Source organism: Terrabacter sp. GCM10028922 (assembly GCF_042666095.1).
GTDB lineage: Bacteria > Actinomycetota > Actinomycetes > Actinomycetales > Dermatophilaceae > Terrabacter.
Genome location: NZ_JBHTFG010000036.1, coordinates 283476 through 341146, shown reverse-complemented (window position 1 = coordinate 341146; position 57671 = coordinate 283476). Strand labels below are relative to the sequence as shown.

The 57671-nt window shown below is 70.1% G+C and carries 42 protein-coding genes (2 of these 42 cut by a window edge); 24 read left to right on the top strand and 18 right to left on the bottom strand.

All coding sequences use genetic code 11. From position 1 onward, the window contains the following. A protein-coding gene (locus ACFQU3_RS24120) for a 5'-nucleotidase C-terminal domain-containing protein (RefSeq protein WP_385914631.1) crosses the window boundary here: on the bottom strand, positions 1-2461 show its 5' portion. Its footprint begins 1280 nt before the window's first position; the window shows 2461 of its 3741 coding nt (coding positions 1-2461); its start codon is at positions 2459-2461; the stop codon falls past the left edge of the window. A gap of 369 nt (positions 2462-2830) precedes the next feature. Between ACFQU3_RS24120 and ACFQU3_RS24115 the strand changes: the two genes are divergently transcribed. The 7 genes from ACFQU3_RS24115 (at position 2831) to ACFQU3_RS24085 (ending at position 11445) form a co-directional block, all read left to right on the top strand. Continuing rightward, positions 2831-4177, top strand: coding sequence for an extracellular solute-binding protein (locus ACFQU3_RS24115; protein ID WP_385914628.1), 1347 nt, complete (start codon positions 2831-2833; stop codon positions 4175-4177). A gap of 1 nt (position 4178) precedes the next feature. Beyond that, a complete protein-coding gene (locus tag ACFQU3_RS24110) occupies positions 4179-5156 on the top strand; it encodes a carbohydrate ABC transporter permease (protein WP_385914626.1) in 978 nt (325 codons plus the stop codon). Further along, positions 5149-6075 (top strand): carbohydrate ABC transporter permease, encoded by a 927-nt coding sequence (locus ACFQU3_RS24105; protein WP_385914624.1) that lies wholly within the window; start codon positions 5149-5151, stop codon positions 6073-6075. The genes ACFQU3_RS24110 and ACFQU3_RS24105 overlap by 8 nt, the downstream gene beginning before the upstream one ends. Before the next feature lie 24 nt (positions 6076-6099). Continuing rightward, the gene (locus tag ACFQU3_RS24100; protein ID WP_385914621.1) at positions 6100-7098 is read left to right on the top strand and encodes a LacI family DNA-binding transcriptional regulator; all 999 of its coding nucleotides are present in this window, start codon (positions 6100-6102) and stop codon (positions 7096-7098) included. A gap of 85 nt (positions 7099-7183) precedes the next feature. After that, the gene (locus ACFQU3_RS24095) at positions 7184-8713 is read left to right on the top strand and encodes an alpha-N-arabinofuranosidase (RefSeq protein WP_385914618.1); all 1530 of its coding nucleotides are present in this window, start codon (positions 7184-7186) and stop codon (positions 8711-8713) included. Positions 8714-8723: 10 nt separating this feature from the next. Continuing rightward, positions 8724-8987 carry a DUF6171 family protein gene (locus tag ACFQU3_RS24090; protein ID WP_385914616.1) on the top strand — a complete coding sequence of 88 codons (264 nt, stop codon included), beginning with the start codon at positions 8724-8726 and terminating at the stop codon, positions 8985-8987. Between the two features lie 109 nt (positions 8988-9096). Next, complete coding sequence (locus ACFQU3_RS24085) at positions 9097-11445, top strand: alpha-L-arabinofuranosidase C-terminal domain-containing protein (protein ID WP_385914613.1); 2349 nt, start codon at positions 9097-9099, stop codon at positions 11443-11445. A 56-nt stretch (positions 11446-11501) separates the two neighbouring features. Here the strand turns inward: ACFQU3_RS24085 and ACFQU3_RS24080 are convergent, their stop codons facing one another. Next, positions 11502-11807 (bottom strand): hypothetical protein, encoded by a 306-nt coding sequence (locus ACFQU3_RS24080; RefSeq protein ID WP_385914610.1) that lies wholly within the window; start codon positions 11805-11807, stop codon positions 11502-11504. Between the two features lie 243 nt (positions 11808-12050). Between ACFQU3_RS24080 and ACFQU3_RS24075 the strand changes: the two genes are divergently transcribed. After that, positions 12051-12341, top strand: coding sequence for a hypothetical protein (locus ACFQU3_RS24075; RefSeq protein WP_385914607.1), 291 nt, complete (start codon positions 12051-12053; stop codon positions 12339-12341). A gap of 117 nt (positions 12342-12458) precedes the next feature. Here the strand turns inward: ACFQU3_RS24075 and ACFQU3_RS24070 are convergent, their stop codons facing one another. The 7 genes from ACFQU3_RS24070 to rhaI form a co-directional block, all read right to left on the bottom strand. Then, a complete protein-coding gene (locus ACFQU3_RS24070) occupies positions 12459-13091 on the bottom strand; it encodes a lactate utilization protein C (RefSeq protein WP_385914604.1) in 633 nt (210 codons plus the stop codon). Next, on the bottom strand, positions 13088-14593 hold the full coding sequence (locus tag ACFQU3_RS24065; RefSeq protein ID WP_385914601.1) for a lactate utilization protein B: 1506 nt from the start codon (positions 14591-14593) through the stop codon (positions 13088-13090). The genes ACFQU3_RS24070 and ACFQU3_RS24065 overlap by 4 nt, the downstream gene beginning before the upstream one ends. Further along, positions 14590-15333 carry a (Fe-S)-binding protein gene (locus ACFQU3_RS24060; protein ID WP_385914598.1) on the bottom strand — a complete coding sequence of 248 codons (744 nt, stop codon included), beginning with the start codon at positions 15331-15333 and terminating at the stop codon, positions 14590-14592. Before ACFQU3_RS24060 ends, ACFQU3_RS24065 begins: the two co-directional genes overlap by 4 nt. After that, on the bottom strand, positions 15330-16370 hold the full coding sequence (locus ACFQU3_RS24055) for a LacI family DNA-binding transcriptional regulator (RefSeq protein ID WP_385914595.1): 1041 nt from the start codon (positions 16368-16370) through the stop codon (positions 15330-15332). Before ACFQU3_RS24055 ends, ACFQU3_RS24060 begins: the two co-directional genes overlap by 4 nt. A 59-nt stretch (positions 16371-16429) precedes the next feature. Next, positions 16430-17839, bottom strand: a complete 1410-nt coding sequence (locus tag ACFQU3_RS24050) for a rhamnulokinase family protein (RefSeq protein WP_385914593.1) — start codon at positions 17837-17839, stop codon at positions 16430-16432. Between the two features lie 4 nt (positions 17840-17843). Then, entirely contained in the window at positions 17844-19880 is a 2037-nt protein-coding gene (locus tag ACFQU3_RS24045; RefSeq protein WP_385914591.1) for a bifunctional aldolase/short-chain dehydrogenase, read from the bottom strand. An 85-nt stretch (positions 19881-19965) separates the two neighbouring features. Then, positions 19966-21132 carry an L-rhamnose isomerase gene (gene rhaI, locus ACFQU3_RS24040; RefSeq protein ID WP_385914589.1) on the bottom strand — a complete coding sequence of 389 codons (1167 nt, stop codon included), beginning with the start codon at positions 21130-21132 and terminating at the stop codon, positions 19966-19968. 271 nt (positions 21133-21403) lie between these two features. Between rhaI and ACFQU3_RS24035 the strand changes: the two genes are divergently transcribed. The 5 genes from ACFQU3_RS24035 (at position 21404) to ACFQU3_RS24015 (ending at position 29132) form a co-directional block, all read left to right on the top strand. Continuing rightward, a complete protein-coding gene (locus tag ACFQU3_RS24035) occupies positions 21404-22708 on the top strand; it encodes an ABC transporter substrate-binding protein (RefSeq protein WP_385914587.1) in 1305 nt (434 codons plus the stop codon). After that, a complete protein-coding gene (locus tag ACFQU3_RS24030) occupies positions 22702-23685 on the top strand; it encodes a carbohydrate ABC transporter permease (protein WP_385914585.1) in 984 nt (327 codons plus the stop codon). Before ACFQU3_RS24035 ends, ACFQU3_RS24030 begins: the two co-directional genes overlap by 7 nt. Next, the gene (locus tag ACFQU3_RS24025) at positions 23682-24509 is read left to right on the top strand and encodes a carbohydrate ABC transporter permease (protein WP_385914582.1); all 828 of its coding nucleotides are present in this window, start codon (positions 23682-23684) and stop codon (positions 24507-24509) included. The genes ACFQU3_RS24030 and ACFQU3_RS24025 overlap by 4 nt, the downstream gene beginning before the upstream one ends. An 85-nt stretch (positions 24510-24594) precedes the next feature. Beyond that, positions 24595-26859, top strand: coding sequence for a family 78 glycoside hydrolase catalytic domain (locus ACFQU3_RS24020; protein WP_385914579.1), 2265 nt, complete (start codon positions 24595-24597; stop codon positions 26857-26859). Then, positions 26856-29132, top strand: a complete 2277-nt coding sequence (locus ACFQU3_RS24015) for a glycoside hydrolase family 3 C-terminal domain-containing protein (RefSeq protein WP_385914577.1) — start codon at positions 26856-26858, stop codon at positions 29130-29132. The genes ACFQU3_RS24020 and ACFQU3_RS24015 overlap by 4 nt, the downstream gene beginning before the upstream one ends. Positions 29133-29150: 18 nt before the next feature. Here ACFQU3_RS24015 and ACFQU3_RS24010 read toward each other — a convergent pair whose 3' ends face one another. Then, complete coding sequence (locus ACFQU3_RS24010; RefSeq protein WP_385914575.1) at positions 29151-30368, bottom strand: DUF2652 domain-containing protein; 1218 nt, start codon at positions 30366-30368, stop codon at positions 29151-29153. Positions 30369-30676: 308 nt separating this feature from the next. Between ACFQU3_RS24010 and ACFQU3_RS24005 the strand changes: the two genes are divergently transcribed. The 5 genes from ACFQU3_RS24005 to adhP all read left to right on the top strand — a co-directional run bounded on the left by ACFQU3_RS24005 (position 30677) and on the right by adhP (position 37339). Continuing rightward, positions 30677-33619: an AAA family ATPase gene (locus tag ACFQU3_RS24005; protein ID WP_385914572.1), complete on the top strand. Its 2943-nt coding sequence runs from the start codon at positions 30677-30679 to the stop codon at positions 33617-33619. Between the two features lie 138 nt (positions 33620-33757). Further along, positions 33758-35143 carry an FAD-binding oxidoreductase gene (locus ACFQU3_RS24000; protein WP_385914569.1) on the top strand — a complete coding sequence of 462 codons (1386 nt, stop codon included), beginning with the start codon at positions 33758-33760 and terminating at the stop codon, positions 35141-35143. Beyond that, entirely contained in the window at positions 35140-35520 is a 381-nt protein-coding gene (locus tag ACFQU3_RS23995) for a cupin domain-containing protein (RefSeq protein ID WP_385914566.1), read from the top strand. The genes ACFQU3_RS24000 and ACFQU3_RS23995 overlap by 4 nt, the downstream gene beginning before the upstream one ends. An 87-nt stretch (positions 35521-35607) precedes the next feature. Further along, positions 35608-36135, top strand: a complete 528-nt coding sequence (locus ACFQU3_RS23990; RefSeq protein ID WP_385914564.1) for a hypothetical protein — start codon at positions 35608-35610, stop codon at positions 36133-36135. Positions 36136-36328: 193 nt separating this feature from the next. Further along, positions 36329-37339 carry an alcohol dehydrogenase AdhP gene (adhP, locus tag ACFQU3_RS23985; RefSeq protein WP_385914783.1) on the top strand — a complete coding sequence of 337 codons (1011 nt, stop codon included), beginning with the start codon at positions 36329-36331 and terminating at the stop codon, positions 37337-37339. A gap of 50 nt (positions 37340-37389) precedes the next feature. On the opposite strand, the gene ACFQU3_RS23980 is transcribed toward adhP, so the two are convergent. Both ACFQU3_RS23980 and ACFQU3_RS23975 read right to left on the bottom strand, forming a co-directional pair. Beyond that, a complete protein-coding gene (locus ACFQU3_RS23980) occupies positions 37390-38433 on the bottom strand; it encodes a LacI family DNA-binding transcriptional regulator (protein WP_385914561.1) in 1044 nt (347 codons plus the stop codon). Positions 38434-38547: 114 nt separating this feature from the next. Beyond that, on the bottom strand, positions 38548-38793 hold the full coding sequence (locus ACFQU3_RS23975) for a hypothetical protein (protein WP_385914558.1): 246 nt from the start codon (positions 38791-38793) through the stop codon (positions 38548-38550). A gap of 277 nt (positions 38794-39070) precedes the next feature. Between ACFQU3_RS23975 and ACFQU3_RS23970 the strand changes: the two genes are divergently transcribed. After that, positions 39071-42067, top strand: coding sequence for a glycoside hydrolase family 2 TIM barrel-domain containing protein (locus tag ACFQU3_RS23970; RefSeq protein WP_385914555.1), 2997 nt, complete (start codon positions 39071-39073; stop codon positions 42065-42067). 76 nt (positions 42068-42143) lie between these two features. Here the strand turns inward: ACFQU3_RS23970 and ACFQU3_RS23965 are convergent, their stop codons facing one another. Then, positions 42144-44264: a glycoside hydrolase family 36 protein gene (locus tag ACFQU3_RS23965; protein ID WP_385914553.1), complete on the bottom strand. Its 2121-nt coding sequence runs from the start codon at positions 44262-44264 to the stop codon at positions 42144-42146. 281 nt (positions 44265-44545) lie between these two features. Here ACFQU3_RS23965 and ACFQU3_RS23960 point away from each other — a divergent pair, with 281 nt between their 5' ends. The 5 genes from ACFQU3_RS23960 (at position 44546) to ACFQU3_RS23940 (ending at position 52545) form a co-directional block, all read left to right on the top strand. Further along, entirely contained in the window at positions 44546-45904 is a 1359-nt protein-coding gene (locus ACFQU3_RS23960) for an ABC transporter substrate-binding protein (protein WP_385914551.1), read from the top strand. 82 nt (positions 45905-45986) lie between these two features. Further along, positions 45987-46964, top strand: coding sequence for a carbohydrate ABC transporter permease (locus ACFQU3_RS23955; RefSeq protein WP_385914548.1), 978 nt, complete (start codon positions 45987-45989; stop codon positions 46962-46964). Then, positions 46964-47941 (top strand): carbohydrate ABC transporter permease, encoded by a 978-nt coding sequence (locus ACFQU3_RS23950; RefSeq protein ID WP_385914545.1) that lies wholly within the window; start codon positions 46964-46966, stop codon positions 47939-47941. The genes ACFQU3_RS23955 and ACFQU3_RS23950 overlap by 1 nt, the downstream gene beginning before the upstream one ends. Further along, positions 47938-48861: a family 43 glycosylhydrolase gene (locus tag ACFQU3_RS23945; RefSeq protein ID WP_385914542.1), complete on the top strand. Its 924-nt coding sequence runs from the start codon at positions 47938-47940 to the stop codon at positions 48859-48861. The genes ACFQU3_RS23950 and ACFQU3_RS23945 overlap by 4 nt, the downstream gene beginning before the upstream one ends. A 105-nt stretch (positions 48862-48966) precedes the next feature. Continuing rightward, on the top strand, positions 48967-52545 hold the full coding sequence (locus ACFQU3_RS23940) for a putative Ig domain-containing protein (RefSeq protein ID WP_385914540.1): 3579 nt from the start codon (positions 48967-48969) through the stop codon (positions 52543-52545). A 75-nt stretch (positions 52546-52620) separates the two neighbouring features. Here the strand turns inward: ACFQU3_RS23940 and ACFQU3_RS23935 are convergent, their stop codons facing one another. The 5 genes from ACFQU3_RS23935 to ACFQU3_RS23915 all read right to left on the bottom strand — a co-directional run. Beyond that, on the bottom strand, positions 52621-52986 hold the full coding sequence (locus tag ACFQU3_RS23935) for a universal stress protein (protein WP_385914537.1): 366 nt from the start codon (positions 52984-52986) through the stop codon (positions 52621-52623). A gap of 56 nt (positions 52987-53042) precedes the next feature. Then, positions 53043-54473: a sugar porter family MFS transporter gene (locus ACFQU3_RS23930; RefSeq protein ID WP_385914534.1), complete on the bottom strand. Its 1431-nt coding sequence runs from the start codon at positions 54471-54473 to the stop codon at positions 53043-53045. Between the two features lie 297 nt (positions 54474-54770). Then, positions 54771-55109, bottom strand: coding sequence for a hypothetical protein (locus tag ACFQU3_RS23925; RefSeq protein WP_385914532.1), 339 nt, complete (start codon positions 55107-55109; stop codon positions 54771-54773). Beyond that, entirely contained in the window at positions 55102-56916 is a 1815-nt protein-coding gene (locus tag ACFQU3_RS23920; protein ID WP_385914529.1) for an alpha-amylase family glycosyl hydrolase, read from the bottom strand. The genes ACFQU3_RS23925 and ACFQU3_RS23920 overlap by 8 nt, the downstream gene beginning before the upstream one ends. Positions 56917-57088: 172 nt before the next feature. Then, positions 57089-57671, bottom strand: the 3' end of a protein-coding gene (locus tag ACFQU3_RS23915; RefSeq protein WP_385914526.1) for an ATP-binding protein. It continues 1676 nt past the right edge of the window; 583 of the gene's 2259 nt are visible here — the last part of the coding sequence; the start codon falls outside the window, past its right edge — the gene reads right to left on this strand; its stop codon occupies positions 57089-57091.

Here is a 57671-nt window from a genome sequence, read left to right as displayed (position 1 = left end):
TCGCGAGCGGGATCAGGGTGTTGCGCAGGTACGCCGAGCCCTTGTCGAAGTTGTGGTTGCCCAGGCCGTCGGCCGAGACGCCCATGTCGTTCATCGTCTCGATCGTCGGCGTGTCACCGAAGAAGGCGCTGATCGGCGGCGTGGCCCCGACCGAGTCGCCCGCGGCCACGAGGAGCGAGCCGTCCGGCGCCTCGGCCACGCTGCGGTACCAGTCGAACCAGGACTTGAGGAACGCGGAGCCGCCGATCGTGAACGTCGGTGTCGGCGGTGTCCCGGTCGGCTGGGAGGCAACGGCGTCCGGCGCGTCGGCGAGCGGGATCAGCTGACCGTGGAAGTCGCTGATGTCGAGGATCGTGGCGACCTTGAGGTTCGGCGACGTCGTGAGGTCGACGCGGATCTTGCCGCGGGCGTTCTGCGGCCCGGGAACCCGCAGGAGGAACGCGAGCGTCGGCGCGATGTCGATCGCCCGCATGCCGGCCACGGGCGCCTGCCTGCGGATGCCGGGGCCTGCGGCCACGAAGGTGGCGTGCATGTTGATGTTGTGAGCCAGGTCGACCAGGTCCGGCAGGTAGCCGTGCTGGCCGAAGAAGTTCGACAGTGCGATGGTCTGGCCCGGAGTCGCGGCGTCGAACTGGTACGGCGGGGCGAGCACGACGACGACGTCACCACTGCGGCTGGGGTGCAGCGAGTCGCTGCCGTCGACGTTTCGCAGCTCCTCCTTCTTCATGATCCTGCGGACCACCGGGTCACCCGGGTTGGCCGGGTCGGTGAGGTTCGCGAAGGCGTTGATCACCTGCGTGCGCACCTGCTCGTACGTCACCCCGGAGGGCAGGGTCTGGTTGACGTAGATCTGTGCGGTGCCGCCGGCCCAGCAGGCCTTGGCGAGGTTCGTGGCCGTGGCTGCTCGGCAGTTCGAGGGCTGCTCAGGACCCTGCAGACCGGCGTCCGAGAGCACCTTGCCGGCGTTCACGGCGAACCACTGCGGCGCGAAACCGTGGTCGGAAGCCGCGATCGTCGTCGGCGATCCGCCCATGAGCGAGCGCGTCAGCGCGAGCTTTGCGTCGGCCTCGTGGTAGGCGCTGCGGATGTAGGCCTCCCGCTCCGTCACCCGCCCGTCCGGTATGCCGTTGTAGTCGGTGTCGTCGAAGACGGGGTTGGGACCACCGTCGGGCGCCGTCGCAGTGACGAGCGCCATGAACTGGTGGCTGAACTCGTCGGTGACGGGGAAGCCGACGAGCGCGAGCTCCGTGTTGGGCTGCAGGGTGCCGAGGATGTAGGTCAACACGGCGTCTCCGTAGGCCTTCTCCAGGTCACGGCCCTGCTCCACGTAGGTGTCCTCGTCGATGACGCGGGCCTCCAGCGGCGCGAAGTCCGCCGCGATGGCCGTGGGCAGGTTCTCGGCGATGTACTTCTCGAGGCGGTCCTCCCCGGCACCACCGGCCGGCAGCGCGTTGCACGCTGGGGTCGAGCAGGTCGCGATGACCCTCTCGACGGACGTGAAGTAGAGCTTGAAGGACGACAGGTCCGGAGACAGGGAGATGAGCTTCGTGTAGAAGCCTGCAGCCTGTCCCGCTCGGGCACCGATGAGCCCGTCCGCGCCGGTGAGCTTGACCTCCTTGAAGTCGCCCACACCGAGCCCGACGGCCGCGCCCGCGGCGTCCTTGGCGGCGGAGGCCGGGACGAGCAGCGCTCTGTCGTAGGCCGAGAGGCCGTCGACGACCGAGTCGAACACGTAGATGTCGTAGACCCTCGTAGGGTTCTGGGCAGCGAACGTCGTCGCGATGCTCAGCTGCGTCTCCTGCGGCGGGGCCGCCGTGTCACCGGCGGGGGCGTTCGTCCATCCGGTCGCACCGGCGAAGCCCGCGACCTGGTAGCTGACGCCGAACGCGGCGGCGCCGGACTGCTCCGAGGCCACGAGCGGGTACGTGAGGACTCCACGCGTCGAGAAGAACGTCGTGAAATCGACTGTGGGCCCAGCGATTCCGGCCTGTGCGCCGCCGACCCAGTCGACCTGGGCGACCTTCTTGCCGGCGCGTTCAGCTGCTGCGGCGATGTGGTCGGCCTGGAGGGATCCCGGGGCCGAGAAGGACGTGCGGTTGTTGAACGCCTCGCCCGGGCGGTAGTACGTGTTGTTCGTCGAGCCGTGCTCCGACGGGTACGTGCCGGTGGCCATGGTGTGCCAGCCGACGCCGGTGTTCGGCGGGAAGGACTGGACCATGCCGTTGCTCCCACGGACGCCGGTCGCCATCATCGACGCGTACGTGGGCATCGCGCCCTGCGCCGCGTACCGCTCCATGAGGTCGGGTCGCATGCCGTCCGAGGCGAAGAGGACGGCCCGGTTGGTCACGGCGGGGGGAGTGGGGGCCGCCGCTGTGGCGGCGGGCGCGACCCCCGCCACCTCGGGGGCGGACTGGGCGAGTGCCCCCTGCCCGCCTGCGACCAGGACCGCCGAGACGGTCACCAACGTCAAGAGTCGAGCGCGCGCACGGAACACCTTTGCCTCCAAGAGCAACCGGGGCCCGGCTCCGGGCCCCCGGAACGTGACCTCTCGACGCTAGTCCTGGGGGGTCCTGCGCCGCGCGCTTTCCGTGAAACCAGGCCTGACGGCATTCGCGCGTATGCCGTGTGCCCGGTCCGCTCGACGACCACCACGTGGGACCGTTCGCGCCGAACCCTTGACACCCCGCAGTCGCGTTGTAACGATAAACCCCGGTTCACCACCCTTCCGAACCGCGCGAGGCCAAGGGGGCCCGACGACCGTCGGTGTATCGATCAATCAGCAGACACGACGAACTCGTCCACCCAGGACGCGTAGCAACGGAGGTACGCCATGGGTTTCAACGCTTCTCTCGATCGGCGCAGTTTTCTCACGTGGTCCGCGGTCGGCGCCGCAGCAGCTCTCGCAGGGTGCACGACCCAGGGTGCGACGGGTACCGGCGGGGCCGGCGGCGCCGGCGCCAAGGGCATCACGGTCATGGGCATCGCCGATGACTTCCCCAAGGACCTGATGAAGATCTGGAACAGCAAGCATCCGGACCTTCCCGTCAAGATCATCACCTACGACGAGACCCGGCTCAACGCGATGCTCGCGGCGGGCAACCCGCCCGACCTCGTCCGAGGTCTCGGCGCCCAGCAGGCCGGCTTCCTCGCCAGCCGGAAGGTCGCCCGGCCCTTGGACGACTACATCGCCAAGAGCACTGCCTTCAAGGTCAGCGACCTCGCCACGGTCAACGACGTGTGGCGCTGGGACGGCACCAAGCAGGGAGAGGGCCAGATCTACGGTCTGACCAAGGACTACAGCCTCGACATGATGGTCTGGTACAACTCGGGCCTCTTCGAGTCGGTCGGGGCGACTGCCCCCACGGCCGACCGGCCCCCGACGTACGACGACATGCTGGAGGTGGCCAAGGAGCTCACCAGCGTCAAGGGCGGCAAGGTCCTGCGGTACGGCCTGTGGAGCACGGCTCCCGCGGTCGAGGGCATCCACGCGATGATGGCCACGACCGGAGTCCCGCTGTTCAGCGAGGACCTCAAGACCGTCGACTTCAGCTCCCCGGAGGCCCAGAAGGCCGTTCTCTGGCTGGCCGGCGTCGCCAAGGCCAAGGTGGGGTACACGCTCCTCGACCCCAACCCGGACGGCTGGGACTGGCCCCCGTTCAGCGTGCAGCGTGAGGCGATGGCCCAGGCCGGCTACTGGTTCGCGGGTGCCGTCGCCGGCGGCGAGGGCACAGGCAAGTGGGCGCGCATGGCGCCGGCGCCCATGCTGGGCAGCAAGCGGGTGAGCCCGACCACGTCCGCCACGGGTCACTGGATCCCGACCAAGGCGAAGAACCCGGACGGAGCCTTCGCCCTGCTCGAGTGGTTCACCGCCGGGGAGCCCGCGGTCGCGCGCGCCAAGGCCGGGTGGGGCATCCCGATCATCAAGTCCCTCGAGTCGCACCTCCCCACGGCACAGCCCTTCCAGAAGGAGGCGATCGAGACGCATCGGGCCGAGAGCCAGTACGCCACCGTCCTCACCTTCTCGCCCTATGCGACGGTGACGGCCCTCTCCGCCACGGTGGCGGGCCTGTTCCCGCAGCTCGTGAAGGGCGGTCTCACGATCGGGCAGTTCGCCGACCAGGCCAACGACAAGTGCAACCAGCTCCTCGCCGAGGGTGTGTCGCGGGTCGGAGGCTGACATGACTGCAGAGTCGCCCTCGCTGCTGCAGAGCGCTGCGAGACCGCGCTTCTACCAGACGACGCGCTGGCGCCAGGGTCGTGACTTCTACCTGTTCGTCTCGCCATGGGTCATCGGCACGATCCTGCTGACGATCTTCCCGCTGGCCTACGCCTTCGGGGTCAGCCTGACGAACTGGGACGGCATCAGCCCGGGGTTCAAGTGGGTCGGCTTCGAGAACTACGCGAAGGTGCTGACGAACCCGGAGACGTGGGCGAGCCTCGGTCGGACCGGCATGCTGGCCCTGGTCGTGGTGCCCATCACCGTGGCAGGGAGCCTGGTGCTGGCGGTCCTGCTCAACAACAAGGTCCGGTTCCGTGCCGGCTGGCGGACGCTCATCTACCTGCCCGCCGTGGTGCCGCCCGTCGCGGCGACGCTGACGTGGAAGCTGCTCTTCGAGCGCGACTCCGGCGCCGTCAACGCCGTCCTCGGCCTCTTCGGGCACGATGCGGTCAACTGGATGACCGGCCAGCAGGTCTTCGTCGTCCTCATCGTCGTCATGCTGTGGGGAATCGGTGGTGGCGTGATCATCAATCTCGCTGCGCTGCAAGACGTTCCGCAGGAGCTGCTGGAGGCGGCCGAGCTCGACGGGGCCAGCCCCTGGCGGCGGTTCCTCTCCGTGACCGTGCCGACGATCTCGCCGGTGCTCCTGTTCCAGTTCGTCACCACCACCATCGGCGTGCTGCAGACCTTCGTCCCGGCCCTTCTGCTGTCACCGGGCTCAGGGGCCACGGCGATCACGTCCGTGCCGGAGTCGAACCGGGTGTTCATGATCGATGTCTACGCCGAGTACTTCGCGTTCTCGCGGTACGGCTACGCCTCCGCCATGCTCTGGCTCTTCTTCGTCGTGATCCTGCTCATCACGGGAGTCTTCTTCAAGGTGAGCGGGCGCACCGTGTTCTATGCGGTCGACCCCTCGGCAGGTGGAAGGAATGACTGACACCATGACGAACACCCTGAAGCACCGCACGACCGACGCGGTGACCGTGCGGCAGAGCAGTCCGCCGCGGACCGGGAAGGTCCGGCGCGAACGCAGCCGGCGGAACCGGCCGAGCCGAGTCGTCTTCGCCATCCTGCTCGTCGTGTCGCTGGTGCTGCTCTTCCCGGTCTACTGGATCTTCGTGACGGCGTTGAAGTCGCCGAACCAGCTGGCCTCGGGGGGAACGCTCCTCTGGCCGGCGCCCGCGCACTTCGAGAACTTCGTCCACGCGGTCACCGACATCCCCTTCCTCGTCTACGCCGCCAACTCGGTGTTCCTCTCGACCGTGTCGGGCCTGCTGACGACCCTGTCGTCGGCGCTGGTCGGATACGGCTTCGCGCGGCTGCGGGGACCCGGCAAGAACGTCCTCTTCGGGGTCCTCATCGCGATGATGATGATGCCGGGAATCATCACCCTCATTCCCACCTACCTGCTCTTCGCCCGAGTCGGCCTGGTCGGGACGTACTGGCCGTGGGTGCTGTGGGGGGCGGCAGCCGCGCCGTACCTGATCTTCCTCTACCGCCAGTTCTTCGCGGGGCTGCCGAAGGAGCTCGAGGAGGCGGCAGTGCTCGACGGATGCTCCCAGGTCCGGATCTTCTGGCAGATCTTCCTGCCGCTGTCGAAACCGGTGCTGGTGACGGCCTTCGTCATGTCCTTCGCAGGGGTGTGGGGTGACTTCATCTCTCCGATGCTGCTGCTGGACAACAGCAACACGACCCTCGCGGTCGCCCTCACCAACGGATACGTCAACGAGAAGGGGTTCCCGCTCAACAACCTCATCGCCGCCGGCGCGATCCTCTACGTCGTGCCCCTGGTGCTCATCTTCGTGTTCATTCAGCGAAGGTATGTGCAGGGCCTCAGCGCCACCGGCAACAAGTGAGACAGGGGTACAACGATGGTGACGATGGCCGATGTCGCGCGAATCGCAGGCGTGTCGACGATGACGGTGTCGAACGTGCTCAACGACCGCAAGGCCGTGAGCGACTCGGTGCGCGCGCGGGTCATCGAGGCGGTGGAGACCTCCGGCTACGTCATGAACCACTCCGCGCGTGCCCTGCGCAAGGGCGCCACCGGGGTCATCGGGCTGGCAGTGCCGGGGTTGGACAACCCCTACTTCAGCCTGCTCGCCGACCGCGTCGTCGCCCGAGCCGGTCAGCTCGGCTACCGGGTGGCGATCGAGCACACGAGCGCCAAGGTCGAGGGTGAGCTCGCCGCAGTGGCGGCCTCCCGCAGCCTCGACTACGACGGCCTCATCATGACTGCTGTCGAGATCGGCCCCGAGGAGGCCCGGCGGCTCGGACGCACCATCCCGCTCGTGCTCATCGGCGAGAGGTCAGTGGGCGGCACGGTCGACCACGTGGCCATGGCGAACGTCGAGGGCACCCGGGCGGCGACCGCGCATCTCGTCGAGCGCGGCTGCCGCAGGATCGCCTGGGCCAGCGTGCCGGATCCCGTGGGCGACACGAACAACGTGCTGTACCTGCGGCACCAGGGCTACCTGCAGGCTCTGGAACAGGCAGGGCTGGAGCCTGACTCGGGCTTCCGGGTCGACCCTGGTGGCCTGACCTTGAGCGGGGGCCGCGCCGCGGCGCACCGGCTCGTCGACGACGGCATGGACTTCGACGGGGTCGTCGCCGTCACCGACTCGGTCGCCCTTGGCCTCCTGCGCGGACTCGCCGACCGCGGGGTGCGCGTGCCGGACGACGCCCGCGTCGTCGGTTTCGACGATGTCAACGAGGCGCAGTTCAGTGTGCCCTCGCTGTCGAGCATCCATCCCGGACACGACTGGATGGTCGACACCATGCTCAACCTGCTCCTCGAGCGGATCAACGGCACGAGGACGGGCACCGGGCGCGAGCTCGTGGCCCCGTACGAGCTGATCGTCCGGGAGTCCTCTGCCTGACCGGTCCCGCCCAGCACATCCACGACAACCCGACACGCCGCGCAGAGACCCGCGCGGACATCTTCCACCTTCCACGGAGACAGCCATGCCCAACACCTCTGCCCGCGCGATCGTCAACCTCGACGTCACCGGTCACACCATCAGCCGACACATCTACGGCCACTTCGCCGAGCACCTCGGACGCTGCATCTACGGCGGGTTCTGGGTCGGCGAGGACTCCGAGATCCCCAACGTCGGCGGCATCCGCACCGACGTCGTCGACGCGCTGCGGGCCATCCGCATCCCCAACCTGCGCTGGCCCGGCGGCTGCTTCGCCGACGAGTACCACTGGCGTGACGGCATCGGCCCGCGCGAGCAGCGGCCGCGGATGGTGAACTCGCACTGGGGCGACGTCGTCGAGGACAACAGCTTCGGCACGCACGAGTTCATGGCTCTGTGTGAGCTGCTCGGGGCGGACCCCTACATCAGCGGCAACGTCGGGAGCGGCACGGTTCGCGAGATGTCCGACTGGATCGAGTACCTCACGCGTGCGGACGACTCACCCATGGCCGCGCTTCGCGCTGCCAACGGACGGGAGGAGCCGTGGCGGGTTCCCTTCTGGGGCCTCGGGAACGAGGCCTGGGGGTGCGGTGGAAACATGCGGGCCGAGGCCTACGCCGACCTGGCGCGCCAGTACGCCACCTACGTGCGCGAGCACAACGACAACAGGGTGTACCGCATCGCCGCAGGAGCCGACGCCGACGACGTGTCCTGGACGCGGGTGCTGATGGAACAGCTCGGATCGATGACGGAGCCCGTTCGTTCGGCGTCGCCGTTCCAGGCGGTCTCGGTGCACCGCTACACGGTCCCCGGTCCGTGGGAGAACAAGGGATCTGCCACCGGGTTCAGCGAGGAGGACTACTGGACGACGATGGCCACCGCGAAGGGGACCGAGACCGCTCTGCGGAAACACGCCCGGGTCATGGACTGCTACGACCCCGACAAGAAGGTCGGCCTGGTCCTCGACGAGTGGGGCACCTGGTGGGACGTCGAGCCCGGCACCAACCCGGGGTTCCTCTTCCAGCAGAACACGCTGCGCGACGCCCTCGTGGCGGGCATGCACTTCGACGCCTTCCACGCGCTCGCCGACCGGCTGGTGATGGCGAACATCGCCCAGACCGTCAACGTGCTGCAGGCCATGATCCACACCGACCCCGACACGAACGCCCTCCTGCTCACACCGACCTACCACGTGTTCGCCATGAACGCCGACCACCAGGACGCGCAGTACCTTCCGACACATCTGGACGCTCCCGCTGCCGTGCGCAGCGTCGACGGCGCCGAGGTCCCGACGCTCTCGGTCTCCGCGAGCCGCAAGGACGGCAAGGTGCTGCTGTCAGCCTCCAACCTCGACCTCGAGCACTCGGTGACGCTCTCGGTCGACCTGCGCGGCGGACGGCTCGACAGTGTGACGGCGCAGCTGCTCACCGCGGAGAAGGTGGACACGTGGAACGACGCCGGCAACCCGCACGCTGTCGCTCCTGCGGACCTCGAGGTCGCGTCGGCCGACGGCGTGGTGCGCCTCGAGATCCCGCCACACTCGTTCGTCACCGTTCGCGGCACGCTCGTCGGATGAGGCGGCCGTCATGACCACCGGTACGGCAGGGGCGACGCGACCCTGTCGCCGGTGTCCTTCCTCCGAGGACCGCAGTCTCGAGGCCGTCAGGGCGGCGGTGAGGGAGCAGCTGTCCTGGGAGGTGGACCTCGCCTCGGACGAGGTCAGGGACGCGCGCCTGGACCTGTGCCGTCGCTGCCCGGACCTGGCGGCCCACACGTGCCGCCGGTGCGGGTGCTACGTGGAGTTCCGTGCCTCGCTCCTCGACAAGACGTGTCCCCGGGGCTCCTGGTAGCCGGACACGAGCAAGGCTCTGCCAGTTGGGGGCTCACCCGACCCGTCGGTCGGCCCACCGTCCCCACTCCCTCGCACCACATCGTCATCCACACTCGACTGAGGTACTCATGGCGCACAAGCTTGTCGCGCGCATCGGATCGGCCACCGGCACCACCATCTCGCCGGACCTGTGGGGGATCTTCCTCGAGGACCTGAACGACGCCCTCGACGGCGGTCTCAACGCCGAACAGGTCCGCAACGGTGACTTCGAGTTCTCCCGCCTGGACCAGCACGGATGGGGGCCCCTGACCGGCTGGCAGGTCGACGTCCCCGACGACCGGACCCGGCTCTGGGTACGCACCCAGGAGCCGCTCCACCCGAACAACCCCACCTACCTGCGGCTGCTCGGCCCCGTCACCCTGCGGAACGAGGGATGGGACGGCGTCGGCGTACGTGCGGGCGCGAGCCACCGGATCGGCTTCGCCGCCCGCGTGGTGGATGGCGCAGGGTCCGTGCGCGTCACCATCCGCGACCGGTCCGACGTCCTCGCCGAGGCAACCGTGGAGATCGCCGGCGACACCTGGTCGTGGTACTCCGCCGACCTGCAGGCGCGAGCGGACGGACGCGGCGTCCTGAACGTCGAGCTGCCCGAGGGCATGGGCGTGGACCTCGACGTCGTCTCGATGCGGCCGGTCGGGCCCGACGGGGAGGCGTTGACGTTCCGCCCCGACCTGCTTGCCGCTCTTGCAGACCTGCGCCCGTCGTTCGTCAGGTTTCCCGGCGGCTGCCTCGCGCACGGCACCGGGCTGGAGAACATCTACCACTGGAAGGACACCGTCGGGCCACGGCACACCCGGCGGCATACGTTCAACCCCTGGGGCTACCACCAGTCGATGTCGATCGGCTACCTCGAGTACTTCTCCCTGTGCGAGCAGCTCGGTGCGACGCCGGTGCCCGTCGTCGCCGCGGGCGTGTGCTGTCAGAACACGCCGGGCGGCCCCCGGCCGATTCCGGACGAGGAGATGCCGAGCTACATCGCGGACGTGCTGGACCTCATCGAATTCGCGAACGGTTCCGTGGCCTCGCCATGGGGGGCGATCCGCGCCCAGCTGGGACACCCCGAGCCGTACGGACTGCGCTACCTGGGCCTGGGCAACGAGGACCAGATCACCGACGACTTCCGGGACCGCTACACGCGGATCGACGAGGCCGTGCGGGCAGCCCACCCAGAGGTCACCGTCATCGGGACCGTCGGGCCCTCGCCCTCAGGGTCCGACTTCGAGGCTGGGTGGCGCTACGCGCGGGAGCGTGACATCACACTCGTCGACGAGCACTTCTACTGCTCCCCGCGGTGGTTCCACCAGAACACCGATCGCTATGCCGACTACCCCCGTTCCGGCCCGGGCGTCTACGTCGGCGAGTACGCGGCACACGGTCGACAGGTGCGCTCCGCCCTGGCGGAGGCGGCATTGATGATCGCGATGGAACGTGACTCGGACGTCGTGCGGCTCGCCTCCTATGCACCCCTGCTCGCGCGAAACGGCCACAGCCAGTGGGTGCCCGACCTCATCTACTTCGACGCGGAACGGGTGGTGCCCTCGGCGTCCTACGACGTGCAACGACTGTTCTCGACCGAGCGAGGGGTCGAGGTGCACGCCGTCGACGTCGAGGGGGCGGACCCCGCGCCGGTGCCCACGCTCGACCCGGGCACCGTCCGTGTGAGCGCGCCCACCGCGACCGTGTGCTTCCGCGACATCGAGGTCGACGGGGTCGCGCGGCCCGAGCAGACGGCGTCCGGTGAGGATGCCGTCGAGCTCGCCACGGTCGGCGCCACCCGTTCCGCCGTGACGTTCACGGCCGAGCGCACGTCCGGGACGGACGGCTTCGTCGTCGAGCTCGGCGCGACCGGACCCGGGGCGTTCCTGGCCCTGCACGTCGGCGCGTGGCAGAACAAGTCGACGATGCTGGTGCGTCACGGCGACGGCCAGCACGACAACGCCGGCTCCCCCGAGCCGTGGGTGGGCGTCACGACGGGAGTCCCCGTCGAGGTGAGGCTGGAGGTCGACTGGCCCCGGACCCGCGTGTGGGTGGACGGCCGGCTGCGTCACGACGTCGCGCACGACGAACGCCCGGAGCGCCGGGTGGTCGCGGGGGCGTCCTCGAGGGCAGCCGTGGACGGCGCCGTCGAGCACGTGGTGCGACTGGTGAACGCGACGGCCGCCGCGAGGGAGACCCGCGTCGAGCTTCCGGCTGGGGCGGGGGACGCCGCCGCGGCTGACATCGCGCATGACATCGCGGACGTCACGGCGAGCGGCACGGTGCTCGCGGGGGCCGGACCCGATGACGGCGGACCGTTCGAGGCCTCGCCGATGACGGCGGTCACCTGCGAGCTGACGGGGAAGGGTGGCGTCGAGCTGACCCTTCCGCCGTGGTCGTTCGCAGTCCTGGTCATCCGTCGTCGGGCTCCTCGCGGATGAGCTGCCAGCCACCCCGACGAGCCCGACGAGCTCGACGAGCTCGACGCGGTCGACGGTCAGCGGACGGGCGCTGCACCGCTCAGCTGGAGGTCACCCGTGAGCGGCAGGTGGGTCGCGTGGCGGATCTCGTCACCGCAGCGTGGGCAGTGCCACGCGGTCTCGAGCTTGACGTAGTGGTGCCCGACCGAACCACAGCTCAGGGTCGGACCGGTCAGTGCCTGCCCGGGCGCAGCCGCGCGGCCTGACGGCTGGTCGGCACGGTGGAAGGCGATGCCGCTGAGAGAGCCGACGAGGACCGCGAGGACCGCGAGGGGCCACAGGGTGGCCAGCGAAGTGGCTTCGGAAGCAATCATCGCGTTCATGTCGGCTCCATTCCTTCATGCGCTGCGGGGTCGACACCCCGTTGCCGGAATCCTCTTGGCGGGCTTCCTGTCGAGAACTCTGCCGGGCTCCCTGCAAGGCACCTGCCCGCAGAGCACCAAGAACTGCGCAAGAAGGGCACAAGGCGCAAATGGGATGCTGACCGGGTGGGCCGGTCCGGTCAGCCACCTCAGAGTTTGCGGGGCCGTCCCACGCCGGGAGGCCGCACCAGAGAGGATGTGCCCATGGCAAAGCCCGACCGTGGCCTGAGGTTCTTCAAACGCAGCGGCCACGACCTGACCGTGAAGGACAGTGACGGCCGCAAGCTGCATGCGGTCCTGGAACCCGTCGACCAGCACGGGACGCACGACGACGGGCCGTTCGCGTTCGGCTACTGCAAGAGCTGCGACTGGACCGGACCGGCTCGACGGGCTCGCGACAAGGCGCGCAAGGACGCGATCGCCCATCAGGACGAGTGCCCGAGCAAGGGCAAGATCCGCATCGGCGTGAGCGAGGACGACCCCAGGGCGCCCTGACGCTGATTCCCGTCGTGTCAGGTCATCGCACGTGGGAGGCGCCCGAGGAGAGGCTGATGGGGTCGGGCGGGCGGGGCGACTGCGGACGTTCCCGCGCGGTGGGCCTGGCGCTCGCCGCTAACCCGCGATCACGACGACGAGGGTGCGGGGACCATGCACGCCTTCGACCCGGTCGAGCTCGATGTCGCTGGTCGCCGAGGGTCCGCTGACGATCGTCAGTGCCCGCTGAGGGTCGACCCGCCTCAGACCTTCGGGGACGGTCTGGACCACGTGCATGGCGCGGACCACGCAGACGTGCGTGTCCGGGACCAGCGTGATCGCCCGTCGTCCGCAGACGCCGGCCCCGTCGAGGATGATGCTGCCGGTCTCGGCGACCGCGACCACTGATCCGGTCACCACCGCGGGGATGCCGTCGAGCAGGCGGGCACTGATCGACGCCTCGTCCACCACCACGTCGGCCAGACGGCTGGTCCACTCCGCGGGAACGCCAGGCGGTGCCACGACCCGGCCGATGTCGCGGACGGTCAGGGCGTCGGCGATGGCCTGACCGATCGCGTCGTCGTCCCCCTCGGCAACCCGGACCACCGTGGCGCGGTAGTCCTCGAGCCGGCCGATGAGCTGCCTGACGAGCTCGGGGTCGCCCGGGGCACGTGCGCCCTGCTGGCGGTAGGTGCGCGGCACCTCCGGTGCGGATGGCGCGTCGCCCAGGGCCCCGCGGATGCGCGACAGGATCTCCTCGCGAGCCGTCACGACGAGGGTCCTCTGGTCCGGGTCCACCAGTCGCGGAAGGACTCAGCCGGCGGACGCGGTGCGTCGCGCGAGGCCGTCCACCCGTTGAGCGGCGGGGGGAGGGGAAGGAGGGGCTTTCCACGTCGTATGCCGTGTCGTGCCAGCGCTGCTGCACGTCCCGCCCGGGCGAAGCGGGCCGGGTCTGCCATGGACCAGGCGACAGCCTTCATCGCTGCCGCCTCGGGCGTGGGTAGCCGATGGGTGGCGGCGTGAGCCTCGGTGTGCTCGGCGCGCAGCTGCACGAGGATCTCGGGGATGTTGATCTTCACGGGGCACACGTCGTAGCAGGCGCCGCACAAGGTCGAGGCGTACGGCAGCGAGTCGTTGGGATCGTCGCCCCCCGTGAGGCCGGTGAGGAGCGGGGTGAGGATGGCGCCGATGGGTCCGGGATAGACCGAGCCGTAGGCGTGGCCTCCCGTGCGCTCGTAGACAGGACACACGTTGAGGCACGCCGAGCAGCGGATGCAGTGCAGGGCGGTGCGGCCGAGCTCGTCGGCCAGGGCCCGGGTGCGGCCGTTGTCGAGCAGGACGAGGTGGAACTCCTGGGGCCCGTCGCCGGGAGTCACGCCGGTCCACGTGGAGGTGTAGGGGTTCATGCGTTCGCCCGTCGAGGATCGCGGCAGGAGCTGGAGGAAGACCTCGAGGTCACGCCACGACGGGACGACCTTCTCGATCCCCATGACCGTGATCAGGGTCTCGGGCAGGGTCAGGCACATGCGTCCGTTTCCTTCGGACTCGACCACGGTCAGCGTGCCCGTCTCGGCAACGGCGAAGTTCGCGCCGGACACCGCAACCTTCGCGCGCAGGAACACCTCGCGGAGGTGCGTGCGTGCGGCGGCGGCCAGGACCGCCGGCTCGTCGGTCAGAGCCGGGTCCACCCCGGGCATCTCGCGGGCGAAGATCTCGCGGATCTCCGCGCGGCCGCGGTGGATGGCGGGCACGAGGATGTGGGACGGCTTGTCGTGCCCGAGCTGGACGATGAGCTCCGCCAGGTCGGTCTCGTGCGCGATGACACCTGCGGCCTCGAGGGCCTCGTTGAGCCCGATCTCCTGGGTCACCATCGACTTGACCTTGACGACCTCGTCGGCTCCCGTCGCCCGGACCAGGTCGGTCACGATCCGGTTGGCCTCGGCGGCGTCACGGGCCCAGTGGACCGTCCCGCCGCGGGCGACGACGTTCGTCTCGAGCAGCTCGAGCAGCTCAGGCAGCCGGGACATCGCGTCGGCCTTGATCGCAGAGCCCGCGGTCCGGAGCGCCTCCCAGTCGGGGACCTCGGCGACGACATCGGCGCGCTTGGCCCGGATCGTCGAGGTGGCGTGGGCGAGGTTGCGCCGCAGCTGCGTGTCGGCCAGGGAGTCGCGGGCCGCGGCCGGGAACGGTCGGTCGCCGGTGAGCTGACCCACTGCCGTGTCGGCTGCCGGGCCGCGCACCGGAACCCCCGGCATACCGAGAAACGTGGTCACGTCGAGCTCGCAAGGATCTCGGCGAGGTGCACGGGCCGCACCCCGGTCCTGAGCCGGGAGAGCCCACCTCCGATGTGCATGAGGCAGGACGCGTCACCTGCGGTGACGACCTCGGCGTGGGTCGCGAGGACGGACGACATCTTGTCGGCGAGCATCGCGGTCGACGTGTCTGCGTTCTTCACGGAGAAGGTGCCGCCGAAACCACAGCAGGAGTCCGCGGCGGGCAGCTCGACGAGATCGATCCCCCGAACGGCGCGCAGCAGGCGGAGCGGGCGGTCCCCGACACCGAGCAGCCGCAGCGAGTGACACGTGGGGTGGTAGGTGACCCGGTGCGGGTAGGCGGCACCGACGTCGGTCACGCCGAGCACGTCCACGAGCAGCTCGGAGAGCTCGAAGGTGCGCGCTGCCACGGCCTCGGCCCGCACGGCCAACGCCTCGTCGCCCTCACGCCGCGCGAGTGCGGCGTGCTGGTGGCGCACCGAGCCGACGCACGAGCCGGAGGGTGCGACGACGGCCTCGCAGCCCTCGGCGAGAACACGCTCGAAGACGTCGACGTGGTGACGTACCAGCCGGGCCGCATCGTGCTGGTAGCCGGTGTTGGTGTGCATCTGGCCGCAGCACGTCTGGTCCTGGGGGAAGACGACCTCGTGTCCGAGTCGCTCGAGGACGGCCACCGTCGCCTTGCCGACCTCGGGAAAGAGGACGTCGCCGAGACAGGTGACGAAGAGCGCGATCCTCATGCCCGCCTCCGAGTGGATGCCGGCGCGGATGTCGACGCGCGCGCGACGAGCTCGGGCGGGAAGACGACGTGCTGGTGCTCGTGCCCGGAGCTGCGGTCTGCCTCGTCGGCGAGCAGGCGAGCAGCGGTCTGGCCGAGCAGGTGCCGCGGTTGTGCGACCGAGGTGAGCGGGACCGCTGCGGCGGAGGCGAACTCGATGTCGTCGTAGCCGACGATGGCGACGTCGTCAGGGACCCTGACGTCGTGCTGCGTGAGGTGCTGGAGCAGGCCCAACGCGAGCAGGTCGTTGGCGCAGAACACGCCCGTCGGCCTGGTGCGGCGGGGGAGGCCCAGAAGGCGCTCGCCGGCCCGGCGACCCTCGGCGATGGTGAGAGCCGTGGTGCGGATCAGGGTCAGGGCGCTCTCGGGGAGCCCCGCCGCCGTGGTCGCCCCGACCGCGCCGATCTCGCGGTCGCGTACCTGCGGGATGTCCCCCGGCCCACCGACGAAGGCGAGGCGCGTGTGACCGGCCTCGACGAGGTGGGTGACCGCCAGCTCGCCGCCGGCGACGTCGTCGACGCCGACCGTGCACCAGTCGGCGCTGTCGCCCGGGGCACGATCGACGAGGACGACGGGCACGCCGGCGTCGCGCAGCCGCTGGAGCCGGGGGTTGGCGTAGTCCATCGCCGTGATGAGGACGCCGCGGGCCCGCAGCTGCGTGAGCTGCTCGAGGTACTGGTCCTCGCGGTCGACGTCCTGGTCGCTGTTGCAGATGAACAGGGCCAGGCCCTCGGCCTTCGCGACGTCCTCGATGCCGCGCGCGACGTCGGTGAAGAACGGGTTCGTCGCGTCGAGCACGACGTAGGCGATCGTACGGGAGCGCCCGGCCGCCAGCTGTCGCGCCGACGCGTTGGGCACGAAGCCGAGCTCCGCGATCGCCGCCTCGACCTTGGCTCTGGTCGCGGCCCGAACCGCGGCCGGCCGGTTGAGGACGTTGGACACGGTGCCGAGGGACACCCCGGCGCGTGCTGCGACGTCCTTGATGCTCACCGTGGCCATGGGTCCTCCCCTCGTCGCAGAAAGGTATCGCGCCGCAGCCCGGTTCGGACGGGAGGCAGTCACGACGGAGTGTGCACGCGCAGCGCCTGCGTGCCCGCCAGATCGGTCCGGACCCGCTCCAGGGTGTCCGGCACGGCACCGAGCGCCCGGGCCTGGACGAGGACGTTGCCGAGCGCGGTGGCCTCGACGGGCCCGGCGACGACGGGCAGCCCCGTGAGGTCGGCGGTGACCTGGCACAGCAGGCGGTTGCGCGAGCCGCCGCCGACGACGTGGATCACGTCCACGCTCGTCCCGGCGAGGTCGGCGGCCTGCCTCGTCGTCGAGGCATAGGCCGCCGCGAGCGAGTCGAGGATGCAGCGCACCGTGTGGGCGGGGTCGGGGAGAGGACGTCCGGCGGCGGCCGCGATCCGTTCGGGCATGTCGCCGGGCGGGATGAAGGCATCGTCGTCGACGTCGACGACCGGCCCTCCGGAGGGGAGCCGTTCGGCCGCGGCGAGCAGTGCGTCCAGATCGTGAGGGCCCCCGCGATCGCCCCATGTTCGCAGCGACTCCTGGAGGAGCCACAGCCCGCCGACGTTGCGCAGGAAGCGGGTCCGCCCGTCGACGCCCCCCTCGTTGGTGAAGTTGGCCGTCCGGCTCGCAGGGGTGATGACGGGGGCGTCGAGCTCCAGCCCGGCCAGCGACCAGGTGCCACTCGAGACGTAGGCGAAGCGGCTCGTCGTGGCGGGCACGGCGACGACGGCGGAGGCCGTGTCGTGCGAACCGACAGCGGTGACCAGGGTGCCCCGACGCAGTCCGGTCTGCTCGACGGCCGCGCTCGTCAGTGGTCCGATGACCTCTCCGGGCGCGACGAGAGCAGGCAGCAGACGGCCGGGGATGTCGAGCCGGTCGAGCAGGTCCGTGGCCCAGGACCCGGTGCGCACGTCGAGCAGGCCCGTCGTCGAGGCGTTGGTGGTCTCGGTGCGGAGCTCGCCCGTGAGACGGTGTGCCAGCAGATCCGGCAGCAGGACGACGTGGGCCACCCTGTCCCACAAGCCTGCTGCCTTCTCGGCCTCCAGCTGGTACACGGTCGTGAACGGCAGGAACTGGAGCCCGTTGACCGTATACAGCTCCTCCTGGCTCACACGCTCGTGCACCCGCTCGATGGCAGGCCCGGTGCGCCCGTCGCGGTACGAGACGGGCTCCGCCAGGAGCCTGTCGTCGCCGTCGAGCAGGGCGTAGTCGACGGCCCAGGTGTCGATGCCGACGGACTCGGTCTGGGGAAAGTGTCGCGCGAGCAGGCGTAGTCCGGTGAGGACCTCGGACCACAGCCGGGTGAGGTCCCACCGCAGGTGGCCGTCACGCTGGACCGGCCCGTTCGGGAACCGGTGCAGCGTGTGCAGCGTGGTGCAGGGCCCGTCGACGACGCCGGCCATGACCCGGCCACCGGAGGCGCCGATGTCGACGGCGCCGAAGACGCGTGCAGCCATGGCGTCAGCGCAGGAACGCGGCGGCGACACCGGCGTCTACGGGGACGTGCAGACCTGTGGTGTGGCTGAGCTCGTCGGAGGTGAGGACCGCCGCGGCGTTGGCGACGTGCTCCGGCAGCACCTCGCGGCCGAGCAGGGTGCGCTTGGCGTAGTAGGCGCCGAGCTCCTCCTCGGGCACGCCGTAGACGGCTGCGCGCTGGGCGCCCCATCCGGCCGCGAAGATGCCGCTGCCTCGGACGACACCGTCGGGGTTGATCCCGTTGACCTTGATGCCGTGCTCGCCGAGCTCGGCTGCGAGCAGCCGCACCTGGTGAGCCTGGTCGGCCTTGACCGCGCTGTAGGCGATGTTGTTGGGGCCGGCGAAGACGGAGTTCTTCGAGGAGATGTAGAGGATGTCGCCGCCGAGCCGCTGGGCGATCATCGCCCGCGCGGCAGCCTGGGCCATGAGGAAGCTTCCCTTGGCCATGACGTCGTGCTGGAGGTCCCAGTCGGCCTCGGTCGTCTCGAGCAGGGGCTTGCTCACGGACAGGCCGGCGTTGTTGACGAGCAGGTCGAGGCCGCCGAAGGCGAGCAGCGTGGCGTCCACAGCCGCCCGCACCTGGTCGGCGTCGGTGACATCGGCCTGCACGCCGACGGCGACGTCGATGCCGCCGATCTCCTTCGCGGCATCCTGCGCCTTGGCGAGGTCGAGGTCCGCGATGACGACGCAGGCGCCCTCGGCGGCCAGCCGCGTCGCGATGGCCCTGCCGATGCCGCTCGCGGCGCCGGTGACGAGGGCGATGCGCCCCGCGTGGCTGCGCGGCTGCGGCATCCGCTGGAGCTTGGCCTCCTCGAGCGCCCAGTACTCGATCCGGAACTTCTCCGCCTCGTCGATGGGGGCGTAGGTCGAGACGGACTCGGCGCCGCGCATGACGTTGATGGCATTGACGTAGAACTCGCCGGCGACGCGGGCGGTCTGCTTGTCCTTGCCGTAGGAGAACATCCCGACGCCGGGCACGAGCACGATGGCCGGGTCGGCCCCGCGCATCGCCGGCGAGTCCGGGGTGGCATGGCGCTCGTAGTAGCCCTCGTAGTCCTCCCGGTATGCCGTGTGCAGCTCACCGAGCCGCGCGACCGTCTCGTCGATGGTGGCGTCCGACGGCAGGTCGACGACGAGGGGCTTGATCTTCGTCCGCAGGAAGTGGTCGGGGCACGACGTGCCGAGACCGGCGAGGTGGGCGAGCTTGTCGCGGCTGAGGAACTCGAGCACGACGTCGGCATCGCTGAAGTGGCCCACCATCGCGCGGTCCTGCGACGCGACGGCCCTGATGTGGGGAGCCAGTGCGGCGGCCTTGGCGCGCCGCTCGGCCTGCGGCAGGGCGGCATACCCGGGAACCTCTGCACCGAAGGGCTCGGCGCTGCCGTGCTCGTCGAGGTAGGCCTGCGCGGTCTCGATGATCCAGAGGGAGTTGGCCTCGGCCTCCTCGCTCGTGTCGCCCCACGCGGTGATGCCGTGGCCACCGAGCACCGTGCCGACGGACCGGGGGTTGGCGGCCTTGATCGCGGCGATGTCGAGGCCGAGCTGGAAGCCGGGACGCCGCCACGGCACCCACACCACGCGGTCGCCGAAGATCTCCTTCGTCAGCTGCTCGCCGTCCTTCGCCGTGGCGACGGCGATGCCGCTGTCGGGGTGGAGGTGGTCGACGTGAGGGGCGTCCACGAGCCCGTGCATGGCGGTGTCGATCGAGGGCGCGGCGCCGCCCTTGCCGTGGAGGCAGTAGTCGAAGGCTGCGACCATCTCGTCCTCCCGGTCGATGCCGGGGTAGACGTCGACGAGGCTGCGCATCCGGTCCAGACGCAGGACGGCGAGCCCCGGCTCGGTGAGGGTGCCCAGGTCACCCCCCGAGCCCTTGACCCAGAGCAGGTCGACCTGCTCGCCGGTGACGGGGTCGGTCTCGGTGCCCTTGGCGGAGGTGTTGCCCCCGGCGTAGTTCGTGTTGCGGGGATCGGTCCCGAGGCGGTTCGAACGGGCGAGCAGCTCGGCAACGGCGGTGTTGGTCATGGCGGTCTTCCTCGGGTGCGGGAGTGCAGGGGTTCGGGAGTGCGAGGTGCGGGACTGGGGAGGCGGGGCGTGGGCGGTGCGGCCGTCAGGCGCCCCAGCCGGCCTGGGCGCCTCCGACGCGGTCGGCGACGATCTGGTCCTGGTAGCCGCTCGCGGCGTAGGCCTTCATGGGATCGGCGGGCAGGCCGCGGCCGGTGCGCCACTCGGCAAGGTCGGGGCGCACGTCGGTGTAGAACGCGTCCATGAGGACGGCGTTGCCACCCAGGACGTCGCCGCTGCGCTCGGCCTCGGCGAGGGCGTCACCATCGACGAGCAGCGCCCGGGCGGTCATCTCCTGCACGTTGAGCACCGAGCGGATCTGGCCGGGGATCTTGGCCTCCACGTTGTGACACTGGTCGAGCATGAAGGCGACCTCGCTCTGCTCGCCGAGGCCGCCGCCACGAATCACCTCGTGGAGGATGCGGAAGAGCTGGAACGGGTCGGCCGCGCCGACGATGAGGTCGTCGTCGGCATAGAAGCGGGAGTTGAAGTCGAAGGCGCCGAGGCGTCCGAGGCGGAGCAGCTGCATGACGATGAACTCGATGTTCGTGCCGGGCGCGTGATGGCCCGTGTCGAGGCAGACGACCGCCCGGTCGCCGAGCGCGACGCACTGGGCGTAGGACGTGCCCCAGTCCGGCACGTCGGTCGCGTAGAAGGCCGGCTCGAAGAACTTGTACTCGAGCACGAGCCGCTGCTCGCCGGAGAGGCGGGCGTAGATCTGTGCGAGGGAGTCGGCGAGGCGGTCCTGCCGTTCGCGCAGGTCGCCCTGGCCGGGGTAGTTGGTGCCGTCGGCGAGCCAGATCTTGAGGTCCCGGCTGCCGGTGACGTTCATGATGTCGATGCACTCGACGTGGTGGGCGACCGCCTTCGCGCGGACCCGCTCATCCACGTGGGTGAGGCTGCCCAGCTTGTAGTCGTCGTCCTGGAACGTGTTCGAGTTGATCGTGCCGAGCCGCACTCCGAGGTCGTCCGCGAACCGGGCGAGCTTGTCGTAGTCGTCGACGCGGTCCCACGGGATGTGGAGGGCGACGGACGGGGCCAGGCCGGTGAGCCGGTGGACCGTCGCGGCATCGGCGAGCTTCTCCTCGACGGTACGCGGCGTGCCCTCGGTGCCGAACACCCTGAAGCGGGTGCCGGAGTTGCCGAAGGCCCAGGAAGGGAGCTCGATCGCCTGCTGCGCGAGCCGGCCCGCGATGTCGCTGAATGTCGTCATTGGTCATCCTGTCGTGGATCGAGCCGGCTGCTTCCGCATGAAGCGTTTCAGAAATGTGGATCTGAGTAAAGCGCAGGCTGCTTCCGGCGGTCAACCCCGTCCTCGAGGAGCTCGCAGAATTCTGGTACTCATCGAGCATGATCTTCGAATGTCTTGGGCGAGCCGTTGACAGACTGGGTCGCGGACCCTACCGTGAAGCGACCGAATGAAGCGATTCAAAATCGGTGACACGCCATCGCGGTTACGCGCCCCAACGCTGTGGAGGTACCCCATGAAGAGTTCCCGTTCGAGGCTGACGATCGCGATGGTCGCGGCATTCGCTCTCGTCCCGCTGGCCGCCTGTTCGAGCTCGTCGGGCTCAGGCGACTCATCCGGCGGTGGCAAGACGGAGATCACCCTGCTCACCGACAACGCGGAGACCACGGTCAAGCCCGCGAAGGCCGTGATCGCGGCCTTCGAGAAGGCCAACCCGACGATCACCGTCAAGACCGAGACCCGGCCGGGTGGCTCGGACGGCGACAACCTCGTCAAGACCAAGCTCTCGACCGGCGACATGGCAGACGTGTTCTGGTACAACTCCGGGTCGCTCCTGCAGGCACTCAGTCCCGAGAAGACGCTCGTCGACCTCACGAACGACCCGGCGCTGAAGGACACCGACCCCTCGTTCCTGCCGGCGGTCACCCAGAACGGCAAGGTCTACGGCGCACCGTGGGGCACGGCCATGGGCGGCGGCATCCTCTACAACAAGGACGTCTACTCCCAGCTAGGCCTGTCGGTACCCAAGACGTGGGCCGAGTTCGAAGCGAACAGCGAGAAGATCAAGGCCGCCGGGATCACGCCGGTCCTGGGCACCCTCAAGGACACCTTCACCTCGCAGCTGTACGTCCTCGGCGACTTCCACAACGTCGCCGCCTCGAACCCCGAGTGGGCGGACGAGTACACCGCGAACAAGGTCAAGTACGCCACCGACCCGGTCGCTCTCAAGGGCTTCGAGAAGGCAGCGGAACCCAAGCAGAAGGGCTGGCTCAACAGCAGCGCGGGCTCGACGACGTTCGCCCAGGGCATCAAGCTGCTGGCCCAGGGCAAGGCGGCGCAGTACCCCATGCTGACGTTCCCCATCTCGACGCTGTCGCCGGAGGACGCCGCCAAGATCGGCTTCTTCGGCATCCCCGGTGACGACGCCAGCAAGGCCGGCGCCACCATCTGGGAGCCGGGCGGCCAGTACATCCCCAAGTCGAGCAAGAACGTCGAGGCGGCCAAGAAGTTCGTCGCCTTCGTCGCCTCGACCGCGGGCACCGAGGCCTTCTCGTCCGCGGTCCCGCCGACCGGTCCGTACCTCGTCAAGGGCTCGAAGCTGCCCGACAACGCCCCGCCGGTGGCGAAGGACATGCAGGCCTACATCGACTCCAAGACCTCGACCCCGGCCCTGGAGTTCGTCTCCCCGGTCAAGGGCCCCTCACTGGAGCAGATCATGGTCGCGATCGTCACCGGCCAGACCTCGCCCCAGGACGGAGCGGCCCAGTACGACGCCGACGTGACGAAGCAGGCCAAGCAGCTCGGACTACCGGGATGGTGATCAGCTCGCGGGCTGCGAACGCTCGCACGACCGACCCCCGCGGGGACGCGGGGGCCGGTCGGCCCGGTCGGCCCGGTCGGCCAGGCCGGAAGCAACCTCGACCCAGCAGCGTCCGTGACGTCAAGGCGCACACCTACCCGTACTGGTTCTACGCGCCGGCGGGCGTCGTCTACGGCCTGATCTTCCTCGTCCCCACGTTCATCGCCTTCTACTTCGCGTTCACACGGTGGACCCTCTTCGAGTCGGAGTTCATCGGGCTCGACAACTTTCGTCAGTTCTTCTCCGAGCAGGCACTCGTCAGCGGCCTGAAGAACACCCTCATCTACGCCGTCGTCACGAGTGGGCTCAAGGTCGTGCTCGGGATGCTCCTCGCCGTCCTGCTCACCGGGCCGATCCGCTCGCGCGGCCTGATGCGTTCGGTCATCTTCTTCCCCGTCCTCGTGAGCACCGTCGCCGTCGGCATCACCTTCAGCGTGCTGCTCCAGCCCGACTTCGGGCTCGTATCCATCGTGCTCGCCAAGGTCGGGATCACCTCGCCCGACTGGCTGGGCGACCCCGGCACGGCCCTGCTCTCGGTGGCGCTCGTCGACGTGTGGAAAGGCGTCGGGCTCGCCACCCTGATCTACATCGCCGGGATCCTCGCGATCCCCAGGGACTACTACGAGGCCGTCGACGTCGACGGCGGCGGGGCATGGACGAAGTTCTGGAACGTCACGGTGCCGCTGGCCAGGCCGGCAACGTTCACCGTCATCCTGCTCTCGCTCATCGGCGGGCTGCGGTCCTTCGACCTCATCTGGACCATGACCGGAGGCGGTCCCGGCTTCAGCAGCGACGTCATCGCCTCGATCATCTACAAGACCTACCAGGCGGGCTTCTTCGGTCTCTCGACCGCCGGCAACGTCGTCCTCTTCATCCTCGTCACGCTGATCGTCTATCCGCTGTCGCGCTACTTCAACTCCCGGGAGGTCGAGTCATGAGAGCCCTCCGACGCACCTCGCTGGAGGTCGTGGCGCTGCTGGTGGCCGCCGTCGTGTTCATCGTCCCGTTCGTCTTCATGTTCCTCACGGCCTCCAAGGACGAGTCGGAGTCGTCTGACCTCACGTTCACGCTTCCGACAGAGTGGAAGATTCTCGAGAACATCAAGGAGGTCTTCGCCGCCCGGGACGGCATCCTCGTCACGGCCTTCCGGAACAGCATCATCCTCACCGTGGTCTCCGTGGCGATCCTCGTGGTGCTCTGCGCCATGGTCGGCTACGTCATCCAGCGCCGACCGGGCCGCGCCGCGAACATCGCGAACGTGCTGGTGCTGTCGGGCCTGATCATCCCGCCGGCAGTAGTCCCGACGATCTGGGTGCTGCAGCAGATGCACATCTTCAAGACGCTGCCCGGACTCATCCTCGTCGAGGTCGCCTTCAACATGTCGTTCTGCGTGCTGCTCTTCCGGGCGTTCGTCGCGGCGATCCCGCGCGAGCTCGACGAGGCGGCCATGATCGACGGGTGCACGGGGCTGTCCCTGTTCTTCCGCGTCATCTTCCCGTTGCTGCGCCCGGTCACCATCACGGTGGTGCTGACCTCCTCGGTCTTCATCTTCAACGACTTCGTGAACCCGCTGTACTTCCTGCCCGGCGACGAGAACGCGACCGTGCAGCTGACGCTCTACAACTTCCTGAGCCAGTTCAGCACGCAGTACAACCTGCTCTTCATGAACATCGTGCTCGTCACCGTGCCGCCACTCGTCCTCTTCATCTTCTTCAACCGCAAGATCGTCGCCGGCATGACGTCCGGCGCCGTCAAGGGCTGAGCCCAGGCGCGCTGCCACGTCGACCCGTGTCGGCGGTGTGGCCTCCCGACGTACCTGACATGCCCCTCCGTACCGAAAGGCCACCATGACCCACGACTGGACCGCAGACCTCATCGCTCCGGACCAGGACTTCGGCGGAGCACCGCTGCTGCGCAAGGAGTTCACCCTCGACGGCGGTCACGGGAGCGTCGCCGAGGCGACGCTCCACGTCACGGCGCACGGCATCGTCGAGCCCACGCTCAACGGCGCAACCGTGTCCGACGAGGTCCTCACGCCCGGCTGGAGCAGCTACGAATGGCGGCTGCGGTACCGCTCCTACGACGTCAGCGACCTCGTGGCGCAGACGTCGGTGCTGGGCCTGGCCCTCGGAAACGGGTGGTTCAGGGGCAGACTCGGGTGGAGTGGCGAAGGCGCCTTCTACGGCTCCGAGCTCGCCGGACTGGCGGAGCTGTACGTGGTGTTCGCCGACGGTCACCGCCAGGTGGTCGGCACCGACACGACGTGGCAGGCGGGACCGTCCGACACCGTCGCGAACGACCTCTACGACGGCCAGACGATCGACGCCCGGCTCGCCGCGACCGAGTGGGCGGCCCCGGGTGCGGCGCTGCCCGGCTGGGTGGGCGTGCACACGGTGGAGCACGACGTGGCCCGGCTCCAGCCGTACGTCGGACCGCCCGTGCGCCGTCAGGAGGTGCTGCGCCCGGTCAGGGTGTGGACCTCGCCGGCCGGCGCCACCCTCGTCGACTTCGGGCAGAACCTCGTGGGCTGGGTGCGCTTCACGGTGCAGGGGCCGGCCGGGACGGAGGTCACCGTGCGGCACGCGGAGGTGCTCGAGCACGACGAGCTCGGCACTCGTCCGCTGCGCTCGGCGAGGGCCACGGACCGCATCATCCTCAGCGGGGGAGTGGACTCCTTCGAGCCGACCAAGACGTTCCACGGCTTCCGCTACGCCGAGGTGAGCGGCTGGCCCGGGGCGCTGACGGCTGACTCGATCGAGGCGGTCGTGGTGCACTCCGACCTGCGCCGCACCGGAACCTTCGAGTGCTCCGACCAGCTGCTCAACCAGCTGCACGACAACGTCGTGTGGGGTCTCAAGGGCAACTTCCTCGACGTGCCCACCGACTGCCCGCAGCGCGACGAGCGGCTGGGCTGGACGGGCGACATCGCCGCCTTCGCCCCGAGCGCCGCCTACCTCTACGACGTCTCCGGCTTCCTCGGCAGCTGGCTGGTCGACGTCGACCTCGAGCAACGGCATGCCGACGGACTCGTCCCCTTCGTCGTGCCCGACGTGCTCAAGTACATGGGGGTCCCGGAGGACTTCCCCGACCCGGACAGCACGGCCATCTGGAGTGACGCGGCAGTATGGGTGCCGTGGGCCCTGTGGGAGGCGTACGGCGACCGAGAGGCGCTCGCGCGACACTACCCGGCCATGACGGCCCACACCCGACGCGTCGAGGGGCTGCTCTCCGACACCGACCTGTGGGACACCGGCTTCCAGTTCGGCGACTGGCTCGACCCGCAGGCGCCGCCGGACGACCCGATCAAGGCCAAGGCCGACAGCGGTGTCGTGGCGACCGCCTGCTACTACCGCACGTTGCGGCAGGTGTCGGCTGCGGCCGAGGTGCTCGGGGAGACGGACGACGCCGGCTACTTCGCGGCGCTCGCGGACCGCGTGCGATCCGCGTTCGGCAAGCACTACGTGACCGACGGGGGACGGATCACCAGTGACTGCGCCACGGTGTACGCCCTGGCCATCGCCTTCGACCTTCTCGACGGTGCGGACCGGCAGGGTGCGGGCGACCGGCTCGCTGAGCTGGCGCGCGCGAACGGCTACCGGATCTCGACCGGGTTCGCGGGGACGCCCTTCGTGACCGGGGCGCTCTCGGCGACCGGTCACCTCGACGACGCCTACCGGCTGCTGCTCGAGCGCGAGTGCCCCTCGTGGCTGTACCCCGTGACCATGGGGGCCACGACCGTCTGGGAGCGCTGGGACTCGATGCTGCCCGACGGCACGATCAACCCCGGGGAGATGACGAGCTTCAACCACTACGCCCTGGGCGCGGTCGCTGACTGGATGCACCGGACGATCGGCGGCATCGTCCCGCTGGCGCCCGGGTACGACCGGGTGGCCATCGCGCCGCAGCCCGGGGGAGGCCTGAGCTGGGCCAAGGCGTCGCTGCGGACCCGGCGCGGCCTCATCGCCACCCACTGGTCCATCGACGATGAGACCATGACCCTGCACCTGGAGGTCCCGGCCGGGGTCACCGCGGTCGTGCGGCTGCCAGGAGGGCAGGACGAGGAGGTCGGCGAAGGCCGACACGACTTCAGCCGGCGAAGGGAGACCCCGTGACCCGCGCGACGATGACGCTCGACGTGGATCGGCTGCTGGCCGAGCTCACGCTGGAGGAGAAGGCGGCGCTGACCAGCGGGTCGTCGTTCTGGTACACACGGGCAGTCGAGCGGCTGGGCATCCCGAAGATCATGGTGTCCGACGGCCCGCACGGACTGCGAGCCCAGCCCGGGGTCGGGGACCACGTCGGGCTGGGAGGCAGCCTGCCGGCAACCTGCTTCCCCACCGCGTCTGCCATCGCGTCGTCGTGGAACCCCGAGCTGCTCGGGCGGGTCGGCGCCGCCCTGGCCGCCGAGGCCCGAGCCTGCAACCTGTCTGTCATCCTCGGCCCCGGAGTCAACATGAAGCGATCGCCGCTCTGCGGGAGGAACTTCGAGTACTTCTCCGAAGACCCGTACCTTGCCGGCGAGCTCGGAGTCGGCATCGTCGATGGGATCCAGTCCAACGGGGTCGGCGTCTGCGTGAAGCACTTCGCAGCGAACAACCAGGAGGACGACCGGCTGCGCGTCGATGCACAGGTCGACGAGCGGAGCCTGCGCGAGATCTACCTGCCCGCGTTCGAACGCATCGTCACCTCCTGTCGGCCATGGACGGTCATGTGCTCCTACAACAAGATCAACGGAGTCTCCGCCTCGGAGAACACGTGGCTGCTGACCACGGTGCTGCGCGACGAGTGGGGCTTCGACGGACTGGTGGTGTCCGACTGGGGCGCCGTGTACCACCGGGTGCCGGCACTCCTCGCCGGTCTGGACCTCGAGATGCCACCCAGCCTGCCTCGCAGCCCCGACCGGGTCGCGGCCGCCGTCGCAGCCCGGGAAGTGCCCGAGGACGTCCTCGACCGGCGGGTGCGGGCGGTGCTCGAGCTCGTGTCGAAGGGGTCGGCTGTGCTCGACCTGGACGAGGACTTCGACGTCGACGCTCACCATGCCCTCGCCCGGGAGGCGGCCGCCGAGTCCATCGTGCTGCTGAAGAACGAGGATGACCTGCTCCCGCTGTCGCGGGGGAGTCGCGTCGGCGTCATCGGAGAGTTCGCGAGGACCCCGCGGTTCCAGGGGGCAGGCAGCTCCCAGGTCAACCCGACCAAGGTCGACGTGCCTCTCGAGGAGCTCCGCACGATGCTCGATGTCGCCGGCTTCGCACCGGCCTACGGCATCGGTGACACCAGCCAGGATGACCGGCTGCGTGACGAGGCCGTCGCGCTGGCGCGCGACTGTGACGTCGTGGTCATGTTCCTGGGACTGCCCGGCGCGGACGAGTCCGAGGGGTTCGACCGGACGCACCTGAACCTGCCGTCGGCACAGCTGGAAGCCCTGGCCGCGGTCAGCGAGTCGAACCCCAACGTGGTCGGCGTCCTGGTCAACGGCTCGACGGTCGTGCTCGACCAGGTGGTACCGCGGGTGTCCGCGCTCGTCGAGGCCTGGCTGGGCGGTCAGGCGGCGGCAGGTGGGATGGCGGACGTTCTCACCGGCGTCGTCAACCCCTCCGGTCGGCTCGCCGAGTCCATTCCCCACCGTCTGGAGGACAGCTCCTCGTTCCTCAACTTCCCCGGGGACTCGCAGGTCGTGCGCTACGGGGAGGGCATCTTCATCGGGTACCGCGGGTACGACCAGAGCCGCCTGGAGGTGGCGTTCCCGTTCGGGTTCGGGCTGTCGTACACGACGTTCGACCTGGCCGACCTCACCGTTTCGACGTCCGGTTCTGTCGCGGACGACAGCTTCGTGGCTCGGGCGGAGGTCACCGTCACGAACACGGGCACGCGAGCCGGGGCGGAGGTCGTCCAGGTCTATGTCCGGGACGTCGTCTCGAGCGTCAGCCGCCCGGTCCGCGAGCTCAAGGGGTTCACGAAGGTCTGGCTGGAGGCGGGTGAGAGCAAACGTGTCCAGGTGGTGCTGGACCAGCGGGCCTTCGCCTTCTGGTCGATCCAGCTTCGACGCTGGGTGGTCGAGGCAGGAGAGTTCGCAGTCGAGGTCGGTCGGCACTCTCGCGACCTGGCCCTTTCCGAGGTCATCATCGTGGCCGCGCCCTCGATCGCACCGCCCCTGACTCGCGATTCAACGCTGCATGAATGGCTCGCGGATCCGGTTGCGCGTCACCTGATCCGCCAACTGGTCGAGGAGGGAGGTCCGGACCCGGCGGCGGACGAGGAGCTCGTGAAAGTCATCGGCACGATGCCCATGAGCACGATCGCGTCCTTCGAAGGGCCGAACTTCGTCGACCACGACACCCTCGACCGTCTCGTCATGGCCTGGAACGAGCGCGCAGAAGCGACCTGACCGTTCGTGATGGCGTCGTCAGGGGCTCGAGAGGCCCGCCAGCGGTCCGTCCGGTCGCGCCCGTGGCAGCTCGGGCTCGTCGGTGGCCTCGCTCCGACGGCGCTCGAGCTCCTCCTCGAGCTGCTGGGCCAGACGGGCTGTGCTCGTCCGCATCACATCGTCCAGCCAGGCCGACAGCTGCTCCATGATGGCGCGCTCCTTCGCCGTCCTCGGTGCGGCGAAGCGCTGGTGCAGGATCGTCCCGTCGGACGTCGGCTCGAACTCGGTCGTCGCCAGGAAGCGGACCGGCCCCATCGGCGTCGGGACGGTCGTCCGGTTGGTGAAGTAGTCGTAGGGGCGCCAGTCGAGGAGCTCCTCGATGGTCGCGTTCTCGCCGTGCATGCAATGGTTGGTGGCCCCGACCCCGCGCCGGTTGCCACTGGCGATCAGCTCGACCCCGGTCACCCCGAGCTGCCACGCCACCCGTCGGCCGGGCGTCGTGACGAACTCCCACGCGACCTGCGGCGGGGCTGAGGTGGGTGTGTCGAGACGGTAGGCCGCGTGACCCTCGTCGACGAAGACCCGGGTGCGCTCCTGCTCCTCGCGCCAGCGTCGGTCGAGGTCGTGGACCCACAGACCCACGGCGCCGATGTGCTCGTACGTCTCGGTGATGGCACGCATGCCGAGTGCCGAGACGTCGACATCCATCGCATCGACACACTGCTGGCTCAACAGCGCATAGGCCTTGAGGCCCGTCGACGCGACCACGTCGTTCTTGAGAAGGCGGTGGACGAGGATGACGTCTGGGCCGAGCAGCTCCTCATGGCCGGCGACCCGCTGGCGAAGGATCGTCCCGTGGTGCACGACGAACTTCAGGCCGAGGTCGGGGATGCGCACGCACGCGTTGCAGTCGCACGAGCTCGCCTGCCTCACGTCGCGGCGACGCCGTCGGAAGCCGAAGTAGCAGCGCTCGATCGTGTCGAGCAGCAGCGACCCGTCCAGCTTGTCGGTGACGGCGTACGTGAACGCGGCGTCGCCCTCGAGCTTGGCAAGACGGAAGGCGGGTCGCAGCGCGCTGACGATCGTCCCCACCAGGTCGGCGAGGATGTCCTGCGCGTGGTCGAGCTCGACTCCGGCGAGGTAGCCCGTGTACCCGGAGATGTCGGCGATCAGGAGACACGCCGACTCGGTGGCGTGCGGCGACACCTCGCTGACCGACGCGGGCGCACGAGGAGAGTGACCGGCTGCGGGATCCATCCGTCCTCCTCAACCACGGTGAGCGGCGACAAGCGGTGGGGGTCGGGCAACGACTCCGGAACTCGAAACGTCGGTAGCAGCCCTCCCGAGGGCAATCTACTGCTGCTGGCACGTGCCCGCAGCCGCCCGGGGGCCACCCGCACGTCCTCGTGTCCGGGCATCCGGGCGACCGGCGTGGACCGGGCCGGGGGACCCCTGCCCGGTCACTGTCCGCCAGTGCCGAAGCCGACGCCCGCCATCCCGTCGGATCCGGCGGCGTGGCCCGACGACGGGTGCAATGATGCGATGTGGTCGCTTCACATCCCGACGTGCCACTCGTCGGCCGACGGCGAGAACTGACCGCCCTGCGGGATGCGGTCACGAGTGCCGCCGTGGGCCACGCCAACGCCATCCTGCTCGCGGGAGAGGCGGGAGGAGGCAAGTCGCGCCTGTTGGGCGCGCTGGTCGACGACCTACCTGACCCGCAGGCCCTGGTGCTCCGAGCGCAGTGCGTCGACCTCGGCGGCCCGGGGCTGCCCTACCTGGCGCTCGTCGACCTCGTCCGAGCGGTGCAGGCGGCCGCCGCCCTCGATCCCGAGCTCGCGGCCGTGCTGGACAGGGCTCCGTTCGTCTCCGCGTTGGCGGACCCGAGCGCCGCACCCGACGAGACGGTCGACGAGTCGAGGCCGCTCCGGCTCTTCGACGCGATGGCCACCCTGCTGGGGGAGCTCGGTCGCGTTCGCGGTCCTGTCGTCGTGACGGTCGAAGACCTTCAGTGGCTCGACTCGTCATCGACGAGCTTCCTCAGGTTCCTGCTGAGCCGGATGTCCTCCGAGCGTCTGGCCGTGGTGGCGACCGTCCGGACGGACGGTGTGGCCGCACGTCCCCGGGTGCGGCAGCTGCTCAGCGAGCTCGGTCGGCTGCCGACCGTGCGGCGCCTCGACCTCGAGCCGTTCTCCGCAGCAGAGGTGGCTGAGTTCCTGGGGCTGTTGGACGGCGACCCGCCAACCGTGGAGGTCGCCGCCGAGGTGGCCCGCCGGACACGCGGGAACCCGTACTACATCCAGGCTTTGGCGGCAGCCGTCGGGGGCGTAGCGCGCGTCGAGGAGGCACTCCCGCGAGCGCTGGCAGACCTGCTGGTCGGCGCGCTGGACAGGCTCCCGGACGACGCGCGGAACATCGTGCGGGCCGCCGCGGTCGTGTCGCACCCCGTCCCGGACCACGTGCTGCGCAGTGTGGCGACGTTGGACCAGGCCGCGACAGAAGCGGCGGTGCGCGTCGCCATGGGGGAGGGCCTGCTGACCGCGGACAGCGCTGGATACTCCCTCACCCACGACCTCCTCCGCGCTGCCGTGTACGCGGACCTGCTGCCCGGCGAGCGGGCCCGGCTGCATGCGGCTTACGGGGCCGCGCTCGAGGCGGCGACCGGCGGCCGGGCCCCGGCCGCCGAGGTGGCCCATCACTATGCCGAGGCGCAGGACGCGCCGAAGACGTTGGAGTGGTCGGTCCGGGCCGCCGAGGACGCGATGCGTGTGCTCGCGCCGAGCGAGGCCCTGGGTCATCTGGAGCAGGCGCTGGCGGTGTGGCCCGGGGTTCCCAGTGCCGCCGCGGTCGCCGGGGTGTCCCACGGTGGCCTTGCGACGCGTGCGGCCCGCGCGGCGGGCCTCGCCGGCGAGACGTCCCAGGCGATCGAGTGGGCGGGTCGGGCGATCCGGCTCTGCGACGCCGACAGCGATGTCGCTGGGGCGGTGCAGTCGCGCGCTGAGCTCGTTCGCCAGCTCGTCGCGATCGACGCCACCGACCAGGTGGTCACGTTGGCGGAGGAGGCCGTGCGGCTCACGGAGTCCTCTCCGACCGACGCCGGCCTGACCGCGCTCGCGCACGTGGCCCTGGCGAGGGCCCTGCTCGCGGCCCGTCGCACCCGTGAGGCGCGGCCGCAGGCGGAGCGCGCGGTCGCAGAGGCGAACACCGCCGGCGAGCGAGCGCTGGAGGTGGACGCACTCACGACCGCGGCGTTCCTCGACGAGATCGACGGCGACCGCGAGGGGGCGGCCAAGCGGCTGCGCAACGCAGCGCAGCTGGCACGCGCCGAGGGCGAGCTGGCCGCCGAGCTCCGCGCGCACTACACGCTTGCCTGCCTGCACTACTACAACGGTGACGTCAGCGCTTCGCTGCCGGTGCTCCAGGCCGCGATGAGCCGGGTCACCGAGAGCGGCCTCCGGTGGAGCGACCCCGGCGTCGAGCTGCGGGTGCTGCTCGCCGTCTCGCGCTACACAGCCGGTGACCTGCACGGGAGCCTGGAGGCCGCAGCAACGTCCGGGCGCCGACCACCCGATGCCGCGGCCGCCCGTCTTGCCGCGGTGAGCTGCTATGCCGCCGTGGCCCTGGGCCTCGCAGACGCGGAGCGTCGGTTGGCCGACCTGCACCACAGCTGGGGCGTCCACCCGCAGGTCGCTCTGGTTGCCGGCGGATGCGATGCCGATCGGCTCGCGTGGGCTGGCGACTCCACCGCGGCGGTCGCGGCCGCCGAACGTGCACAACAGCACCTGGACTCGGCTGTCGGTGAAGGCATGTACGGCGGACTGTGGCTCTCGGCCATCGGGTTGGCCGCACTGGCCGATGGTGCTGCCCTGTCTCGGCAGCGGCGCAACGACGCGGAAGTCGCCGTCGCGCTCCGGCAGGGTGAAACCGTCATCGGCCGGGTCGAGCGGATCGTCGAGGGTGGACGCGGCAGGCCGGGTGAGCTCGGGCCCGAAGGCCTCGCGTGGCGTGCCCGCGCCGTGGCAGAGCACGCGCGACTCCAGGGGCGACCCGCCGTGCAGGAGTGGCTGGCTGCGCTGGATGCGTTCGGCTACGGGCACGTCTACGAGCAGGCCCGCTGCCACTGGCGGCTCGCCGAGGCCCTCGTTGCGGCCGGCGACCGCGACGCGGCTCGCGCGCATGCCAGCGAGGCAGCGGCCTCAGCGGAGCAACTGGGGGCGCTCCCGCTCCAACGCGCCGTCGCAGGGACGGTGAGCGCCGCGCGGCTGGCCGTGACGACAGGTGGAGGGGTCCCGGTGCTGACCGGGCGCGAGCGGGACGTCCTGGCCCTCGTGGCGGAAGGGCTGACCAACCGGGAGATCGGTCGGCGACTGTTCATCAGCGAGAAGACGGTGAGCGTGCACCTCAGCAACCTCATGGCCAAGCTCAACGTCTCCAGCCGGACCGAGGCGGTCACGGTCGCCGTCCGGCGCGGGCTCCACGACGTGCTGGGCTCCACGCCGTCTGCCTAGGGGTTGCCTGCCTGGCCGACCTCGGCCCACATCTGAGGTCCGACTGCGTGATCTCCTCATGTCTCCAACCTGGCCTCAGCTCCAGAGTCGAAGCCATGCCGACCCGCACGGTGCGGGGGCGACGAGGAGGAACAGGACATGCAGGTTTCACGGTACGAGAGGCTGGCTCGTGAGCTGGGCGGGCCGGTCTTCCCTGGTGACGACCCGGCAGCCGCGGACGAGACAACGGCCTTCAACACGGCGGTGACGCACCGACCCGCAGTGGTGGTCGCCGCCCGCAGCGCTGCTGACATGGCGGCAGCGGTGCGCTACGCGGCGCACCAGGGTCTCCCGGTGTCCGTCCAAGCCACCGGGCACGGGGCCGCCGAACCCGCCGACGGCACCGTGTTCGTCTCGACGAAGGCGATGCAGGGGGTCCACATCGACCGGGCCGCGCGGTTGGCGAGGGTCGAGGCCGGCGTCCGCTGGCGGACGGTCATCGATACCGCCGCACCCTTCGGCCTCGCGCCACTGTCCGGGTCGTCGTCCGGCGTCGGGGTCGTCGGGTACACGCTTGGCGGGGGGATGGGTCATCTCGCACGACGTCACGGCTTCGCCGCAGACCTCGTGCGCTCCGTCGAGATGGTCAGCGCCGACGGCGAGATCCGGACGGTCACGGCCGACAGCGACCCGGAGCTGTTCTGGGCGGTGCGCGGCGGCCAGTCGAGCTTCGGCCTCGTCTCTGCGCTGGAGTTCGACCTGGTGCCGGTGCCGGAGTTCTTCGGCGGCGCCCTGGTCTTTCCGTCCGAGGCCGTCGAGGACGCGCTGCACGCGTTCTCGCACTGGGCACCGACGATGCCCGAGGCGGTCACCACGTCGGTGGCGCTGCTGCGCCTGCCCGCGATCGAGGAGGTGCCCCCGCCACTGCGGGGAGTGGTCAGCCTGGCGCTGCGCTTCGGGTTCGCCGGTCCATCTGACCGCGGCGAGGCGCTGATCGCGCCGATGCGCCGGGTGGCGCCACCCGTGCTGGACTCCGTGGCGCCGATGCCTTTCGCCGCCGTGGACGCCATCCACATGGACCCCACGGAGCCGATGCCGGCGGTCACCCGAGGCGGTCTGCTGCGGGAGCTGTCACCTGCGGTGGTCGAGACCCTGCTCGCCGTCGCCGGTCCCGGGGTCGACGTGCCGCTCGCCATGGTCGAGCTGCGCTTGATGGGTGGCGCCCTCGCCCGGCCGCCGAAGGTCGAGAACGCGGTGGCCGGGCGCGACGGCGCCTACTCGCTCTCGGTCATCGCGCCGGCGCCCCCGCAGCTCACCGACATCGCCCCGGTCGTTGCGGGCGGTGTCGTGGACGCCCTCGAGCCGTGGTCGACGGGCACGTCACTCGTCAACTTCGCAGGCAACGGAGGCGAGGCAGCGCTCCGCCGCGCATGGAGCGGGGACACTCTCCAGCGGCTGCGCCGGATCAAGGCGGCCGTGGACCCGACCAACCTCTTCGGCGGCGCCCTCACCGTTCGTGAGCCCGCATCGGCAGGTGCCCGATGAGCCGGCCGGTCGTGGTCGTCGCGCCGGGTCAGGGAGACCGTGTCGGCAATGTCGAGTTCCTGGCACGCAGCGACGACACGCCGTTCTTCAACCTGGCGATCGTCACGCTCGAGCCCGGACAGGGGGTCAGCAGCCACCGCCACGAGGGGGAGGACGACTCCTTCCTCGTGCTCGAGGGAACCCTCAGCCTGACCGTCGGCGAGGACGCCCGTCAGGTGCAGGCCGGGCCGGGCACCTTCGTGCTCGTGCCGTCCGGCACCCCGCACGCCATCGTCAACGCCGGCCACGCCGACGTGCGGTTCCTCAACGTCCACGCCCCTGGCGGGTTCGACCGGCGCATCGGGCTGGCCGACCGACGACGCCTCGCCGTCAGCTGAGCCCGCGAGCACTGCCAGCGCAACACGTTCACCCTTCCCGCTCGATGCTCGGCGGGAGTCCACAGCACCACAACACCTTCTGGAGGAATGATGAACAAGACCCTGCGTGGCGTCCTGGCCCTCGGGGCCGCCCTGGTACTCACACCCGCGGCCCTGGCCGCGGTGGCGCTGCCGTCCGCCGAGCTCGACGGCCGCGGTGACTCCGTTGCCGCCATCCGGGCCGCGACGGCGCCGTACCACGACGTGGAGGCTGCGATCGCTGCCGGATACCTTCCGACCGACGAGTGCGTCGCGGCCCCGGCTGGAGCCATGGGATACCACTACGTGAAGCCCTCCCTGCTCGGGCAGCCGCCGGACCTGCGTCGGCCCTCGGTGCTGCTCTACCTGCCCACGGGCGACGGTCTGAAGCTCGGCGGGGTCGAGTGGGTGCAGGCCGACGGCGATCAGGACCCGACGACCGACACCGACCGGCCCTCGCTGCTCGGTGTCCCGTTCGCCGGCCCCATGCCGGGCCACGGGCCCGACCAGCCCGTCCACTACGACCTGCACGCGTGGGTCTGGCAGAACAACCCCGCTGGCATGTTCGAGCCGTTCAACCCGAGGGCGTCCTGCTGAGTCGCCGGCCCGACCTCCCGTGAGGTCGGGCCGAGCGCTGCGCGCCCGACACAGCCGGTACGTCATGGCCCGACCTCGCTCGAGCGGCCCCAGTGCCGGGGCGACAAGCAGTGTGCAACGTGGTTGCAACGTCGCCAGACCTAGCGTCGCTCTCGATCACGACAACGACGTCCAAGGAACTGACATGGCAACCATGCACGCAGCAGTTGTTCGCGCTTTCGGCTCAGAGCTCACGATCGACGACGTCCCGGTGCCGACGCCCGGCCCGGGGCAGGCGCTGGTGAAGCTCGTCACCAGCGGCGTCTGTCACACCGATCTGCATGCCGGGGAGGGGGACTGGCCCGTGAAGCCGAAGCCCCCGTTCATCCCCGGTCACGAAGGCGTCGGCGAGGTCGTCGCCTTGGGCGACGGCGTCACCAACCTCGAGATCGGCCAGCTGGTGGGCAACGCCTGGCTCTACTCCGCCTGCGGCGACTGCCAGTACTGCAAGACCGGCTGGGAGACCCTGTGCGAGAACCAGCAGAACGCCGGGTACAGCGTGGACGGCTCGTTCGGCGAGTACATGCTCGTCGATGCGAAGTTCGCGGCGATCATCCCTGAGGGTGCGGACCCGGTGGAGGTTGCGCCGGTGCTGTGCGCGGGCGTCACCGTGTACAAGGGGCTCAAGATGACGGAGGCCAAGCCGGGCCAGTGGGTCGTCATCTCCGGCATCGGCGGGCTCGGCCACATCGCGGTGCAGTACGCCAAGGCGATGGGGCTGCGGGTGGCCGCGGTCGACATCGCCGACGACAAGCTCGCCCTGGCCGAGAAGCACGGGGCGGAGCTGCTGGTCAACGCGCTCGCCGAGGACCCGACCGAGGCGGTCCAGAGAGTGACCGGTGGGGCGCACGGGGTGCTCGTGACCGCGGTCCACCCGTCGGCGTTCGGCCAGGCCATCCACATGTCTCGACGCGGCGGCACGATCGTCTTCCTCGGCCTGCCCCCGGGCGACTTCCCGGCGTCGATCTTCGAGATCGTCCTCAAGGGGCTCACCGTGCGTGGATCCATCGTCGGCACCCGCCAGGACCTGGCGGAGGCCCTCGAGTTCTACGCCCGCGGCCAGATCCACGCGACGGTGGCCACTCGCGAGCTCAGCGAGATCAACGCCGTCTTCGACGAGATGAGGCACGGGAAGATCGACGGCCGCGTCGTCATCAGGTACTGACTGGGCCGGCCACGGCAGCAGTCAGGTGGAGAACGGGCGTCACTGTGTGCCTAGTCCGGCGCGACGTCGACGCGGACCCCGTGGACGATGAGCGAGGCCGGCAGGGAGACTCCGCCCGACGCGGCACCGTCCTCGTCGACGGCCAGGTGGAGGGCCGCCTCACCGAACGCCTCGAGCGGCACCTCCACGGTGCTGAACCCGGGCAGGACGTCGCTGAGCATGGGGACGTGGTCGAAGCCCGAGACCTCGATGTCGCCCGGTGAGCTGATGCCCAGCTCACGCAGGCGCGCGATGACGCCGACGGCCATGGCGTCGCTGCCCGCCGCGATCACGTCGAGGTCGTGGATGTGCTTGCCCAACAGGTCCACAGCGGCGTAGCCGCCGTCACGGGAGAACGCCGCGTGAACCACCCTTTGCTCCGGCACCGCGACGCCCATGGCGGCCAGGCCGGCGAGGAACCCGTGAGCGCGGTCGCGAGCGGTGATCTGGTCGGCCGGGCCGGAGACCACGGCGAACCTTCGATGTCCGTGCCGCACCAGCTCCGCGGCGAGCCTGGCGGCGGGGGTGCGGCTGTCCACGGTGACGGACGGGTAGTCGAGCGCGGAGTCGCCCACCAGGACGATGCGGGCGCCCTGGGCGCGAAGGAGCCTCAGCTCCTCGTCCAGCGCCGCCTCTCTGGAGGGATCGGTCGTGCGGCTCGTCGCGAGCACGACCGCCCGGTGCCGCTCTCCCCTGAAGTGCCGCAGGACCTCGATCTCGCGCTTCGAGTCGTCGCCGGTGGCGCGCACGGCCACCGACATCCCGCGCTTCTCCGCCGCGTGCATCACGCCCGAGATCATCGTCGCGCTGCCGAAGTCGTCGATGTCGCTCACGAGGAGCGCGACGCTGCGTGCACGCCCGCCCTTGATCGCCTGGGCCGCGGTGCTGACGGAGTACCCGAGCGTCGCCGCGGCCTCCTCGACCCGGAGGCGCAGATCCGCACTTCCGGTCTGGGTCCCGCGCACGCCCCCGTTGAGGATCCGCGAGGCGGTCGGCACCGATACGCCGGCCAGCTTCGCGACATCGCCCAAGGTCGCCGGCTTGGCCGGTGACACCTCCCCCATCATTCACCTTCCGACGTGCAGATCCGCCCGTGGCGGACATCGATGTCCACCCTATCCGAGCGGGCCGAGCTCGCTGACAGGCCCGGCGGCGCCACGAGCCGCACGTCAGGGCTCGATGACCTCCTGCCCGATCGGGTGCTCGCCGGCGGGATACTCGACCAGGGCGAGGACCCGGCTCGACATGAAGCGCGCCGTGCGCACCGGCGTGCCTCCGCGGGTCACCTCCGTCACCTCGACGATCCCACGCGTCGTCGTGATCTCCACGCGGCGGCCGTTGCGCGTCGCCTCGATCTCGTACGTGCGGACGTCGCCGCCCGCATCGATGACGACCTCCACGCGATCACCTCGCACGTCATCACGGTAGCGCTCCACACGCCACCGCCGCCGTGCCCGCGCCGACGGCTCGGTGCGCTGGCCCCGGCGCCCGTGCCGTACGCGCTCGGTCGGGCCGGGCGGGTCCCGCACGCGTGGACGGCATCACCTTGGGCACGGCAGGACCAGGGGACTGTGGGATAGCGTTCTCCGTGAGAGTCAGAGGCATCCGGAGCCCGGTCTCGAGCCTCGGAAACGGCCTCGGTGTCGAGGTCGCTCAACCCGAGAATGGCCCGGACACTACAAAGGAGAGACTGTGCACGAGTCCCATGACGACGGCGGGCGCGCCGCCCTGACCAGCTTCGAGCCCGGCGCCGGCCGACTCGCCCCCCGGTCCGTGGCGGCCAGCGACGCCCGAGTGCTCGACCTCGACGGGTCCTGGAGCTTTCGCCTCGCCGGCGGCCTGCGCGACGTGACGCAGGGCATCGCGGAGCCGTCGTTCGACGACAGCGCGTGGGACCGCGTGTCGGTGCCGGGCTGCTGGCAGCTGCAGGGGCTGCGTGACGCGGGCGGCGAGCTCCTGCCCCGCGGCCAGGCTCGCTACGGCGTCCCCGCGTACACCAACGTCATCTATCCCTTCCCCATCGACCCGCCGGCGGTGCCCGACGAGAACCCGACCGGGGAGTACCGCCGCTGGTTCGAGCTCGAGGACCTCGGCTCGTCGTCGTGGACCCTGCGGTTCGAGGGCGTCGACTCGCACGCGACGGTGTGGCTGAACGGGGTGCAGCTGGGGTGGAGCACGGGCAGCCGCCTGGCGACGGAGTTCGACGCGACGCCGGCGCTGCGCGAGGGCCGGAACCTGCTTGCCGTGCGGGTGAGCCAGTGGTCCGCGAGCAGCTACCTCGAGGACCAGGACATGTGGTGGGTCTCGGGGATCTTCCGATCGGTGCGGCTGCTCGAGCGACCCGCCGGCGGCATCGGTGACCACCACGTCATGGCGGACTTCGACCACACGACGGGCGAGGGCGTGCTCCGGGTCGTCACCGACGTGCCCGCGACGGTGGACGTGCCCGAGCTCGGGGTCGAGGGCCTGCCCGCAGGTGAGGAGCTCCGGATCGCCGGAGCCTCGCCGTGGACCGCGGAGACGCCGCGGCTCTACGACGTGGTCATCCGCAGCGAGGGGGAGACGCTCTCCGTCCGGGTGGGCTTCCGCACCGTCCGGGTCGTCGACGGCGTCATCACCGTCAACGGCGCGCCGATCCGCTTCCGCGGCGTCAACCGGCACGAATGGCACCCGGACACGGGCCGCACCCTGAGCGAGGACGTGCTGCGGGCGGACGTGCTGCTCATGAAGCGGCACAACGTCAACGCCGTCCGCACGAGCCACTACCCGCCGGACGCCCGCTTCCTCGACCTCTGTGACGAGCTCGGCCTTTGGGTCATCGACGAGTGCGACCTCGAGACGCACGGCTTCGAGCTCGTGGGCTGGCAGGGCAACCCCAGCGCCGACCCGCGCTGGCGCACGGCATACCTCGACCGCATGGAGCGGACCGTCGAGCGCGACAAGAACCACCCGTCGGTCATCATCTGGTCACTGGGCAACGAGTCGGGCGTCGGCGACAACCTGCGCGCGATGGCGGAGTGGGTGCACGACCGCGACCCGAGCCGGCTCGTGCACTACGAGGGCGACTTCGACAGCTCCTACGTCGACGTCTACAGCCGCATGTACCCCGACCACGCCGAGACCGAGCTCATCGGCCAGGGTGCGGACGCCCGCACGAACGACGCGACCGCCGACGCGCACCGCCGCGGCCTGCCGATGCTGCTCTGCGAGTACGCCCACGCCATGGGCAACGGCCCGGGCGGGCTCACCGAGTACGAGGCGCTCTTCGACCGCTACGAGCGGCTCCACGGCGGGTTCGTCTGGGAGTGGATCGACCACGGCATCCGTCAGGTCGACCGGGAGGGTCGGGAGTTCTTCGCCTACGGCGGGGACTTCGGCGAGCCCGTGCACGACGGCAACTTCATCGCCGACGGGCTCCTCTTCCCGGACCGCACGCCCTCCCCGGGCCTGCTCGAATATGCCGCCGTGATCGCACCCGTGCGCGTGGGCTTCGTCGACGGGGCCGGCGGTCTCACCGTCCGGATCGAGAACCGTCACGACGTCATCGACACAGCGGGTCTTCGCTTCCTCTGGACGGTCGAGCTCGACGGCCGGGCGGAGGAGTCCGGTGAGCTCGACGTGCCGGTCGTGGCCGCACGCGACGTGTCTGAGGCGCTCCTGCCCTCGCCCGCGATACCGCCGCCCGGAAGCCGACGAGTCGTCACCGTCAGGGTCGTCATCGCGCAGCCCACCCCTGCACTGCCCGAGGGTCACGAGATCGCCGTCGGCCAGCACGTCGTCACCGGACCGCCCGTGCCGGCGCGCGTCGGCGCCGCGAGGCCGCAGCGGGACGAGGACGGCTGGCGGATCGACCGTGCGACGTTCGACCACTCAGGAGACCTCACGGCCCTGGGATCCCTGGTGCTGCAGGGGCCGCGGCTCGACGTCTGGCGCGCCCCGACGGACAACGACCGCGGCTGGCTCGGCCACGACCGCGCGTGGCAGGAGCTCGGACTCGATCGGCTCCTCCACCGGGTCGACGAGGTCGACGTCGTCGGGGACGAGCTCGTCGTGTCGTCCACGACACTCGCAGCCGGAACCGACGCCGGCTTCCGGACGACGACGTCCTGGCGGAGCACCGGTGATGCTCTGGCGCTGCGCCTCCGTGTCGTCCCGATCGGGCAGTGGAGCATGCGCGGTCCCCGCAACCCCGACGGCTCGGCGAGCCGGCGCCCGGTCTACGTGCCGCGGATCGGGCTGTGGTTCGGTCTTCCCGCCGGGGTCGCCTCGGTCGACTGGCTCGGTCTCGGCCCGGGGGAGTCCTACCGCGACAGCCGCGACGGCGTACGCGTCGGTGCCTGGCGAGCGAGTGTCACGGAGCTTCAGACGCCGTACCTCAAGCCGCAGGAGAACGGCCTCCGGTCCGAGGTGTGGTCCGCCGCCGTCCGCTGGGACGACGGGACGACCCTCAGGCTGGCCCACGACACGCCCTTCGGCTTCGCGGTCCGTCCCTGGTCGTCCACGGCCCTCGCAGCGGCCGCGCACCCCACCGACCTGCAGCCCGGGGCGACGACGCACCTGACGCTGGACTTCGCGCACCACGGCCTGGGCAGCAACTCCTGCGGGCCGGACGCCACACCGGCTCACCGGCTCCACGCGCACGAGCTCGAACGCGAGATCCGGATCGCCGTCGACGGGGAGGGTCGTTGACGACGCGATCCTGACCCGCGCCGTGAGCCCCTCGTCGGTCGTGGTCGGCGAGGGGCTCACGGCAATGGGTTCGGTGTCACCAGGTGAGTCGGACCAGCCGAGCCGCCGGGACTGGGAGCGCGAGGTCCAGGACGCCGTCGGAGAGCGTCACCTCGGGCACAGTTGTCGGCGCGCTCGCCGGCTCGGGGAACACGACCGTGGCCGCAGTGGCGGCCACCCACCGCGGGTCGAGCGCCAACCGCCACGTCGCCGGCCCTCCACGGCGCCACACGACGAGGTACGCGCCGTCCGCGTCGCGCAGGCCGTAGGCGAGCCAGTCGTCGTGCCAGCCCGGTAGGCCCGCGGGCCAGAACGGGACCATCGACGGGATCCGGTCGCGCAGCCCCCGATAGACGTCGAGAGCCGAGCGGACGAGGGTCCGCTGCCTCTCGGAGAGGGTGTCGATGCGTCCGGCGAGGTGGATCCTGCCGAGCATGCTCGTGCACAGCGAGAACGCCAGGTCCTCGTCGGTCATCGAGCCGTCGACGGACGCCCAGACCCCGCTCTGCTCCGGCGTCAGCGCGGTCGAGGAGCCGGCGACGATCGGCGGCATGAGCCGGTGGTCCTGCTGGTCCGTCAGGGAGAGCAGCGGGAAGGTCGCCGCGCTCGCACCGTCGCCCCGGCTCCCCCCGGCGGCGCAGCCCTCGATGGTCAGCCCGTCGTGCCGTCTCATGACGTCGCGGACCCAGTCGAGGTGGGCGCGAGAGTGCTCGAGCAGGCCGTGCCCCGGCGTCTCCCGGCCGCCGCCGTCGGTGCCCGGTCCGATGTCGATGTTGTAGTCGAGCTTGAGGTAGTCGAGACGGAACCGGCGCACCAGGTCGTCCACGCGACCGTCGAGGTGAGCCCGGGCGGCGGGGTGGCGCAGGTCGAGCTGGTGACGTCCCCACTCGAGCGTGCGGTGCCCGGCCACCGAGAAGAACGCGTCGGGCGGGAGCACGTCGACCAGCGCGCTGCGGCGGCCCACGACCTCGGGCTCCAGCCAGAGTCCGGCGCCCAGGCCGAGTGCGTGCACGCGATCCATGACCGCATCGAGGCCGCCGCCCGGGAACCGGTTGACCGAGGGGCGCCACTCGCCGACGGAGTCCCACCAGCCGCCGTCCTCGTCGTCGTACCACCCGGCGTCCATGCAGTAGACGTCGACGCCGAGGTCCGCAGCCGCCTCGACGAGGGGGAGCACCCGGTGGGTCGTCGGGTCGGACATGAGGCCGTTGAGGAAGTCGTTGAAGACGATCGGCAGCGCGACGTGGTCGGGGTGGGGTAGGGCCGCGCGCCGGCGGTGCCCGGTGAGTGCGGCCCCGATGCCGTCCCACCCGTCCCGCGTGACGCCGAACGACGCGTCCGCCGTGCGGAACGACTCGCCGGGGGAGAGGTCGACCCGCCACTGGTGCTCGTGCCACGTGGGTCCGGAGGCGAGCAGGTAGAGGCCGTCGTGGCGGTCGCCGACCTCCGTGTGCCAGGCGCCGTTGTTCTCCACCTGCCAGAAGAGCTGCTGGCGGCCGTCGTCGAGCACATGCAGGGGCAGGTGCTCCGACGTGGACCACGCGCCGGTGGACGTCGTCGCGACGCGGTTCTTGGTGCCGACCTGACCGTAGCGCGTCATCCGGACGTCGACGAGGCCGAGGTCGCCCAGACTGGTTGCACTCCAACGATATTCGCCGCTCCATGGGTTTGCTGCGCGCCACAGTCGCACGGAGCGGTCCCAGTCGCGTCCGTGGAACAGGCCGCCCAGGGCGAAGGAGGACACGTGCTCGACCGCGACCGGTGCCATGGCGGTCAGCTCGACGTGGGTGCGCACCACTGTGGCGCCGTCGGCGAGCTCGTAGACGACCTCCGCCGCGAGCGTGGCGTCGTCGGAGAGCTCGAGGGTGAGGCGGCGCCCGCCCGGGACGGTCTCGTCGCGCACAGCGCACAGCCGCAGTCGCTGGGCGGCGGCCCCGTCGACGTGCCGCTTGCCGGCGGTGCCGAGCTTGCCGTCGCCCGCGATCGAGACCTCGACGACCGGGACGAGTGAGGCGGTCGCTACGTCCGGGACCGGCTCGTCGGCCAGGGTGATGGCGCGCAGCGCCGGTGGGGCGTCGGGCGCCGTCGTGATGTGCAGCGTCACCATCGCGTTGCCCCACGCGAGGTCTCTCTCGATGCCGGCCGTCGTCGTCGCCATGAACTGCTCCTTCGTTGATGTGTGGGGATATCGTTATCACGGCACAACGGTTCACGACAGCCCATCCACGCTGTGGCTCGCGCGCGCACCCGTCCAAGCGGCACCTCGATGCACGCCGCGCGTGAATCCTATTGAGCCAGAATGAAGCACGCTGGAGCCGAGATCTCAGGCCTGAGAGTTTCTCGGCGAAAGCGGCGCGGGGGTCTTGACATGATGACGCGCGGACGGGAAGGTTTGGGAGAACGTTATCCGCCGTACCGCTGATCACGAAGGAGTGACCGATGCGCACGCACCCCCGCGGCGTCCGATCGACCATCCCCCTGCGCGCCTCTGCCGCGGCAGCTGCCGGGGCCTTGCTGCTCTCGGCCTGCGGGAGCACGCCCCAGCCGTCCACCGGGAGCGGCGCGTCCGCCGCCGGCGGCGGTGGCCCGGTCACCGTGGAGATGTGGGACTGGGACACGACCTCCGTTCCGCACGTCGTCGCCGCCTTCAACGCCAGCCAGCAGGACTACCGCATCAAGCTCGTCACCCCGGCGTCCAACGAGGCCGCCCAGACGAACTTCCAGAACCTCATGGCCTCCGGCGGCCCCGTTCCGTGCGTCGTCAAGGGCTTCACCGGGCTGACGAGCGTCGTGGCCGAGGGCTGGGCGCAGGACATCACCGACATCGTCAAGGCCAAGGAAGCGGCCTTCAGCAGCGGTGCGCGCGCCTCGGCCGAGGTGAACGGGCGCTACTTCGGTCTGCCGTCGGGCGTCGACGCGCAGTTCATGATGGTCAACAAGGCGGTGTACGACAAGGTCGGCGTGCCCGTGCCCAAGACGTGGGAGGAGCTGCTCGCGGTCGCGCCCAAGCTCAAGGCCGCAGGCGTCGACTCACTCAACCTCCCAGGGGAGGACCCGAGCGGCTTCATCAACATGGCCCAGCAGTCGGGCGCAGAGTGGTTCGCGATCGACGGCGATCGCTGGAGGGTCAACCTGCTCGACAAGGGCACGCTCCGGGCGATCGACTTCTACCAGAAGCTCATCGACAACGACTGGGTCTCCAACGAGACCTACAAGGACAGGCCGGCGCTCTACGCCTACTTCGACAGCGGCAAGCTCGCGAACGTCCCGCTCGCCTGGTGGTCGATGGGCGGCTACGCCACGAACTTCAAGCAGTCCAAGGGTGACTGGGCCGCGGTGACCAACCCGACGTGGGCCGACACCCCCGACGCGGGCGTGCCCGGTCGCACCAACCCCTCGTTCGTCCCCAAGGGGTGCGAGCACCCCGAGGCTGCCCTGGCGTACGCCCTCTTCGCTGCCACCCCCGACGGCATCGCGGCGAGCAAGGACCCGGAGTCCGGCGCCATCGCGTTCCCGGCACAGATCGCCGACCCGTCGGCGTACACCGAGGGCATCGTCCCCGACGGCCTCTTCGGAGAGCCGAAGGCGCAGGTCGGAAAGATCGTCGTCGCCTCGCAGCAGAAGGTCATCGGCAAGTTCGAGACCGGACCCGACTACAACGCATGGTTCCCCGAGCTCCAGGACCAGTGGGGCAAGGCCGTGGCGGGCAAGCAGACGCTGCGCCAGGCGCTCGAGAACGTGCAGCAGTTCATCACGAGCGACCTCGACGGCAAGGGCATCAGCTACACCGTCGGATGAGCGCCGACGCGGACCGTGCCCGGCGATCGGGCCCGGTCCGCAGGGCACCCTGCGGCGAGCACCCCTACAGGACGGAGACACGATGTCGACCGAGACGACGCTCGTCTCGAGCCCGGTCACGACGGCGCACCCACCCGAGGGCGGACGTCGTCGCGCCGAAGGGCGACGCCTGAGCTGGCGAGTCATGCGGGACCTCAAGGGCGCGAGCTTCTCGCTCCCCTTCCTGCTCGGCTTCGGCCTCTTCACGTTCGTCCCGCTGGTCCTCGGTATCTCCGAGACCTTCTACACGACCAAGACGTCGGGCCTCGGGCTTGGCGGTGACAAGACGGTGCAGTTCACCGGGCTCGACCAGCTCGCAAAGGCATCCAGCGACGGCACGTTCTGGTCCGGCATGGGTCGGGTGCTCATCTTCGCTGCCGTCATCATCCCGCTGACCCAGGCGACCGGGCTGTCGATGGCGCTGTTGCTCGACGCGATGCGGCGCCGCTGGGCCGGCCGCTACCGCGTGCTGCTCCTCGTGCCGTACATGATCCCCGGCATGGTCGCCACGATGATCTGGCTCTACCTCTACAGCCCGGTCGTCGGCCCCCTGCGGCCGATAGCCGCCCTGCTCGGCCTCGACGTCGACTTCTACTCGTCCGAGATGGTCTGGACGTCGATGGGCAACCTCCTCCTCTGGAACACCGTCGGCTTCAACATGCTCATCCTCTACGGGGCGCTCCAGGGCGTCCCTGGCGAGATCTTCGACGCGGCGCGCGTCGACGGCGCCGGTGACCTGCGCATCGCGTGGTCCATCAAGGTGCCCTACGTCCGCTCCTCGCTCGTGCTGACGACGCTGCTCTCCATCATCGGCACGGTCCAGCTCTTCGCGGAACCGACGCTGTTCAGGGCGGTGCGTCCCGAGGCGATCACGAGGGACTTCACCCCGGCGATGTACATCTTCGACACGGCATTCAAGGTCGGTGACATCAACTACGCGACCGCGCTGTCCATCGTGCTGGCCGTCGTCGTCGGTGTGATGTCAGCCGTCGTCTACCGGTTCTCGAAGGAGGCCACCTGATGAGCGCACAGCTGACGGCTCCGCCCGCGACGGAGGCCTCCGCAGCGGCACTGCCGGCCGGGCGACGACCGGTCCGTCCGCCCGTGGGACCGACGCGGTCCCGACGGGGCGGTGGCGCCGACGAGCCGCCGGGCACCTCGGCGAGCCGGCGCAACCGGGGACTGGTCATGCTCGGCCTCGGTGTCTTCGTCCTCTACTCCGTCGCCCCTGTGTGGTGGCTCGTCGTCGCGGCGACGAAGACCCGCGAGGACCTCTACCGCACGAACGGCCTGTGGTTCGCCGACGTCAACCTCGTGGAGAACCTCCGGCAGCTCTTCACCTACCAGGACGCGGCCTACCCGCGCTGGCTCGCGAACTCCCTGCTCTACTCGGCGGCGAGCTCGGTCGGGCTCACGCTCATCTCACTCGCCGCAGGATACGGGCTCGCGAAGTACACCTATCGCGGGCGCGGGCTCACGATGGGGCTCGTCATCGGCTCGTTCCTCATTCCCGGTGCCCTCCTCACGATCCCGTCCTACTTGCTCTTCGTCCGCATCGGGCTCTTCGACTCGGTCTGGGCGATGATCCTGCCCAGCTGCTTCTCGGCGTTCTCCGTCTACCTCGCCAAGGTCTACGCGGAGGCTGCAGTGCCGAGCGAGCTCATCGAGGCGGCGCGCATCGACGGTGCGGGGGAGTACCGCATCTTCTGGCAGATCGCCCTGCGGCTCATGACGACCGCGGGCGCCACGATCTTCCTGCTGCACTTCGTCGCCCAGTGGAACGCGTTCTTCGGCCCCCTCGTCTTCCTGCGTGACTCGGGCAAGTGGCCGGTGATGCTCGGTCTCTACTCCTGGCTGCAGCGCGGCGTGGACTCGCAGTACGACCTCACCGGCATGGTCATCATCGGCGCTCTGGTCGCGAGCCTCCCCATGGTCCTGCTCATGGTCGCCATGCAGCGCTACTGGCGCTCCGGAGTGTCGCTCGGGAGCCTGAAGTGACGGGCGTGATCCGGCCCGGCACCGTCTTCCGGGACCAGCACGGCGACGTCGCGCAGCTGCACGGCGTGGGCATCCAGCGGTTCGGCGACACGTACTGGGCCTGGGGGGAGGACAAGGCGCGCGGTCAGCTCTTCAGCGGCGTGTCCTGCTACCGGTCCACCGACCTGGCGACGTGGGAGCTCGTCGGCCATGCCCTCGCGGTGGACGAGACGGTGCCCGACCTCCGGCCCGACCGCATCGTCGAGCGGCCCAAGGTCCTGCGCGAGCCCCGCTCCGGCACGTACGTCATGTTCCTGCACATCGACTCCCGTGACTATGCCGATGCCCGACTCGGGTACGCGGTCGCCACGCGTCCCGAGGGCCCGTACGCGTACGTCCGCAGTGAGCGCCCGCTGGGCCACCTCAGCCGCGACATCGGCGTCTTCCAGGACGACGACGGCGCGGGCTACGTCATGTCGGAGGACCGCGAGCACGGGCTGCACGTCTACCGCCTGTCCGACGACTACCTCGGCGTCGCGCGGATCGTCAGCACGACGCTGACGCCGCAGGGCGTGCACGGCTACGAGAGCCCCGCGCTCGTCAAGGTCGACGGGGTCTACCACCTCTTCGGGTCCGACCTCACCGGCTGGTCCACCAACGACAACAAGTACGCCACGGCCACCGACCTCGCGGGACCGTGGAGCCCGTGGCGCGATGTCGCGCCGGCCGGGTCGTCGACCTTCGACTCGCAGACGAGCACCGTCGTCACCGTCGCCGGACGTGAGACGACGTCCTACGTCTATGTCGGTGATCGTTGGCGCAGGGACGACCTCGCGGGGTCGCCCGCGGTCTGGCTGCCGCTCACCATCGCCGATGGACGCGCGGCCCTGTCCTGGCGCGACGAGTGGTCCGTCGACCCCGTCAGCGGGCTCATCACCTGACGCACGCCCCGCGTGCCACGACTGTGTCACAGCGGCTCGACACCGGCGTCGAGCCGCTGCTCGGGGGCCAAGGACGGCGCCCGAACTTCCACAAGGAGGAGACGAATGACCAGGACAGCCGACAGCCCGTCGACACGGTTCGCGGGCAGGCGCGTCAGACGGGCCCTCGCCGCCGTCGCCGGGGCGCTGCTGCTCACCGGCACAGCCGTGCAGGCTCCATGGGCCGGCGCGGCCGGTGCGACCACCGCGCTCGCACCGGCGGCCGCACCGGCGACCGCAGCGGCCGGTGAGACGTGCGCCGTGCAGATCACCGAGCACGTCAGCTCCGCCGGCTTCACGCACCCCGGCGTCGGCCTGACGAAGCCGGTCCTCGAGAACGCCCGCGCCCAGGTGGCGGCGCAGGCCGAGCCGTGGTTCACCTACTACACCTCGATGACGACGTCCTCGGCCGCCTCGCGGACGGCCACGTCGAGCAACCGCAGCTCCTCGAACCCCACTCTGCCGGCGTCGACGGCCTTCAACAGCCAGGGTTTCAACTCGAGGTTCATCGCCGACGGGCTGAAGGCCTACACGCAGGCCCTCATGTGGGTGCTCACGGGCGAGAAGGTCTACCGGCAGAACGCCCTGGCCATCATCCGGATCTGGGAGCAGATGGACCCGAACGGCTACGTCTACTTCACCGACTCCCACATCCACACCGGAATCCCGCTGAACCGCATGGCAACCGCGGCCGAGATCCTGCGCTACAGCTCGTGCGACGACGGCACCGCGCCGTGGACCGACGCCGACACGACGGCATTCACGAACAACCTCGTCACGCCGGTCACCGAGACGTTCCAGCACGCGAACAACTACTTCATGAACCAGCACAACTACCCGCTGCTGGGCGCCATGGCCGGCTACATCTTCACCGACAACCGCGCCCGGTACGACGAGGCGGTCGAGTGGTTCACGGTGAACAAGACCGCCGACGACCAGGGTTTCAACGGATCGGTGAGCCGGCTGTTCCGGTGGGTCGACCGCAACGACAAGACGGGTGAGCCGATCGCCGACCCGCACGTGCAGCACATGGAGATGGGGCGGGACCAGGCCCACGGCGGCGGCGACCTGACCAACTCCGCGATCATCTCGCGCATGCTGCTCGCCCAGGGCACCAAGGTCGACCCGACGACGGGCACCGTCTCGACCCGGAGCGACGCCGTCGGGCCGTACGAGTTCCTCGACGACCGGATCCTCGCGGCCGCGGACTACTTCTGGTCGTTCATGCTCGGCAACGACACCGAGTGGACCCCCGTCGCCTACGCGATCTCGCCGGACGGGACGATCCGCGACACGTACAACCACATCTCCGGGTCGTACCGCGGTCGCTACAACACCACGAACTTCTGGGACCTCTTCTACTACTACACCTACGTCCGACACGAGGACCTCTCGAAGAAGGCACCCCACTTCTACGAGGCGTTCACGAAGCGTCAGCCGCAGAGCTTCTACTACGGCGGCTCGCCGAACAACAACTGGGACAACGTCGACGGCGGCGGCGACTTCTGGCTCTACGTCCCCGAGGCGGCGCAGGCGGAGGGAGCGCGCTACCTGCCACCGGCGCAGACGGACCCGAACGTGCAGCAGATCGAGCAGCGCTACCACGAGCTCGCCGGGACGGTGAGCACCCTGACAGAGGGACAGACCTCCTTCGTGCGCCTCGGGGCCACCACCACCGGCTCGAAGATCGCCTTCCTCAACGGTCTGAACAGCCGCAAGGTCATCGGCTTCCGAGTCCGCACCGACGGCCCCGCCGTGCTCACCCTCGCACCCGGCGTCAGCCAGCCGCTCGTGCTGCCCGACACCGGGGGCGAATGGCGCTACGTGACCGTGCAGCTGGGTGAGGCGGACGGGATCGGCGACCTCCTGTTCATCACTGCGAAGGGGGCGGGCGCCGGCGTCGACCTCGACGCCATGAACCTCGCCGCCGGAACCCAGCTGACGCCGCCCGTCTTCCGCTCGGGCACGACGCAGATGCGGACGATCGCCGTCGCCGGGGCTCTGCGGACGGTGGACCTGTCCGCCACGGACACCGACCCGGCGGCACACCTGGCCTACGGTGCGGCCGCCCTGCCGGCCGGTGCCGCCCTCGACGCCGCGACCGGGCAGCTCACGTGGCGGCCCTCCGCGACCGGATCGGCCACCGCCACCGTCTGGGTCTCCGACGGCACCACCGTCGCGGCGAAGCGCCTCGTGCTCGAGGCGGTCAGGGACCGCAAGTCCGCCGTCGCCGCCGCGTCCCACGGCTTCGACCCGAAGGTCTACTACGTCGCCGCGACCCGCGACGCGTTCGAGAAGGCCCGGGCCGACGCGCTCAAGGCGGCTTCCCGGGCCACGGACGCGGCGTTCCAGGACGCCCTCGACGCACTGCTCGTGGCCACGGCGGGACTCGAGCGGCTCACGCCGACCAGCCCGGTCGACGGGTCGTTCGACTACCCGGCCACCGTCGCGTCCTCGACGATGGGCACCAAGGTCTTCAGCATGGTCGACGGCGACGACCAGACCGGCACGTCCTACGGCCAGGCGGTCAACCTGTCGCACACGCTCGACTTCGGTCCGGACTTCCGGGTCTCGGCGCGGAAGTTCGGCTTCCAGAGCAACATCTTCGCCGACCGCCTCGCGAACTCGGCCGTCTTCGGCTCCAACGACAAGCGCACCTGGACGCGGCTCACCCCGGGGGTCACGGCATACACGCAGGACTACAACACGCTCGACGTGGCCGACGATCTCGTGGACGACCAGTTCCGCTTCATCAAGGTCCAGCTGCTCAAGCCGCAGCCCGACGTGCTGTACGGCATCGTGCGGAACCTCTTCGAGATCAACGAGTTCCACATCTTCGGCGAGCGCCATGAGGTCGACAACCTGCTGGAGTCGGTGAGTCTCGGGTCCGACGCCGCCATCGCGAGCAAGATCTCGCTCGGGGACACGGCGCGGGTGACGGTGACGGCCCGCGAACCGATCCAGAACGTACGTGTCGCGATCCAGGGAGTGGCGGCCACCGTGCGCTCGACCGACGGGGTGCACTGGACGGCGGATGCCGTGATGCGGGACGTCCCCGTGGGCGAGGTGAGCTTCTCCGTCGACTACGACAGCGCCGACGGCACACCTGGCCCGACGGCATACGTGCCGAGCGACGGGTCCCGGCTGTTCGTGGCCGGCGACGCGGCCCGGCGCATCGACGTCGCGTCGCAGGCGACGGTCACGGCGTCAGCGCCACAGTGGCCGGGCACCGGACTCGGCGCAGACGAGGTGGGCGACCTCCTCTTCGACCGCGACGGCACGACCTTCGGAGACCTCACCACGGGGGCGGGCTCGTACTACGTCGTCGACCTCGGCGCAGGCCGGAGTCTCGATCTCGACGAGGTGGTGCTGCTGCCCCGCCCTGGCTTCGCGTCGCGGCTCAACGGGATGGTGGTGCAGGGCTCGAACGACGGCACGACGTGGGCCGACCTCACGGCGCCGGTGGCCGGGGCCTCGGAGGGGACGTGGTACGACGTCCCGGCGAGCGCCATGCTGCGCGACGGCTCGTTCCGCTACCTGCGCCTCGTCAACCAGTCGTCGTGGAACGGCAATGTCGCCGAGGTCGAGCTGTACGGCGCTCTGACGTCGAGCACGACCACGTCGGGGGCGTCCGCCACGTCATGAGGACACTCCCGCCTCGGTGAGGGCGGACAGTTGGCGGGGTTCGAGTCCCCGCCAACTGTCCGAGCCCGGATGCGGTCAGCGTCGGGGTTCGTCGATCTTGATCGCGAGCACCGGGACAGGTGCTTCGAGGAGGAGTCCCTGGCTCACGCTGCCGAGCAGCGCCTTGCCCACGGGGGACCGACGTCTCACGCCGATGACGAGGCGTGTGGCGCCGTACTCCTCGATGTCGGCCAGGACCGCGTCGACCGGGTCACGGTCGGACTTGCCGGTTCGCTTGGTGACCGTCACCTTGAGCGTCGGGGGGAGCGACGAGGTGTCCAGGGGATTCAGGCCGAGGTTGACGACGACGAGGTCGGTGCCGAGCAGCTCGGCCTCGTCTGCTGCGGCGGCGAGGGCGACGGCGCCCTCCTTGCTATCGGGTACGGCGACCAGGATGGTCATGGGTCGAGCCTCCTAGGGAGTAGACGGGATTGCTGACTCGTGTCGAGTCGGGTTCGTCAGCGGAAGTCGCCACCGGCGAACGCCTCCTCCAGCTGTTCCAGTGAGCGTCCGCTCGTGTTCGGCAGCATCTTCCACAGGAAGACGACCGAGATGACGCCGACCACGAAGAAGAGGGAGAAGATCCCCTGCAGTCCCGTCAGGCCGACGATGATGGGGAAGGCGAACGTGAGCGCGGCGTTCATCAGCCACATGCACAGGATGCTGAGGCCCATCGCGAACCCGCGCAGCTGGAGCGGGAACAGCTCCGAGAGGCAGACCCAGACCGGCACGTTGAGGGCCAGCTGCATGAAGAACACGAAGGTCACGCAGAGGATCAGGATCACGTACGCCCGCATGATGCCCTGCGGCATCACGGTGGCGGCGATGACGATGAGGCCGTGCACCGACGTCGTGGCGACGAAGCCTCGGACGATGAGCTGCCGACGGGGCATCCTGTCGATCACGAAGAACAGGCAGATCGCCGAGCCGGCCACGGCGAGCACGCCGTTGGCGATGTTGGCGATCAGCGCCGCACTGGCGGAGAAGCCTGCCTCAGTCAGCAGCTGGGTGCCGTAGTACATGACCGAGTTGATGCCGGTGAGCTGCTGGGCCATGGCCAAGCCGCAGCCGACGATCACGATCCGACGGATCCACGGGACGCTCAGATCGGCCCAGCCGCCGGTCTGCGACTCGGACTCCTCCTCCGCGAGATGCTCGACCTCGGCGATCTCGGCCCTGGCCCGGTCCTCGTTGCGCACCTGCAGCAGAACCTGGAGGGCGTCGTCGTGGCGGCCCTTGGAGATGAGCCAGCGAGGCGACTCAGGCATGCGCAACATGCCGACGAACAGACACACCGCCGGGACCGCGGCGACGGCCAGCATGTAGCGCCACACGCCGTCGTGGTGTCCCCAGACGTTGGCGATGACGGCGTTGATGATGAAGGCGAGCATCTGCCCGACCACGATGGCCAGCTCGTTGCGACCGCTCAGCGTGCCGCGGCGCTCTGTCGGCGCGAGCTCGGCCAGGTAGACCGGGACCGTGACCGAGGCGGCCCCGACGGCGAAGCCCAGGATGATGCGGGAGGGCAGCATCACCGCCAGGTTGGGGGCGATCACGCCACCCACCGTGCCGACGAAGAAGATGACCGCGACGATGGTCAGGGTCTTCTTCCGACCGAGGGTGTCGTTCATCCGGCCGCCGACGATGGCGCCGACAGCGGCGCCCACGAGCAGGGTCGCTGTCACCAGGCCCTCGGTGACCGTGGTGAGACCGAGGTCGTGCTTCATGGGCTCGAGAGCCCCGTTGATCACCCCGGTGTCGTAGCCGAACAGCAGGCCGCCGAACGTCGCGACGACGGCGATGAGATCAAGCCTGCGCTGGTGCGGACCTGGCCGCAGTGGGGGTAGTGCGATTCCGCTGGAGCTGGTGATTGGTGCCCCGTGTGACATACCGAGCCTCCTTGCGTCGGTGGAATCGGCCGCCGAGAGGAGCTCTCGGCGGCATGGACCCCGTGCCGCAGTCGTACTCGTCGGAGCAGGTACGAAGGTGTGGCCCGGGGTTAACCGGCGAGACTAGGATGTACTTACGTACTAATGTCCTGACATGAGACGAAGGTCACGCCACTGCGCACGCCGTCGCGGCGTCGACGATGCAGGGCCTTGACGCCGAGACGGGGCCGAGATGGGGAGGTGGGGAGGCGGACCTGGCGTCGATAGGGGAGGGGCTCGGACGCCAGGTCCGCCGGTCTAGGGGAGGCGCGAGGACGCGATCGCGTTGGCGACGAGGACGGTCGTGCTCGTGTAGTCGTGCCGGCCGGCATTCATCACCCGGTAGTTCGCCTCGTTCAGGTGGCCGACGTCCGGAATGACGATGCCCCAGGCTTCGTCGCCGCGGCGGATCTCCTGCATCAGCGCGTCGAAAGCGCCCGGCAGGCTGTGGCGTCGGTCGATGAAGACCGTGCCGAGTGCGAATCCTTCGTCGTGTGCGAATGCCTCGAGACGTGTCTGGGCGCTGGCGAGGCGCTCGCTCCCGAGCACGGCCTCACGGATGTAGCCGAGCAACAATGGCCGGATGCGGTCAGTCATCACGCTGCCCCACGAGCAGCCACGCCGCGCTGTCGGGCGGCAGCTTCTCGCCGACCTCGGCGTCGCTGGCGTGCAGGACATGACCGTTCACGGGCATGAGCACCGGCTCGGACGAGCAGTTGACCACGCAGGCGAAGCCGTCGCCCCGCGTGAAGGCCAGCACCCCGGGCTCGGTGGGCAGCCACCGGAACTCGCCGGTGGACAGGTCGGGCACGCGGTGGCGCAGTGCGATCGCCTCGCGGTAGAGGTGCAGCATGGACTCGCCGGACTCGACCTGGCGGTCGACGGCGTGGTAGCCGAACCAGTCAGGCTGCGGGAGCCACGTGGCCGCTGTGCCCACCGTGCCCGTCGTGCCCGTCGTGCCCGTGGTCGTGCGCTCCGGGGAGAAGCCCCAGGCGTCGCGCGCCGAGTCCCAGGGCAGCGGCACCCGGCAGCCGTCGCGGCCCCGGCGGGCACCGCCCGTGCGGTGGAACATCGGATCGGTCAGGACGTGCTCCGGCAGGTCGGTGACCTCAGGCAGGCCCAGCTCCTCGCCCTGGTAGATGAACGCCGAGCCGGGCAGTGCCAGCATGAGCAGCGCGGCCGCACGAGCCCGCGTGATGCCGAGCTCGATGTCACCCATCGGTCCGCCCGGGGCACCGCCGGCGTACCGGGTCACCGCTCGGGGCATGTCGTGGTTGTTGAGCACCCACGCCACGGGTGATCCGGTCGCGGCGACCGTCGTGCGGCCGCGGTCGATCACACCGCGCAGCTCCTCGACCGCCCAGGGCGCCCGCAGGAACTCGAAGAAGAAGCTCTGGTGCAGCTCGTCCGGGCGCTGGTAGGCCGCGAGCTCCGCGGTGTCGAGCACGCCCACCTCCCCGATGAGGACTCTCTCGCGGCCGGTCGATGCCGTGTACTCCTCGGCGAGCGCCCGCCAGCTGCGCCAGACGTCGTGGACCTCCGGCTGGTTCCAGGCATGCGGGTTGGTCGGGTCGCCGGTGATCTCGTCGTCGATGGCGAAGTCGTGGTCCGGCAGGCCCTCGCCCTTGTGCAGACCGTGGGCCACGTCGATGCGCAGCCCGTCGACCCCACGCTCGAACCAGAACCGCAGCACCTGCTCGAAGTACGCCGGGACGTCCGGGTGGCGCCAGTTGAAGTCGGCCTGCTCCGGGGCGAAGGTGTGCAGGTACCACTGTCCGGGGGTGCCGTCGGGCTCCGTGATCCGCTGCCAGGCGGGGCCGCCGAAGATCGAGCGCCAGTTGTTGGGCGGCAGCTCTCCGTACGGGCCCCGGCCGTCGGCGAAGTGGAAGCGCCGACGTTCCGCGCTTCCCCGTCCGGCGGCCACGGCCGCGGCGAACCAGGCGTGCTCGATGGAGCAGTGGTTGGGCACGACGTCGATGAGCACCTTGAGGTCGAGACGGTGCGCGTCGCGGACGAGGCGGTCGAACACCTCCAGCGTGCCGTACTGCGGATCCACGTCGACGTAGTCGGCCACGTCGTACCCGTGGTCGTGCTGCGGCGAGGGGTAGAACGGGTTGAGCCAGATCGCGTCGACGCCGAGCCTGCGCAGGTACGGCAGCCGGTGGTGGACGCCGCCGAGGTCGCCGATGCCGTCGCCGTCAGAGTCCTGGAAGCTGCGTACGTAGACCTGGTAGATGACGGCGTCACGCCACCAGCCGTGGTTGCTCGTGCCCTTGTCGACGCCGACCGTCGACGCCGGGCGCCGCATCTGGGCCCGCATCGGGGCCTGCGCCGCGGGCCGCAGGGCCGGGCTCACGTGCGCCTCGGGCTGGCGCAGGGCGGTGATGCTGGGTGACGTGTGCATGGTGGCCTCGGAATGTGAGCGTTAACCTTCCAGCGCAAGCGTCCCCCGGCCCCGAGGACCGCGGCATCCCGAGAACTACGGGGATCGGTACTGAGATCGTCCCCGGTACGTAGCCGCAACACGTGACGTTTCCGGACAAAGACCGTGCCTCACCCCGCGGTCACGACACGGGTCAGCGATCCTCGCCCTCGGCCAGTCGTGCGGCCACCTGGGCGCGTGACGTGACCCCGAGCTTGCCCAGGATGTTGCCCACGTGCGTCTCTGCGGTGCGGCTGGAGATGATGAGGCGGGCGGCGATCTCGCGGTTGCTCAGCCCCTGCGCGATGAGGCCGGCGATCTCACGTTCCCGTCTCGTCAGCCCGACGTCGGTCCCGGTCCCGTTGCCGGCCGCCGCGGCCGGCTGAGTGTGGTCCCGACCCTCACCGTCGCGCAGCGCCAGGGCCAGGGCCCGGTCCAGGGAGAAGGCCGCCCCCTCGGCGAACGCCTTCTCGAACCGGGCGTCACCGAGCGCCTGACGAACCGTGTCCTTGGACCGCTGGTCGTAGAGGCCGTAGGCCGTGGTCTCGTCGACCTTCGCCCCGCTGGCGCGCCAGACCGCCTGCGATGCGCCCAGCAGGACGGCGGCCCTGTCGTCGGGCGACTCGAGCGCGGCGCACCACGAGAGGGCCTGGACGCCGAAGCTGATGCCGGTGAGATCGTGCATCGGCTCGAACAGGCCGATGGAGTTGCGCAGCGCCCGACGGGCTTCCTCGACC

Bases quoted from the DNA above. Each gene is read 5' to 3' on its own strand.
- ACFQU3_RS24115 (WP_385914628.1), top strand. From the start codon at position 2,831: ATGGGTTTCAACGCTTCTCTCGATCGGCGCAGTTTTCTCACGTGGTCC.
- ACFQU3_RS24110 (WP_385914626.1), top strand. From the start codon at position 4,179: ATGACTGCAGAGTCGCCCTCGCTGCTGCAGAGCGCTGCGAGACCGCGC.
- ACFQU3_RS24105 (WP_385914624.1), top strand. From the start codon at position 5,149: ATGACTGACACCATGACGAACACCCTGAAGCACCGCACGACCGACGCG.
- ACFQU3_RS24100 (WP_385914621.1), top strand. From the start codon at position 6,100: ATGGCCGATGTCGCGCGAATCGCAGGCGTGTCGACGATGACGGTGTCG.
- ACFQU3_RS24095 (WP_385914618.1), top strand. From the start codon at position 7,184: ATGCCCAACACCTCTGCCCGCGCGATCGTCAACCTCGACGTCACCGGT.
- ACFQU3_RS24090 (WP_385914616.1), top strand. From the start codon at position 8,724: ATGACCACCGGTACGGCAGGGGCGACGCGACCCTGTCGCCGGTGTCCT.
- ACFQU3_RS24085 (WP_385914613.1), top strand. From the start codon at position 9,097: ATGGCGCACAAGCTTGTCGCGCGCATCGGATCGGCCACCGGCACCACC.
- ACFQU3_RS24080 (WP_385914610.1), bottom strand. From the start codon at position 11,807: ATGAACGCGATGATTGCTTCCGAAGCCACTTCGCTGGCCACCCTGTGG.
- ACFQU3_RS24075 (WP_385914607.1), top strand. From the start codon at position 12,051: ATGGCAAAGCCCGACCGTGGCCTGAGGTTCTTCAAACGCAGCGGCCAC.
- ACFQU3_RS24060 (WP_385914598.1), bottom strand. From the start codon at position 15,333: ATGAGGATCGCGCTCTTCGTCACCTGTCTCGGCGACGTCCTCTTTCCC.
- ACFQU3_RS24055 (WP_385914595.1), bottom strand. From the start codon at position 16,370: ATGGCCACGGTGAGCATCAAGGACGTCGCAGCACGCGCCGGGGTGTCC.
- ACFQU3_RS24050 (WP_385914593.1), bottom strand. From the start codon at position 17,839: ATGGCTGCACGCGTCTTCGGCGCCGTCGACATCGGCGCCTCCGGTGGC.
- ACFQU3_RS24045 (WP_385914591.1), bottom strand. From the start codon at position 19,880: ATGACCAACACCGCCGTTGCCGAGCTGCTCGCCCGTTCGAACCGCCTC.
- rhaI (WP_385914589.1), bottom strand. From the start codon at position 21,132: ATGACGACATTCAGCGACATCGCGGGCCGGCTCGCGCAGCAGGCGATC.
- ACFQU3_RS24035 (WP_385914587.1), top strand. From the start codon at position 21,404: ATGAAGAGTTCCCGTTCGAGGCTGACGATCGCGATGGTCGCGGCATTC.
- ACFQU3_RS24030 (WP_385914585.1), top strand. From the start codon at position 22,702: ATGGTGATCAGCTCGCGGGCTGCGAACGCTCGCACGACCGACCCCCGC.
- ACFQU3_RS24025 (WP_385914582.1), top strand. From the start codon at position 23,682: ATGAGAGCCCTCCGACGCACCTCGCTGGAGGTCGTGGCGCTGCTGGTG.
- ACFQU3_RS24020 (WP_385914579.1), top strand. From the start codon at position 24,595: ATGACCCACGACTGGACCGCAGACCTCATCGCTCCGGACCAGGACTTC.
- ACFQU3_RS24010 (WP_385914575.1), bottom strand. From the start codon at position 30,368: ATGGATCCCGCAGCCGGTCACTCTCCTCGTGCGCCCGCGTCGGTCAGC.
- ACFQU3_RS24000 (WP_385914569.1), top strand. From the start codon at position 33,758: ATGCAGGTTTCACGGTACGAGAGGCTGGCTCGTGAGCTGGGCGGGCCG.
- ACFQU3_RS23995 (WP_385914566.1), top strand. From the start codon at position 35,140: ATGAGCCGGCCGGTCGTGGTCGTCGCGCCGGGTCAGGGAGACCGTGTC.
- ACFQU3_RS23990 (WP_385914564.1), top strand. From the start codon at position 35,608: ATGATGAACAAGACCCTGCGTGGCGTCCTGGCCCTCGGGGCCGCCCTG.
- adhP (WP_385914783.1), top strand. From the start codon at position 36,329: ATGCACGCAGCAGTTGTTCGCGCTTTCGGCTCAGAGCTCACGATCGAC.
- ACFQU3_RS23965 (WP_385914553.1), bottom strand. From the start codon at position 44,264: ATGGCGACGACGACGGCCGGCATCGAGAGAGACCTCGCGTGGGGCAAC.
- ACFQU3_RS23960 (WP_385914551.1), top strand. From the start codon at position 44,546: ATGCGCACGCACCCCCGCGGCGTCCGATCGACCATCCCCCTGCGCGCC.
- ACFQU3_RS23955 (WP_385914548.1), top strand. From the start codon at position 45,987: ATGTCGACCGAGACGACGCTCGTCTCGAGCCCGGTCACGACGGCGCAC.
- ACFQU3_RS23950 (WP_385914545.1), top strand. From the start codon at position 46,964: ATGAGCGCACAGCTGACGGCTCCGCCCGCGACGGAGGCCTCCGCAGCG.
- ACFQU3_RS23940 (WP_385914540.1), top strand. From the start codon at position 48,967: ATGACCAGGACAGCCGACAGCCCGTCGACACGGTTCGCGGGCAGGCGC.
- ACFQU3_RS23935 (WP_385914537.1), bottom strand. From the start codon at position 52,986: ATGACCATCCTGGTCGCCGTACCCGATAGCAAGGAGGGCGCCGTCGCC.
- ACFQU3_RS23930 (WP_385914534.1), bottom strand. From the start codon at position 54,473: ATGTCACACGGGGCACCAATCACCAGCTCCAGCGGAATCGCACTACCC.
- ACFQU3_RS23925 (WP_385914532.1), bottom strand. From the start codon at position 55,109: ATGACTGACCGCATCCGGCCATTGTTGCTCGGCTACATCCGTGAGGCC.
- ACFQU3_RS23920 (WP_385914529.1), bottom strand. From the start codon at position 56,916: ATGCACACGTCACCCAGCATCACCGCCCTGCGCCAGCCCGAGGCGCAC.